Source organism: Streptomyces sp. NPDC048637 (assembly GCF_040650675.1).
Taxonomy (GTDB): Bacteria; Actinomycetota; Actinomycetes; order Streptomycetales; family Streptomycetaceae; genus Streptomyces.
In genome coordinates this window covers 57,123-112,768 of sequence record NZ_JBEZHQ010000027.1, presented here as the reverse complement: position 1 = coordinate 112,768, position 55,646 = coordinate 57,123, and the positions used below count along the sequence as shown (strand labels likewise).

Here is a 55,646-nt window from a genome sequence, read left to right as displayed (position 1 = left end):
GTGCTGGTCGGACTCGCCGTACAGGCCGGTCTGTCCGCGGCGGTGAGCTTCATGGTCGTCAGCTTCCCCACCGAGCTGGCCGGCTCGGCCCTGCAGTGGACCACGGGCTCGGTGTACGGGCGGACCTGGACCGAAGTGTGGTCCGCGGGCGGAGCGGTGGCCGTGGGCCTCGCCCTCGCCTTCGTCCTGCACCGCCGGCTCGCCGTCCTCGACCTGGGTGACGACTCGGCCGGCACGCTCGGTCTGAACACCCACACCGCCCGGCTGCAGGTCCTGGTCATCGCCATCGTGCTGGCCTCGCTGGCCGCCGCGCTGACCGGCCCGGTCGCCTTTGTCGCGCTGGCCGTCCCGCACATGGTGCGGTTCCTCGCCGGGCCGCCGACCGCCGGGACGCTGGCGCTGTCCGCCCTCGCCGGTGCCGTACTGCTGCTCGCCTCCGACCTGGTGGCGCAGTATCTGCTGCCGGTCAGCGGCCTGCCGGTCGGAGTGGTCACCGCCACTCTGGGCGCGCCCTGGCTGCTGGTGCTGATGATCCGACAGAGCAGTTCCGTGAACAGGAGTGCCCGATGACCGCCAACCAGCTCTCCACCCACGGACTCGACCTGCGCTACGGCGACCGGCTGATCGTCGGCGGCCTCGATCTGGTGCTGCCCGGCGGCGCCGTCACCGCCGTCGTCGGCCCCAACGCCTGTGGAAAGTCGACCCTGTTGCGCGGTCTGACCCGGCTGCTGCCGCCGGCCGCCGGCACCGTCGCACTGGACGGCGCCGATATCCACCGGATGCCGGCCCGAGCGCTGGCCCTGCGGATGGGGCTGCTGCCCCAGCAGCCGGTCACCCCCGACGCGATCACCGTCGAGGCGCTGGTACGGCTCGGCCGCTACCCGCACCAGCGGCTGCTGAGCCCCTGGTCGACGGCGGATCAGCAGGCGGTGGAGGAGGCGCTGCGGCGCACCGGCACCGTGGAGCTGCGCGACCAGCCCGTCGACCAGCTCTCCGGCGGCCAGCGGCAGCGCGCCTGGATCGCGCTCGCGCTGGCGCAGGACACCGACCTGCTGCTGCTCGACGAGCCGACCACGTTCCTCGACCTGCGGCACCAGCTCGACGTTCTCGACCTGGTCGCCGCGCTGCACTCCGAGGCGGGCCGCACCGTGGTGATGGTGCTGCACGACCTCGGGCAGGCCGCCCGTTACGCGGATCATCTCGTGGTCCTCAAGGACGGGCAGCTGGCGGCGGCCGGCGCCCCTGCGGACGTACTCGACGCGGAGCTGGTCAAGTCCGTGTTCGACGTGGACTGCCGGGTGATTCCCGACCCCGAGACCGGCACCCCGCTGGTCGTTCCCAAGGGCAGCGCGAAACGGCACACCTCCGTCTCCGCCTGACCCGCCCGCTCTCCCCCACGAGCACTTCCCTTTCCGCTCCCCCTCAAGGAAGTCCCACCCTCATGTTCTCGAGATCTGCTTTCCCCGGCGGCCGCCGGCTGTCCGCCACCCTGCTCGCCGCCGCCCTGGGCGCCGGGACCCTGACCGCGTGCGGCGGCGGCGCGTCCTCGGACGGCGACGACTCGGCGAAGGGCGGCGCCGGATTCCCGCGCACCGTCAAGAGCGTCCTCGGCGGCTCGGTGAAGATCCCGGCCAAGCCCAAGCGCGTGGTCGTCCTGGACACCGGTGAGCTCGACGATGTCGCCACGCTCGGCATCAAGCCCGTCGGTGCGGTCTCCCCGCACATGAAGTCCGAGGGCGGCTTCCCCTCGTACCTCAAGGGCGAGATCGACGGCGTCAAGGACGTCGGTCCGCTGCTCGAGCCGAACCTTGAGAAGATCGCGATGCTGAAGCCCGATCTGATCCTGTCCTCCAAGGTCCGGCACGAGAAGATCTACGACAAGCTCAACGCCATCGCGCCGACCGTCTTCACCGAGACCACCGGCGGCCCCTGGAAGGCCAATCTGAAGGTCCACGCCAAGGCCCTGGGCCTGGAGAAGGAGGCGGACCGGAAGCTGAAGGAGTACGAGGCCCGGGCGAAGGCGCTGGGCGAGGCCATCAAGAAGAAGAACCACGGCAAGATGCCGTCGGCCTCCGTGGTCCGCTTCGTCGCCGGCCCGACCCGCCTCTACCAGAAGTCCTCCTACAGCGGCGTGGTCCTGAACGACATCGGCCTGGCCCGGCCGAAGTCGCAGAGCTCCACCGACCCGGTCAAGACGATGCTCGACGTCAGCCCGGAGCAGATCGACAAGGCCGACGCCGACCTGGTGTTCGTGACCCTCGCGGACGACCCGGACAAGACCCAGCAGAAGGACGTCACGTCCAACCCGGTCTGGAAGGACCTGCGGGCGGTCAAGGACCACAAGGTCTCCAACGTGCCGGACGAGACCTGGATGTCCGGCATCGGTATCCAGGCCGCCGAGCACATGCTCGCCGATGTGGCGAAGGCCGCCGGCGTGCCGCTGCCGAAGAGCTGAACCGCCAGGGGGTGGGCCGCCGTCCCCCGGCCCGCCCCCGCGGCCCGGCCATGCACCGCCGGGCCGGCCCTGAGTCCCCCGCACCACCCTTGATCCCGAAGGGGTCCCGCTCATGCGGATGTACCTGCTCGCCCTCAACCCCACCGACTCGGTCACCGAGGGTTTTCTCCCCGCCGCCGCCCGCCTCGGTCTCGATGTCACGGTCCTGACGGACCAGCCCGAAGCGCACCGGCGCACCTCCCCCGGCACCGAGGTCCTGGAATGCGACGTCCATGACTTCCGCGCCGTCATCACCCGAATAGCCACCCACCACCCGGCCGCCGCGGTCTTCACCAACAGCGACCATCTGCAGACCCAGGCGGCCCTGGCCGCCGACTACTTCGGGCTGCCCGGCAAGGACTGGCGGGCCGCGCTGCGCGCCAAGAACAAGGCCGAGATGCGCCGCCATCTCGCCGCGGCCGGCGCCGACACCGTGCGGTCCGCGGAGCTCGCGCCCGGCCAGGACCCGTCCGCGCTCACCGCCGCCGCACTGCCCTACCCCTGTGTCGTCAAACCCCGCGAGGGCGTGGCCAGCGAGGATGTGATGCTCGCCGCAGGACCGGAGGAACTGGTGGCGCGCGCCGCGGAGATCCAGGCGCGGCGCCCGCAGGCGGCGCTGGTCGCCGAGGAGTTCCTGGCCGGCGAGCTCTACACCCTGGAGACCCTGGGCGACGGCCGGGTGCGCCATGTGCTGGGCGGCTTCCACACCACGGTCTCCGCACCGCCCACCTTCATCGAGGAGCGGCACGACTTCATCGCCGTCCACCCGGAGCCCGTCGTCACCCAGGTACTGGCCCAACTCGACGCGCTGGGCGTCGGATTCGGCGCCTGTCACACCGAGTTCATGGTGCACGAGGGCCGGGCGCGGCTCATCGAGGTGAACTACCGCGTCATCGGCGACCAGTGCGATCTGCTGCTCGCCCAGGTCCTGGGCATCGAGCTGTTCGAGCACGTCCTCCGTACGCATCTGGGCGAGCCGCTGCCCGCCGGTCTCGGCGCCCGACAGGACGGTGTGGGCCGGGTCGAGTACGCCCTCGCCGACCGGGCCGGGACGCTCACCGCCGCGCCCGCCGCCACCGACCGCGAGGTGGACGGCGTACGGCTGAGCTACCGGCCGCTGCGCGCGACCGGCACCGAGCACCCGCTGTACCGCACCAACCGCGACTACCTGGGCGTCCTGCGGGCCACCGGCACCGACCGGAAGGCCCTGGACCGGGTCGCGGACGGCTTCCTCGCCGACGAGCGCTGGGAGATCACCTCGTGACCACCGCCCTCGACACCACCGCCGGCCCCTGCGCGCAGGAGACGGCCGAGGAGTCCGAGCTGCTGCTGCGGGTGCTGAGCGCGCTGCTGCGGGAGGACGTCGTCGGTCTGCGCACCCGCGGCACCCTGCTGGAGCGGCCGGACGGCCCCTGGCTGCGGCTGCCTTCGACCCCGGACGCCGGTGCCCTGCTGCTGCCACTGGGTCCGGACGGCTACCAGAGCACTTACGCGGCCCGGCTGCCGCTGCTCGTCCGCGAGGCCGACGGCGCGCGGCTGACCTCGGCCGACGAGATCCTCGCCGCCCTGCGGGAGCTCGCCGACCCGGCCGACCGCCCCGGCTTCGACGCGTTCGCCGGGGAGTGCCGGCAGACGCTGGAGACGATGCGGCTGCACGCCCGCACCCGGGACGAGATCGAGCAGAAACTGACAGCACGTCATGGCGCCTCGGCCGGCGACTGGCTGGGCCTGGACGGCGGTCTGGCGTACGACGCCCTGGCCGCGCGCCTCGACCACCCCGTGTACCCGACCGCGCGGGGCCGCTCCGACCTGGACGAGGACCGGCTGCGGGCCTACGCTCCGGAGTTCCGCCCGGACTTCGCGCTGCGCTGGCTGGCCGTGCCGCGGGCCGCGCTCACCGTGGCGGGCGGCGAAGAGGCACTGCCCGGCTGCTGGCCGGCCCCGGCCGAGCTGGGTCTGCCGGACCTCGACGGCAGCCATCTCGCGCTCCCCGTACACCCGTTGACGCTGGGCGAGCCGCTGGACGAGGCGCTGCGCGAGACCGGCCTGGAGCGCGATGCGGTGCTGTCCGGGCGGGCGCTGCTCGGCGCGGTGCCGACACTGTCGATGCGGACCGTGGCGGTGGACGCCGATCCCCGGCTGCATCTGAAGCTGCCGCTGGCCACCGCGACGCTGGGGCTGCGCAACCGGCGCACCATCAAGCCCCGTACGCTCATCGACGGCGCCGAGGGCCAGCGGCTGCTGGAGCAGGTGATCGCCCGTGAGCCGCGGTTCGCGGAGTCGATTCTGCAGGCCAACGAGACGGTGTACGCGCACGCCGGCCATGAGCTGCTCGCCGTGCTGTGCCGGCGCTACCCGGCCGGTCTGGAAGGCAGCGCCGTGGTGCCGCTGGCCGCGCTGCTGGGCCGGGCGCCCGGCGGCCGGCTGGTGATCGACCAGCTCGCCGACCGCTTCTACGGCGGCGATCCGCTGGCGCTGCTGGACGCCCTGCTGACGCTGCTCTTCGACTGGCAGACCACGCTGTTCGGCTACGGCATCGGCCTGGAGTCGCACCAGCAGAACATCTCGCTGGTGCTGGACCGGGCCGCGGACGGGACCCGGCTGCGGCTGCTGTTCAAGGACAACGACGCGCCGCGGCTCCACACCCGGCGGCTGCGGGAGACCCTGGGCGCGGACGCCCCGGACCCCGCCGACTTCGCCGACCCGCGGATCTTCGCCGAGGACGACCGGCCGGTGCTGGACCTGTTCACCACCATCACCGTCCATCTGTGCGCGGGCTCCTACGCCTTCGGGCTGGCCCGGCACGGGCGCGCCCCGCTGGGCCGGCTGCTGGGCCTGGTCCGCGACCGGCTCGCCGAGGCCGTCGCACGGCTGGGCACCGCACCGGGCGAGCCGGGCGCCGCGCTGCGCGCGCACGTCCTGGACGCCCCGGAGCTCCCGGTCAAGGCCATGGTCAGCGCCGGCACCCTGCTGTCGAAGGAGCGTTCCGGCGCGGCCGACATCAACAAGCACTACACCACCGGCCCCAACTATCTGCTGCCGCTGGGGACTTCCTGATGCACACCGCCACCTCCCACCGGGTCGAACCCGCCGCCGTCGAGACCAAGGTCCGTCCGGGTCTCGCCCGCCGCCAGGTGCACGCCGTGGCCGGCTGCTACTTCGTCGCGTCGTTCGCCGCGCTGGGCCTGCCGCCGTACCTCACCGAGATCCTGCCCGAACTGGGCGACGGCGCCGCCCGCTGGGCCGGTCTGCTGTACATCGTGCCCACCATCTTCGGCGCCATCGGTGCGCCGCTCTGGGGGCGGCTGGCCGACCGGTTCGGCCGTAAACGGCTGCTGCTGCGGGCGCAGTTGGGGCTCGCCGCGGCGTTCCTGCTGGCGGGCTGGGCGGACTCGCTCGCCACCTTCGCCACGGCGCTGGTGATCCAGGGTGTGCTGGGCGGCACCTTCGCCGCCTCGAACGGCTATCTGGGGGCGGCGCTGGAGGGCCATGCGCTGTCCCGTGCGCTGACGCTGATGCAGGGCAGCGCCCGTGCGGCACTGGTCTGCGCGCCGATCGTCGTCGGCTCGCTGACGCCATGGCTGTCGCCGCACCGCCAGTACGCCCTGCTGGCCGTGCTGCCGCTGACCGCCGCCGTGATGCTGGCGGCGCTCCCGGAGCCGCCGCGGGTCCGGACCGGCGCACCGCAGGCCGCGACCGCGGAGGTCGACGCGGACGGGACGTCGGCGGTCGAGGCGGCCACGGCCGAGCCCTCCGGGCGCGCCCCCGACGCGTCGCTGCGGGCCCTGTACGCCCTGGAGTTCGCCTTCGTCTTCTCCACCGTCATCTCCTTCCCGTACCTGATCTCCCTGGTCAAGGAGCGCATACCGGGCACCGGACCGATGGTCTCCGGTGTGCTGTTCGCCCTGCCGCACATGTGCTACCTGGTCGCGGCGATCGCGGTGCACGCCCTCTTCCACCGCCGTCCCCGGCTCGGCATCGCGATCGGCTTCGGCTGTATCGCGGTCGGCCTGGCCGGGCACGGCGTCGCCGACTCGCTCACCGCGTTCGTCGCGGTACGGCTGGTGCTCGGCGCCGGCCTCACCCTGGGCCTGGTCTGTATGTCGGTGCTGGCCGCCGACTGCGCCAAGGGCCGCGCCCCGGGCGGGCTGTTCGGCTCGATCGAATTCTTCTCCAAGGCCGGTGCCGTCGCCGCCGGTGTGGCCGCCGCGGCCGGAAACGACTGGTTCGGTCCCACCGCGCCAGTCCTGACCGGTACCGCGATAGCGCTGATCACCGTGCTCGCGACCGCCGTCCCCCGTCTTTCCCGTACTCTCCGCACCCGCAGGAGCCCCCGATGCCCTCGCTGACCAATTCGCCCGGCACCGCCCCGGCCTGTGCCTCCCCCGCCGGTCTGCCCACCGCGGACCAGGCCGTGGCGCACACCCTGCTCAACTGCCTGCTGCGCGAGGTGTCCGGACCCGAGCACCAGACCGCCGTGGACCACGGCCGCCTGCTGCTGCGGCTGCCGCGCCGGGGGGTGCTGCTGCGGGTCGCGCTGCGCCGCACCTCGCTGATCGGCGCGCACCGGTTCACCGGCCCGGTGTCCGAACAGACCGCTGACGGCTGGGCCGAGGTCGGCTGGCGCCGGCTGGCCGAGTATGTGCATGCCGAGCTGTCGTTGCGGACCGGTGTGCACAACGAGGAGTTCCTGGCGCAGATCGCCTCCAGCCACCAGGCCGTCTCCGCGGCACTGGCGGCCCGTACGGAGCAGCGCCCGGCCGCCGCCGAGCACGGGGCGGAGGACTGGCAGACCGCCTATGTCACCTCCGAGCAGTCGCTGATCCTCGGCCACCGCTTCCACCCGACCCCCAAGGCCCGCACCGGCGACCCCACCGCCTGGCAGTCGTACGCGCCCGAGACCGGGGCCGCCTTCCCGCTGCTGCTGCTCGCCGTCCGCGAGGAACTGATCGCCGAGGAAGCGGCCGAGGAGGGTGCCGCCGCCCCGCTGGACGCGCTGCACTCCGAGGTCCCGGACGGCTACCGGCTGCTGCCCGTCCACCCCTGGCAGTACGAGCTGCTGCGCGACCACGCCGGTCTGCAGGAGGCGCTGGACCGCGACGACATCCGCGTCCTGGGTACCGGCGGGGCGCCGTTCGCCGCCACCGCTTCGGTGCGCACGCTCTACGACGGCGACGCGTTCCTCAAGTTCAGCCTGAATGTCCGGATCACCAACTGCCTCCGGAAGAACGCCAGTTACGAGCTGTCCGGGGCGGTGGCACTGACCAGGCTGCTGGCGCCGGCGCTCGCCGATCTCGCCACCCGGTTCCCCGGCAGCGCGGTGCTCCGTGAGCCCGCCTACCGCAGCCTGGCGCTGCCCGGCCCCGACGGCCGCCCGGACACCGAGCTGCTCGAAGGGTTCGGCGTCATCGTCCGCGAGGGCCTCTCCCAGCGGCTGCTGCCCGGCACCACCCCGCTGCTGGCGGCCGCCGTCGCCGACGAGTACCCCACCAGCCCGGCCCATGTCTCCCGCCTCCTGGACGGCGCCGGCCCGCAGGCCGCGCTGGACTGGTGGGCCGCCTACCTCAATCTGCTCCTCCCGCCGGTGCTCGCCGCCTACTTCGACCACGGCCTGGTGCTGGAACCGCATCTGCAGAACGTGCTGGTCTGTGTCGACGGCGACGGGATGCCCGCGCAGGTCCTCTTCCGTGACCTGGAGGGCACCAAGCTGGTCCCCGAGCACCACGCCGAGCTGCTGGCGTCGCTGCCCGGGCAGGTCGCGGCGCCGATGACCTATGACGCCCAGCGCGGCTGGGACCGGGTCGTGTACTGCCTGCTGGTCAACCATGTCGCCGAGATGCTCGCCGCGCTCGCCGATCTGCACCCGGACACCGAGGCGGAGCTGTGGGCGCAGGTCCGCCGCACCCTGCAGACCCATGCGGACCGGTACGGCTGCCCGCCCCGGCTGGCCGCCCTGCTGGCCGGCGTCCCGCTGCCCGCCAAGGCCAATCTGCTCACCCGCTGGGAGCGCAAGGCCGACCGTGAGGCCGGCTATGTCCTGCTGCCCTCGCCGCTGGCCGAAGCCGTCCTCTCCGGCGCCGGGCGCGCCGACGACACCACCCCCTGGAGCGCACGATGACCACCCCCGGCCTCGCCCCCACCCCCGCGGTCCGCGACCGCATCCGGAGCCTGCCGCCCGAGGAACTGCCCGCCTACCTCTACGACCTGACGGCACTGCGCGCGCATCTGGCCGAGGTCCGGGCCGCACTGCCCGAGCGCATCGAGCTGTACTACGCGGCCAAGGCCAACCCGGAGCCGGAGATCCTGGGCGCGCTGCGCCCGTACGTCGACGGCTACGAGGTCTCCTCGGGCGGCGAGCTGACGCATGTCGGCAAGGCCGTGCCCGGTGCCCCGCTCGCTTTCGGCGGGCCGGGCAAGACCCCCGCGGAGATCGCCCAGGCGCTGGAGAGCGGTGTGGAGCGCTTCCATGTGGAGAGCGTGTACGAGCTCCACATGCTCGCGAGCCTGGCCGCCCGGCTCGCCCCGGAACGCCGGATCGCGGTGCTGGCACGCTTCAATCTGCCGGTCGACGACGGTTCCCTGGACGGCAGTTCCCTCGCCATGGGCGGCCGCCCGACCCCCTTCGGGCTGGACCCCGACCAGGCCGGTGAGGTCGTCGCGCTGCTCACCGACGGCACCTACCCGCACCTCGAACTCCGCGGTGTCCACGCCCACTTGGCCAGCGGCCTGGAGGCACCGGAGCAGCTGGCCGTGGCGGAGTCCATCGTGGCCTGGGCCACCGCGCTGGCCGCGGAGCACCCATTCCCCCTCTCCGAGGTGGTCGTCGGCGGCGGGATGGGCGTCGACTACGCCGACCCGGAGCGCCGTTTCGACTGGACCGCGTACGGGGCGGGGCTGGCCCGGCTCGCCGCGGCGCACCCCGAACTCACTCTGCGCATCGAGCCGGGCCGGGCGCTCACCGCGTACTGCGGCTGGTACGCCACCGAGGTACTGGATGTGAAGCACAGCCACGGCGAGGAGTTCGCCGTGGTGCGCGGCGGCACCCACCATCTGCGGACCCCCGCGACCAAGGGCCACGACCAGCCCTGCACGGTGCTGCCGTCCGACGCGCCCTGGCCGCACCCCTGGCCGCGGTCGGCGGCACAGAGCGGTCTGGTCACCGTGACCGGGCAGCTGTGCACCCCGAAGGACGTCCTCGCCCGCGCGGTCCCGGCGCCGGGGCTGCGGGCCGGCGACCGGGTGGTGTTCGGTGTCGCCGGGGCGTACGCCTGGAACATCTCGCACCATGACTTCCTGATGCACCCGCGCCCCGGCTTCCACTACCTCGGCGCCGCGGAGCCCGGCGCGGCAGAGGAGGCCTGAGATGCTGCGGCCCAACGAGGTCCGGCACAAGCTGGGTGCGGGCGAGGAGGTGTACGGGCTGTTCAGCACGCTTCCCGAGCCGACGATGGTGGAGATGATCGGCTGTGCCGGGTATGACTTCGTCATCCTGGACACCGAGCACACCCTCGTCGACCCGCAGCGGCTGGAGAACCTGATCAGGGCCGCCGAGACGACCGGGCTCACCCCCTTCGTCCGGGTTCCCGAGGCCGACCCCGGCGCCGTGCTGCGCGCCCTGGACGCCGGGGCGATGGGCATCGTCGTCCCGCACGTCCGCGGGCGCGCGGACATCGACGCCACGATCCGGGCCGCCCGCTACGCCCCCGAGGGGATGCGCTCCCTCAACGGCGGCCGCGGCCCCGGCTTCGGCCGGATCGACCCGGCCGAGTACCTCCGCCGGGCCAACGCGGAGATCATGGTCATCGCGCTCGTCGAGGACGCCGAGGGGGTCGAGGCGATCGACGAGATCCTCGCCCCCGGCGGCGTCGACCTCGTCCTGCCCGGACCCGGCGATCTCTCGCAGTCCTACGGGGTGCCCTGGCAGGTCCGCCACCCCCGCGTCCAGGAAGCGGTCCGCACCCTCCGCGCGGCCTGCGCCCGCCACACCGTCCCCTTCTGCGCCATGTCCACCACGCCGGAGCGCCGCGCGGAGTGGCGCGCCGACGGTGTCACGGCGTTCGTCGTGGGCGAGGACCGGGATCTGACGGCGCGGGCGCTGCGCGGGCATCTGGTGCGGACCGCGGGGCGGGAGTGACGGCAACACCATCGGCGGTACCTGCCGGGGCCTCGGGCGGGAACGGATGACGGGGTAACCGATCATCCGAAGGAGCTGAGCGGGACATGGACCGGAACACGGCATTCTTGATCGCGGGAGCGGGGCTGGCCGGCGCCAAGGCCGCGGAGACACTGCGCAAGGAAGGCTTCGACGGCCCGCTCGTGCTGCTCGGCGACGAGCGCGAACGTCCGTATGAGCGGCCGCCGCTGTCCAAGGGCTATCTGCTGGGCACCGCCGAGAAGGAGTCGGTCTACGTCCATCCGCCCCAGTGGTACGCCGAGCACGACGTCGAGCTGCGTCTGGGCCAGCCCGTCACCGCCCTCGATCCGGCCGCACACGAGGTGACCCTCGCGGACGGCAGCCGGCTCGGCTACGCCAAGCTGCTGCTGGCCACCGGCTCCACCCCGCGTCCGCTGCCGGTGCCCGGCGCGGATCTGGGCGGGGTCCACTATCTGCGGCGGCTGGCGGACAGCGACCGTCTGAAGGAGGTCTTCCGGTCGGCGTCCCGGGTCGTGGTGATCGGCGCGGGCTGGATCGGCCTGGAGACCGCGGCCGCCGCGCGTGCGGCCGGTGTCGAGGTGACCGTGCTGGAGACCGCGGCGCTGCCCCTGCTGCGGGTCCTGGGCCCCGAGGTCGCCCGGATCTTCGCCACGCTGCACACCGATCACGGGGTCGAGCTGCGCTGCGGCACCCAGGTCGCGGAGATCACCGGCACGGGCGGTGCGGTGGACGGCGTCCGGCTGGCCGACGGCAGCCTGATCGGGGCCGATGCAGTCATCGTCGGTGTCGGGATCACCCCCAACAGTGAGCCGGCCGCGGCGGCGGGGCTCAAGGTCGACAACGGCGTCGTCGTGGACGAGCGGCTGTGCTCCTCCCACCCGGATGTCTTCGCCGCCGGCGATGTCGCCAACGCCTACCACCCCGTCCTGGGCCGGCACCTGCGCGTCGAGCACTGGGCCAACGCCCTCCACCAGCCGCAGACCGCCGCCAAAGCCATGCTGGGCCAGGACGTCCGCTACGACCGGCTGCCGTACTTCTTCACCGACCAGTACGACCTGGGCATGGAGTACACCGGCTACGTCGAACCGGAGGGCTATGACCGGGTCGTCTTCCGCGGGGACCCCGGCGCCCGTGAGTTCCTCGCCTTCTGGCTCTCCGAAGGGCGGGTGCTGGCCGGGATGAATGTGAACGTCTGGGACGTCACCGAGGAGATCCGGGCGCTGGTGGCGAGCGGGCGGGCCGTCGACCCCGGGCGGCTGGCCGATCCGGACGTACCGCTGACCGGACTGCTGACCTGAGCGGCGGGCCGCCGCCCGGTTCTCACGGAGCGCCGCGGGCGACTGTGTGGGCGCCGTAACGACTGGTGATCGCTTGACGTGACACCTGGTTAACGGGCCGTTCGTAGGGTCGGAGCGAGCATCCGACCACGAAGGGGACCGTCCGTGACCGCACCGGAACCGCTGGCAGAAGGCATCACGCAGGTGCGGACGGCGTGCTCGTACTGCGGGGTCGGCTGCGGGATCGTGCTGGATGTCGCGACGGAACCGGAGGGGCGGCGGACGGTCCGCAAGGCGGCCGGTGACAAGGCCCACCCGGCGAACGGCGGGCGGCTGTGCACCAAGGGCGCGACCAGCGCCGAGCTGCTCGCCGCGCCGGGGCGGCTGTCGGCCGCCCTGGTGCGCGCGGACCGCGGCGACGAGCCGGTGGCCGAGGCGATGGAGGCGGCGATCCAGCAGACCGCCGGGCGGCTGCGCGCGATCGTCGACGAGCACGGCCCGGATGCCCTCGCCCTGTATGTGTCCGGGCAGATGACGCTGGAGGCCCAGTACCTGGCGAACAAGCTCGCCAAGGGATTCGTGCGCACCCGGCACATCGAGTCCAACTCACGGCTGTGCATGGCGAGCGCGGGCAGCGGCTACAAACTGTCGCTGGGCGCGGACGGCCCGCCCGGCTCGTACCAGGACTTCGAGCATGCCGACGTCTTCTTCGTCATCGGCTCCAACATGGCCGACTGCCACCCGATCCTCTTCCTGCGGATGAGGGAACGGGTGAAGGCGGGCGCCAAGCTGATCGTGGTCGATCCCCGCCGTACCGCCACCGCGGCCAAGGCCGATCTGTTCCTGCAGATCGAGCCGGGGACGGATCTGGCGCTGCTGAACGGTCTGCTGCATCTGCTGGTCGAGAACGGCCGGGTCGACACGGAGTTCATCGCCGAGCACACCGAGGGCTGGGCGGCCATGCCGGCCTTCCTCCAGGACTATCCGCCCGCGCGGGTCGCGGAGCTCACCGGGATTCCGGAGGCGGACCTCCGCCGGGCCGCCGAGTGGATCGGTGCGGCGGATGACTGGATGAGCTGCTGGACCATGGGTCTGAACCAGAGCACCCATGGCACCTGGAGCACCAATGCCCTGGTCAACCTGCATCTGGCGACCGGTGCGATCTGCCGCCCCGGCAGCGGCCCGTTCTCGCTCACCGGCCAGCCCAATGCGATGGGCGGCCGCGAGATGGGCTACATGGGGCCGGGGCTGCCCGGACAGCGGTCGACGCTGGTCGCCGAGGACCGTGCCTTCGTCGAGGAGCTGTGGGGTCTGGAACCGGGGACGCTGCGGACGGACGGGCCCGGCCAGGGAACGGTCGAGATGTTCCAGCGGATGGCGGACGGCGACATCAAGGCGTGCTGGATCATCTGCACCAACCCCGTCGCCTCGGTCGCCAACCGCCGGACGGTCATCGAGGGGCTGGAGGCCGCGCAGTTCGTGGTCGCGCAGGACGTCTTCGCGGAGACCGAGACCAATGCGTACGCCGATGTCGTGCTGCCCGCGGCCATGTGGGCCGAGTCCGAGGGCGTGATGGTCAATTCGGAGCGCAATCTGACGCTGGTGCGCCAGGCCGCGGATGCGCCGGGCGAGGCCTGGCCGGACTGGCGGATCATTGCGCGGATCGCCTGCGCAATGGGCTACGAGGACGCCTTCACCTACCACAGCGCGGAGGAGATATTCGAGGAGATCAAGCGCGCCTGGAACCCGCAGACCGGCTATGACCTGCGCGGGGTGACCTACGAGCGGCTGCGGCACACGCCCGTGCAGTGGCCCAGCGCGGCCGTCGACGGGCCCGACCGCAATCCGGTGCGCTACCTCAACGACGGCGTCAGCCAGACCCTGGACGAGCGGCCGGACGGCACCCGCCCCCGGCTGTCCTTCCCCACCGCGACCGGCCGGGCCGCCTTCTTCGCCCGTCCGCATCTCCCGGCGGCCGAGATGCCCGACGACGACTACCCGTACGTGCTGAACACCGGTCGGCTGCCCCACCAGTGGCACACCCTGACCAAGACCGGCAAGGTCGCCAAGCTGAACAAGCTCAACCCCGGTCCCTTCGTGGAGCTCCATCCACAGGACGCGGAGTCGCTGGGCCTCGCCGACGGCGACCTGGTGGAGGTCGCCTCGCGGCGCGGCCGGGCGGTGCTGCCCGCCGTGGTGACCGACCGGGTACGGCCCGGCGACTGCTTTGCGCCCTTCCACTGGAACGACCTGTTCGGCGAGTACCTCAGCGTCAACGCGGTGACCCATGACGCGGTCGACCCGATCTCCTTCCAGCCCGAGTTCAAGGTCTGCGCGGTATCACTGGCCCGGGTCGCGGCCGCGCCGGGGCAGCCGCAGGGCGGGGCGGGCTCGGGGCGGACGGACGGCGCGGCCGGGGCCGGTGCGGACCAGAGCGGCAACCCGGGCGGGGCGACAGCGGTGCTGGCCGGGGTGTTCCAGCTCGGCGAACCCGCCCCGCCCGTGCTGGCCGCGCACGAACGGCGCTATCTCTCCGGCTTTCTCGCCGGGCTGGACTCCGGGCCCGCCGTCGGCACTCCCGTACTGCCTTCGCACGCGCCGTTCAGCCCGGAGAGCGCGCTATGGGTCAACGGCGTACTGGCCGGGATGTTTTCGCGCGCTCCAGCCCCCCGGCCGGCGACGGCGGCGGACCCGGCGGAGGTTCCCACCGAAGCGGCCGACGCCCCGCCCGCCCGTACGGTCATCGTCCTGTGGGCCTCCCAGACCGGCAACGCGGAGGAGGTCGCGGCCGACACGGCCCGGCGGCTGACCGGCAGCGGACAGGCGGCGACGCTGCTGAGCATGGCCGACAGCGCACCGACGGCCCTGCCACGCGGCGCCGATCTGCTCATCGTCACCAGCACCTTCGGCGACGGCGACGCCCCCGACAACGGGACGGGCTTCTGGGAGACCCTCAACGCGCCGGACACCCCGCGGCTGGACGGGATGCGCTACTCCGTCCTCGCGCTGGGCGATTCCTCGTACGACGACTTCTGCGGCCACGGCCGCCGGCTCGACGCACGGCTCGCCGAGCTGGGCGCGGAGCGGCTGGTGCCCCGTACGGACTGCGAACCGGACTACGAGACGCCGGCGGAGCAGTGGCTCGACCAGGTCCTCACCGCCCTGGGGGCCGGCACCGAGCCGGACAGCCATACGGAACCGGACGCCCGCGGGGAGGCGGGCCCCTCGGCCGTCACACCGGGGGCGGTCCCGGCTCCCGCGGCACCGGACCGGCAGCCGGGCGGCGCCGCCCGGCCCTCCAAGGCCGCGCCCGCCACCGCCCGCCTCGTCGGCAATGAGCTGCTGAGCCGTGCCGGGGCCACCAAGGAGGTGCGGCAGTTCACCTTCGACACCCGGGACGGCGCGGGCGCCCCCCTGGACTACGAGGTGGGGGACGCGCTCGGCGTGCTGCCGCGCAACTGCCCGGACCTCGTCGCGGAGTGGCTGGCCGTCACCGGTCTCGATCCCGCCGCCACCGTCGACCTCACGGGCCCGGGCACAGTGCCGCTGGGCGAGGCCCTGCACCGCCATCTGGACATCGCCAGGATCACCCCCGCGCTGCTCCGGCTGGTCGCCGAACGCACCGGTGACCGGGTCCTCAAGAAGCTGCTGCGGCCCGACAACAAGGGTGAGCTGGCCCAGTGGACCTGGAGCCGGCAGGCCGTCGACGTCCTCGCCGAATACCCGGTCCGGGCCGGTGCGGCGGAGTGGGCCGGGCTGCTCCCCCGCCTGCAGCCCCGGCTGTACTCCATATCGTCGAGCCCGCTGACCGATCCCGGTCTCCTCCGGCTGACGGTCTCCGTGGTCCGCTACGAAAACCGCCAGGGCCGCCCGCGCAAGGGCGTGGCCTCCACCTTTCTGGCCGATGCCGAGCCCGGCAGCCCGGTACCGGTCTTCGTCCAGCGCACCGCCCACTTCCGTCCGCCGGCCGATCCGGCCACCCCGATGGTGATGGTGGGGCCCGGCACCGGGGTCGCCCCCTTCCTCGGCTTCCTCGACGAGCGGCGCGCCCGCGGCCACCGCGCCCCCAACTGGCTCTTCTTCGGCGAACAGCGACGCGCCACGGACTTCTACTACGAGGATGCACTCGACCGGCTGCGCCGCGACGGGCTGCTCACCCGGCTGGACGCCGCGTTCTCCCGCGATCAGCGGGCCAAGGTCTACGTCCAGGACCGGATGCGCGAACACGGCGCCCAGCTGTGGTCCTGGCTCCAGGACGGCGCCCACTTCTATGTGTGCGGTGACGCGTCCCGGATGGCCAAGGATGTCGACCGTGCGCTGCGGGACATCGCCGTCGCGCACGGCGGCCACTCGGAGGAGACGGCCGCCGGCTACGTCAAACAGCTCGCCGCCGAGAAGCGCTACGTCCGCGACGTGTACTGAGACGTACCGAGAGGCGTTCTGAGGGGCCCGCCCACGAGAGGCGTTCTGAGGGGCCCGCCCACCCGCAACGCTCCGTTCCGACCCTGCCGTTCGCGCGCCCATGGGTTGATTTCTTGAACGGGCCGACCTCGGGCATCGGACGGACGATGGAGAGGAAGGAGAGCGCTATGACCCTGATGACCACTGACGCCACGACCACTGACGCCACGACCGCTGACGTCAAGACCGCTGACGCCATGACCACCGAACCGGAGCCCAAGGGGCCGGGGCCGGTGCCGAGCGAGCCCGAACCGGTGCCGCACGACCCGGGCCCCGGCGAGCCGGTCCCCGCCGCGCCGGAACCGGACGAGCCGGGCCCGGCCCCGGAGGAGCCACCCGGCGCGGAGCCGGGCGACCACCCGGCGCCCGAGCCGCCGGACTGACCCCGGCGCGGCCACCCCGGGCCCACCGCTTGACCGCCCCGGACCGGGCCGCTGCCGCACTGCGCCCGCCGGAGACACGCCCGATGCACGCCACCTTGATGAGGAGCTGAGCATGCACGACGGGGAAACCCCGGCAGGGACGACGGCGGCGCCGGGGCCCCTCGACACCGCCGAGCTGCAACGGCTCGACGCCCACTGGCGGGCCGCCAACTATCTGTCCGTCGGGCAGATCTATCTGATGGCCAATCCGCTGCTGGAGACGCCGCTGCCGCTCCAGCAGGGTGCGCGCCAGGGCCCGCTGCCCGCCGCGGGGGCGCGCCCTCGTACCGGCGGATCACGTCGTTGAGGGAAGTGCCGGCCACGCTCTGTCCTCCGTCGTTCCGGTGGGGGGGCCGCAGTCACCGTCCCCGGTCCGCGCGGCGGGAAACAGCCACTGCTCCGTGGGGCGCAACGGCGCCGCGCCGTATGCGTGGCCGGACCCGGGCGGCTGCGCTCGCGACGGCGGTCCGACTGACGACGGGGAGGCCACGCTTGTCCCGGCACACTGATGCTGCACCGCACTCCACCGGCCGGCCGGACCGGCACCACGGGAAGGACACGGAGGACGCCAGGACCGCGGTCACCGTTTTCGTGGCCCTCGGCGCCAATCTGGTGATCGCCCTGGCCAAGCTGGCCGCGGCAGCTCGACGAGACGGTGGTTGCCGGGCGCGAAGGGCACGAGGCCAAGCAGCAGGAGGACATGGAGTGACGTGCGGGGCGCCGCAGGTGCTCCCCGCTCCCGCGTCCGGGTGGTGCGCGGTGCGGCGGGTCCGTTCGCCTCCCGTGTCGCCGGGCGTTCCGGGGCGTCGCACAGTGAGGAGGTGTCCTGCGGAGTCCGTGCGTCTCAGGTCGCATGGCGGGCGCAGGACCGGCAAGAAGACCAGCATGCCGCGCGGAACGGGCGCCGGGCGCCCGGCCGCGGAAGAGCGACGCGTGAGGAGCTCATGACGGTGCGACAGCCACCAGGACCGCCAGGCCCCACCCATCCGGACCCGGTCCCGCCCACTCCGGGTCCGGGCCCCGGGCCACCAGGACCCACGCCGGGCCCGGGGCCCGGCCCGGTCCCCGCACCCGGCCCCGATCCGGTGCCCCCTGCGCCACCGCGCCCCGAGCCGGACCCGGTCCCGCCCCATCCGGCACCGCCGACACCGGGACCGGAGCCCGGCCCCGCGCCCGATCCGCTCCCCGCACCGGGCACCGCAGGGCGGGCCTAGGGAGACACCCTTAGGGCTTGCCCGATGGGTCAGGAACGCCGCGGACCCGGCCATGACCCATCGGGCAGGCCCTAGTCACCGGGCAGGGCCTTGAGGCAGCCGTCGGCACTCGCCCGCCGGACAGCCCTGGTCCGCCCGGCACTGATCCCGCCTCCGAGGAGCCGTCACCCGGTCCGGGGCCATACCGGGTGCGAGGCCGGGGGCCACCCCCGTACACGCCGGAGTTCCGCGGGGACTCCCGCACCGCGCTGATGAGGCATTACCGGCAATCCCGCGGTCCGTGGTTAGGCTCGGCGGGTGCGGAATGCGGAGGAGTGCGCCGAGGGTGCGGGACCGTTCATCACCCGGCTGACCTGGCGCCTCGAAGAGGGCGGCACCGCCGTCTGGGAGTCGCGGGCGGCCCGCAAGCGCGGAACGCTCGCCGTACGGCCCGCGGGGGCCGCCGAGAGCAGGGCGCGGCGGGCCGGCGCCGCGTCTCTCGACCGGCTGCGCAGGCTCAACGGCGTGGCCGCGGTCTCCTTCACGATCGGCGGGACCCTCTTCGCCCTCGGCGCGGCGCTCGCCCAGCTCAGCACGGAGCGCCCCACCACGAGCGCCACGATCTACTTCATCGGCGGGGCGTTCTTCACCCTGGGCGGCTATGCCTCACTCGTTCAGGCCATCAACGCGCCGCGCCGGGAGAGCACGGCCGGGACGCTGACCACGCACCGCTTCCGGTGGTGGAGCTATGAGCCGGGCCGGATCGACTGGCTGAGTACGTTCGTGCTGTTCGCGGGGACGCTGGTGTTCGGCGTCAACCTGCTGGATTCCTTTCTGCAGGGGCTCACGACCCAGCAGCTGAACCGGCTGGTCTGGGCGCCCGACATGATCGGCTGTCTGTTGTTCCTGATCTCGGGTCATCTGGCGATCGCCGAGATCTGCCACGGCCGGCCGTGCATCCACCGGCGCAGCCTCGGCTGGTGGATCGTCGCGGTCAATCAACTGGGTTCGGTGCTCTTCATGGTGTCCGCGGTGGCCGCGTTCACCCGTCCGGAGACCGGCAGTGAGGTGAACGTCGGCATCGCCAACTGGGGCACTCTCACGGGAGCCCTGTGCTTCTCGGTGGCCGGTGTGCTCCAGGCATTCGAACGTCCCTGACATGCGGCTGACCGGTCCCTGTGCAAACGTGGAATTCACTGCAAGGTCGCCGGTGGGTCCGGTACGGACGGCCAGGTTTCTCAAGTGAGGAGTGACCCATGGCCACTCAGAAACAAAACGTGAGCGGATGGACGGCATTCGCCGCAGTCCTGATGATTTTCGGTGGCGCGATGGCCTTCCTGGAAGGCATCTCCGCCATCGCCAAGGACGATGTTTTCGTCACCACGCGGAACTACGTCTTCTCCTTCAACCTCACGGGCTGGGGCTGGATCCATCTCATCCTGGGCATCATCATCCTTCTCGCGGGCGTGGCACTGCTCTCGACCGGGGCGATGTGGGCACGGATCATCGGTGTGATCCTGGCCGGCCTGGGTGCGCTCGCGAACTTCCTCTGGATTCCGCACTACCCGTTCTGGGCCATCGTGCTGGTCGCCATCGACATCTTCATCATCTGGGCGCTGTGTACGGACAACCACCGACACACCGCGACCCGGTGAGCTGAACCCCTCCGGCACCGGCCATGGCCACCGGACCCACCGCAGAGGAACGCGCGGAACAGGGCAGGGCACTTCGCTCCGAAGTGCCCCGCTCCTCTCATGCGGATTTCCAGCCCACGGCCGCCCGCACCGACCCGGTGGACACCATCGAGCGGCAATCCGCCCTCCGCGTACCGGAGTTGGTGCCCATCCGCTACGGGCGGATGCTGGAGTCGCCGTTCCGCTTCTACCGCGGTGCCGCCGCCATCATGGCGGCGGACCTGGCGACGACCCCGTCGACCGGGCTGCGGACCCAGCTGTGCGGGGACGCCCATCTGCTGAACTTCCGGCTGCTGGCCTCCCCCGAGCGCCATCTGATGTTCGACATCAACGACTTCGACGAGACCCTGCCCGGCCCCTGGGAATGGGACGTCAAACGGCTGGCGGCCAGTTTCGCCATCGCTGGCCGCGGCAACGGCTTCAGTGAATCGGTCCGGGCCGGCATCATCCGGGCCGCCTGCGCGTCCTACCGCGACCGGATGCGCCAGTACGCGGACACGCGGACCCTGGAGGTCTGGTACGCCCACGCCGACATGGCCGACGTCCAGGCCGAGGAAGCGCAGGAGCTGGACAGCAGGGGCCGTGCGGGGCTGTCCCGGATCGTCGCGGAAGCCCGCACGCACGACACCGTGCAGGCGTTCCGCAAGCTGACCCGGAAGCGCGGCGGCCAGGTCCGGATCGCCGCCGATCCCCCGTTGATCGTGCCGCTGGACGATCTGCTGCCGGACGTCGAGCGCGACCAGCTGGAGGACCAGATCCGCGGGCTGATCGAGGGCTACGCCGGCAGTCTGCGGTCGGACCACCGCCGGCTGCTGGAGCAGTACCGGGTGGTCGACGTGGCCCGCAAGGTCGTGGGCGTCGGCAGCGTGGGCACCCGCTGCTGGATCGTGCTGCTGCTCGGCAAGGACGCGGAGGACCCGCTCCTGCTGCAGGCCAAGGAGGCCGACGAATCGGTACTCGCCGCGTATGCCGGACCGGGCGTCCACACCAACCAGGGCGAACGCGTCGTGACCGGCCAGCGGCTGATGCAGGCCGCCAGTGACATCTTCCTCGGCTGGGAGCGGGTCACCGGGATCGACGGCCGCCAACGCGACTTCTATGTACGCCAGCTGCGCGACTGGAAGGGCATCATGCCGGCGGACATGATGGTGCCGGTGGGCATGCGGCGGTTCGCCGTACGCTGCGGGGCCACGCTGGCCCGCGCGCACGCCAGGTCCGGCGACCGGATCGCGATCGCCGCCTACCTCGGGACGGGCACGGTCTTCGACGAGGCACTGGCGCGGTTCGCGGAGCGTTACGCGGACCAGAACGAGCGTGATCACCAGGCGCTCGTGGCGGCGGTCCGGGAGGGCCGGGTCACGGCCCAGCCGAGCTGAACCGGCCGGCGGCGCCGCGGCGGCCGTGCCGAGGGGCTTCCGCGGCCGCCGCCACCCGATCGGCGCACCCGGTGGCGCCCGGGATGTACGGTCCGTCCACCCCGCCTAGCATGGTGCCGAATGGCTCCGATGAAGGCGGCCCCCATGCGCCCCACGGCGAAGTTCTCCATCAGCTTCGGCCTGGTCACGATCCCGGTCGCCGCGTACAACGCCACGGACACCTCCGCGTCGGTCAGCTTCGTGCGGATCCATACGGCGGACGGCGGACGGGTGCGCAATCAGCCCGTGTGCTCGCTGGAGGGCGTCGAGATCCCCCCGGACGAGATCGGCCGGGGCTACAAGCCCGGGGACCGCGACACGGTCGTACCGCTGAGCGACGAGGATCTGGACGCGCTGCCACTGCCCACCGCGAAGACCCTGACGATCCTGGCCTTCGTCGCCGGCGGCGATATCGACCCGCTGCAGATGGGCAAGGGCTACTACCTGGGCATCGACAGCCCCGCCGCGGCCAAGCCCTATGTGCTGCTGCGTGAGGCGATGGAGCGGCACCAGCGCGTCGGGCTCGGCAAGATCGCGCTGCACGGGCGGGAGACGCTCGCCATGATCCGTCCGATGGAGGGCGCGCTGGTCATGCAGGTGCTGCTGTGGCCGCACCAGATCCGTCCGATGGACGGGGTGCTGCCCGAGCGGCAGGCGGAGGTCGCCCCCAATGAGGTGTCGGCCGCCGAGGCCCTGATGGATTCCTTCGGCAGGCTGTCGGAGGACGATCTGCACGACCATTACCGCGAGGCGCTCGAAGAGATCGTGGCGGCGAAGCTGGCGCACCGCGAGCCGGAGTTCCCGGCCGGCGAGGAGCAGCCCGCCGGGCAGGTGATGGACCTGATGGCGGCCCTGCAGGACAGTGTCCGGGCGGCCAAGAGGTCCCGCGGCGAGGACGAGGAGGCCGAGCCCCGGTCCGGCCGTACCGCGAAGAAGAGCGCGGCGAAGAAGACTGCGGCGAAGAAGGCCACCGCCACGAAGACCGCCGCCACGAAGGCCGCCGCGAAGAAGTCCACCGCAAAGAAGCCGGCCGCGGCGAAGAAGAGCGCGAGCAGAGGCGGGCGGCGGGCCGGCTGAGCCTCCCGCGGGCGCCCCGGCCGCCGGTTGGCCCACCCCGCGTGGGCACATAAGGCGCCCCCCTCGGGGTACGCGAACCGTCATCAGGCCTTACTGCCAATACAGTTGTGGAGGTTGACGCCATGGGTATCGGCGGATGCATCGGACTGCTTGCGGTGGGGGCGATCCTCACCTTCGCGGTGGACTGGCACATGGCCGGAATCAACGTCGACCTGGTCGGCATCATCATGATGATCGTCGGCATCATCGGCCTCGCCACCTATGTGAGCATTCTGAAGCGGCGGCGCACCCAGCCACCGTCCCCGGGCGCCCCGGTCGTCGACGTCGAGGACACCCGTTACTACAAGTAGTCCCCGGCCGTGCGGTCTTCGTTCCGCCGTGGGTCCGGCATTTCAACCGCAGGAGGTCTGGGCCTTCGGCAAGACGCCGTTCAGCAGGAAGTCGTCGACATGGCGCTGCACGCAGGGGTCTCCGGTGGTGTAGGCGGCATGTCCCTCACCGTGGAAGGTCAGCACGACGCTGGAGTTGCCCAGCGCGCGGGCCATGTTGAACGCACCCTCGTAGGGGGTCGCCGGATCGTTGGTGGTCGCGACGAGCAGCAGGGGCGGCGCGTCCGGCGCCGCGACATCGCGGGAGGAGTCGTCGCCCGCAACGGGCCAGTCGTAGCAGTCCAGCATGAGCGGGGCGATGTCCGGGCCGAAGAGCGGGGAAGCCTCGGTGAGTTCGCGCTCGGCCCGTGGGTAGTCGTCGGCGTCATAGCGTTCCGAGGTGTCCCGGCACGCGATCGCCCGGAGGGCCAGCTGGTCCTGCGGCGGTAGCTCGTCCCGACCGATCTGCGGTGCCGGGACCATGCGGGTGGCGCTGCCGCCGCCGCTCTCACTCAGCCGGAGAATCCCGGCGCCGTCGCCGCGTCGCAGCTGGGCCAGGGCCTGGCGCAGCGCCGGCCAGTCGCTTCTGCGGTACAGCGCCTCACGCAAGGCGTACACATAGGTGGTCTCATCCACCGTCTCCCCCTTCACCTTCTTCGGCCGCTCACTCAACTGCTGGTACCAGCTGCTGAGTTGGTTCTGCGCCCCGCTCTTGTCGGTACCCAGCGGGCAGTCCGCCCCCTGGAGGCAGTCGGCGGCGAAGTCGTCCAGCGCCCGCTGGAAGCCCCGGGCCTGGGCCAGTGCCGTCTGCCAGGTGTTCTTGGTCGGGTCCTCGACGCTGTCCAGGACCATCCGGCCGACCTTGTCGGGGAACTCATGGGCATAGACCGCGCCCAGCTTGGTGCCGTAGGAGAATCCCAGGTAGTTGAGCTTGTCGTCGCCGACCGCGGCGCGCAGTACGTCCATGTCCCGGGCGACATCGGGGGTGCCGACCCAGCGCAGCAGCCCGCCGGAGTACCGGCCGCAGGCCTCGTTGATGCGCTTTTCCCTGTCGGCGAGGCTGTCGCCGCCGCCGGTGGTGAGTTTGCTGCCGCAGGAGATGGGTTCGGTGTGGCCGGTGCCGCGCGGATCGAAGCTGACGATGTCGTAGCGCTGCCCCAGCCGGGAGAAGGCGCTCCCGCTGTCGATCAGATAGTTGACGCCGGAAGCACCCGGCCCTCCGGGGTTGAGCACCAGCGAGCCCAGGCGCTTGCCGGGACCGGTCGCCTTCAGCCGGATCAGCTGGACCTGCATCGTGCTCCGTTTGGGGTTGGCGTAGTCCCGCGGCACCTCCAGCCGGGCGCACTCCAGACGTTCCCGGAAGCCGGGCGGCTGGGAAGCACCGTCGCTCTGCGCGCCGCTCTGCAGGTCCTGGCCGCATGGCTCCCAGGACAGGGTCTGCTGGTAGAACGACGTCAGAGCCGGGTCATCGACGGCCGTCGCGGCCGGAGTTCCCACGAAGACGCAGAGCAGCGCCACCACCGCCGCCATGGCCGACAGCCGCAGGGCCGCCATGCGCCGGCGGACACACCGCGCTCCCCCTACTCCCACACGAGACGGTGCGCGGCGTGTTCCCGGCATATTCCGAGCCTAGGGCCGTTGCACAGCTCCCGCACACGGCCGTTGCACACCTCCCGCACACCTGCCGCACAACGCCACCGGAACGGCTGCCGGGCGGGCGGCAACCGACGGTCACGACGCCATGACCCGGCCACACAGCGGGACCGGCTCCTTTCACAGCGTGGCCTCGGAGGGCTTTTCGGCCCGCTCAAGATGCGGCGTCCACGACTCCGATCACTCTGGAGATAGGGCAGAACGATGCCGCCGATCGGCGGCCCCCTGCACAGACGCCCATCGGCTGCACGTCCGGGAAAAGGTGACGCACCCATGAATGACGGAACCAAGGTCCTGCTGGCCGCCGCCCTGGCCGGCGGCTATGTGCTGGGCCGCACGAAGAAGGGCCGGTTCGCCCTCACCGCGGCGTCCTATATCGCCGGGCGTCAATTCGGGCTTGAACCGCGCCAGCTCGTGGCCCAGGGGATCCGCAAACTCAGCGAGATCCCCCAGGTCGCAGAGCTGGGTGAACAACTGCGCGGGGAGGTGCTGGACGTCGGCCGGAAGGCCTTGACGACCGCCGCCAACCGCCGTCTGGAGACGCTTGCCGACACACTCCACGACCGCACTCGCGCGCTCGAATTCGGCGAGGAAGAGCCGGAAGAGGAAGAAGAAGGGGAGGAAGCGGAGGGGGAAGACGCGTACGACGAGGAGGAAGAGCCGGAGGAGGAAGAGGAAGAAGAGGAGGAGCCCGAGGAGGAAGAGGAGCCTGAAGAGGAGTACGACGAGGGCGAGGAGGAAGAGGAGCCCGAGGAAGAGGAGCCCGAGGAGCGGCCCCGCCGGCGTACGCCACGAGCCGCTGCGCAGAAGAAGGGCAGGGAGAAGCCGCCCGCCAAGAAGGCACCCGGAAAGAAGACCGCTGGAAAGAAGGCCGCCGGAAAGAAGGCAGCCGCCGGCCGCCCGGCCGAGAAGAAGGCCGCGGCGAAGAAGACCGCACCCGCCAAGAAAACCGCAGCCAAGAAGACGGCGGCGAAGAAGACCGCAGCACAGAAGACGGCCAAGAAGACCCCTGCCAAGAAGGCGGCCCCGGCCAAGAAGACCGCGGCAAAGAAAACCGCCGCGAAGAAGACGGCAGCGAAGAAGACCGCAGGAAAGAAGACCGCGGCCAAAAAGACGGCCGGCAAGGCCGCTGCCAAGAAGGCTCCTGCGAAGAAGACTGCCGCACGGAAGAAGGCAGCCCCTGCGAAGAAGGCCGCAAAGAAGACATCATCGCGCGTCGAGCGCCGGAGGTAACCGGTCATGGCCAAGACGGGACAGGACAACGCGGACTCGGGCCTCGATCGGCTGCGAGGAGAACTGGGGAGCTACGCGACGAAATGGGTGGGGAACCTGGCCGAACGGGCCGGCGACAAACTGATGGATGTGACCGGACAGCTCACCGATGTGGCCGAGAACGGCGGATCGCTGTCCAAGATCGCGTCCAATCTGCTGGGCGGCGACTCGCCCGTCAAGGCCGCCGTCAAGGGGACGGCGGAGAACGTCAAGGACACCGTCACAGGGAAGGCCAAGGAACTCTTCGGCGGCGGAAAGCGCAAGTCGGGGGACAAGAAGGTCACCAACATCATCGAGGTCCTCGATGTCGGGGTGCCGCTGCGCACCGCCTACGACCACTGGACGCAGTACGAGAAGTTCAGCGGCTTCACCAAGGGCGTCCGCAATGTGTCGCTGCACGATGAGACGACCAGTGACTGGAAAGCCAAGGTCGGTCCGTCGACGCGAGGCTGGAAGGCGACCGTCCAGGAGCAGGTGCCGGACGAACGCATCATCTGGACGTCCGAGGGCGCCAAGGGATCGACCCGCGGTGCCGTCAGCTTCCATGAACTGGCACCCAATCTGACCCGCATCGTGCTGGTCGTCGAGTATTACGCCTCGGGATTCTTCGAGAAGACCGGAAACGTCTGGCGCGTCCAAGGACGGCGACTACGGCTGGACTTCAAGCATTTCCAGCGCTACGTCACCCTCACCGACGAGGAGCCGGAGGGCTGGCGCGGCGAAATCCGCGAGGGCGAGGTCGTACGGACCCACGAAGAGGCCATCGAGGACGAAGAGGCCGAAGAGGCCGAAGAGGCCGAAGAGGCCGAAGAGGCCGAGGGCGAGGAAGGCGAGGAAGGCGAGGAAGGCGAGGACGAGGAATACGAAGAGGACGGCGAGTACGAGGGTGAGGAGGAGGACGAAGAAGCGGACGAAGACGAGGAGTACGACGAGGACGCGGACGAAGACGGCGAATGGGATGAGGAAGAGGAAGAGGCAGGCGAGGAGGAAGCGGAGGAATGAGTGCCGCGCTCGTGAAGTGGCTTGACGCGCCGGGCCGTTGGGAGCAGCTGGATGCCGTGATCGGCCCGGTGCAGCGGGTGGTGCGCGGCCTGCCCCTGGGACGTTTCCGCGATGTGCTGCACGGGCTGCCGATCGGTCATCCGCTGCACCCGGCGCTGGTGCAGCTTCCGATGGGCGCCTGGCTGTCCGCCGCGGTGCTGGACGTCGTCCCGGGTACCCGGCGCAGTGCCCGCCTCCTGGTGGGGGTGGGCGTCCTGTCGGCGGTACCGGCCGCGTGGGCCGGCTGGGTGGACTGGGCCGAGCAGCACGAGGACCAGATGCGCACCGGCCTGGTGCACGCGGCGTCGATCGCCCTGGCCATCGGCCTGTACTCCCGGTCCTGGGTGCATCGCGGCCGCGGCAGCACCACGCGCGGCAAGCTGCTCGGGTTCGCCGGGCTGACCGCGGCCGGCGCCGGCGCCATGCTCGGCGGGCACCTCGCCTTCCGGCAGGGCGCGGGCCCCAACAAGGCGGAGCCGGTGCCCCATCTGCTGGAAGAGGGCTGGCACCCGGTGGGCAGGGTGGAGGACTTTCCGGTCGGCGAGGCCGTGCGCCGGGAGCTCGGTGAAGTGCCGTTGCTGGTGGTCCGTCAGGCCGGCGGTGAGATCCTTGTCCTGGCCGGGCGGTGCAGCCATCAGTCCGGGCCCCTGACGGACGGCACGATCGCCGACGGCTGTGTGACGTGCCCCTGGCACGGCAGCGTCTTCCGGCTGGCGGACGGCGCGAACGTCGCCGGTCCGGCGACCGCTCCCCAGCCCTCCTTCCGGGTGAGGGTGGAGGGTGACGGCTCCGTCTATGTGCGGTTGCCCGGCGCGGGCTGAACCGTTCGAGGGTGTGCGCGGCGGCCGAGGCCCGGCGCGGCTGCGCCGTCCGCGCCACCGAGCGCTCCGGGCGCACAGGGCAGCCACCGCGCAGGGCAGCCACCGCCCGACTGGCCGAACGCCCCCTCGCGGGTGCCGCGCACCACCGCGGGCCTCCCCCGCCCTTGGCCGCCCGGTAATCCCTCCCGTGAGGGTGCGCGAACGCCCTGCTCAGCGGCGCGTGCGCCGGGCCGCCGGATTCCGCCGCCCGCTACCGTCGAAGACAGCAGGCGTTCGGCGTCCGGCCCCGCCCGCGGGGCCGCGCCCCCGTCCGTGCCGATCCGCGCCCAGTGGAAGGGCTCATCATGCGTGTGCTTCCGGCCGCTCCCTCGATCAAGGGGCTCACCGCTGTCGTCACCGGCGGCTCACGGGGGCTCGGGCTGCTCATGGCCCACCAGCTGCTGCGGCGCGGCTGCGATGTCGTGCTGCTGGCCAGGGACGAGGCCGAACTCGGCAGGGCCGTCGGCAAGCTGAGCCAGTGGGGTGGCGGGTCGGTGCGCGCCGTGGTGTGCGATGTGCGGGACCGCGCCGCGGTGCAGGACCGCCTCGCGGAGATCGTCAGGGACCACGGCGGGCTGGACATCGTCATCGCCAACGCCGGCATCATCCAGGTCGGCCCCGCGGACGCGCTGGGCTCCGACGGTTTCGAGGAAGCGATGGACTCCGTCTTCAACGGGGCCCTGAACACCGCGCTCGCCGCCCTCCCCCACCTTCGGCGCAGCCCGGCCGGCGGCCGGCTGGCCCTCGTCGGGTCCGTCGGCGGCCTGGTGGCGGTGCCGCATCTGCTGCCGTACTCCTGCGCCAAGTCCGCGGTGGCCGCGCTGGCCGAGGGGCTGCATGCCGAGGAGGCCCCGCACGGCGTCACCGTGACCGCGGTCCACCCGGGCCTGATGCGCACCGGGTCGCATGTCCACGCCCTCTTCGGCGGGGACCGGCGCCGGGAGTACGCCTGGTTCTCGGCGCTGGCCGGGGCCCCGTTGCTGTCCATGAACGCCGAGCGGGCCGCGGAGCGCATCGTGACCGCGCTGCAGCGGCGGCGGCCCCGTATCGTGCTGACGCCGGCGGCCCGGCTCGGTGCCACGGCGCACGGGCTGGCTCCGGTGACCACCACCCGGCTGGTGTCGGCGGTCGCCCGGGTGCTGCCCCGCAACGGCGCGCGCGGCACCGTCGACGGTTCGACGGTCGCCGCCGGGGAACGGCCACCGGCCCGGCGGCTTCGCGGTGTCCTCGGCGCCCTGAACGAACGGGCGGCCGACCGCTTCAATCAGCGATGAGGCCTCAATCAGCGGTGAGGCCTTCTTGCGCGGCGGGAGAGAGGGGCGCGCCGCCGTCGGGGTAGCGGCGCCAGAAGGTCTGCAACGATCAGATCGAAGGTGCCGTCCGGCCACTCGTCGGGGACGGTGCGGCTGCGGACCTCCACCTGCGGCAGTTCGCGGGTGCGCTCGGCGGCGGAGACCACGGCCGCGGGCATCCGGTCGGTCGCGAGCAGCCGGTCACAGCGCTCGGCGAGCCGGGCGGTCAGCACGCCGACGGAACAGCCGGGTTCGAATGCGGAACGGTATCGGCGCCGCGGCAGCGAGGCGAGGGTGAGGGCGTATTTGCGCTGCTCGTACCAGCGTCCGGCGAGGTCCCAGGGGTCGACCGTGCCGGCGTACATCGCCTCGAAGTAGGCGGGTGGCGTACTCATCGGAACACCACCTCGAACGGCCGGGTGTGGTGGGCGAGTTCCGCCGGCGGCAGGATCGCGGTGTCGCCGGCACCGTCGCCGAGCGGGTGCATCCGGCCGGCGAACCGGCCGATGGCCGCGGCCTTGCGCCGGACCGCGCCGGCCGGCAGCGCGAGGCGGGCGGCGCTGTCCCAGGGGACGCGGGGGTCGGCGGGGCGCGCCCAGTGCCACATCCGGACGGGATACCTCCACAACGGTACGCCCGAGGCACGGCAGGCGGCAGCGGCCGCCCGGCCGGCGGCTTCGCGGTCGCCGTGCAGATCCCCGGTCCAGGGCGCGACGCAGAGGGCCGCGTTCACCGCGTACAGCCGTGCCGTGATCTGGTGGCGCACCGCGGTCTCGTGACGGTGCACCTGGGTGTCGGGGATGCGCAGGCGCTGCGGGCGCAGCGACGGCAGTCCGAGCTCGCCCAGGGCGTCGCGGAGTTCGGCCGAGCGGAGCGTGGCGAGCCGGGCGGCGGTGAGCCGGCTGCTGTGCGGGTGGGAGCCCTCGCCGTCGGTGACGGACACGACCTGGACGTCGGTGCCGTGTGCCGCCAGCGCGGCCATGGTGCCGCCGAAGCCCAGCACTTCGTCGTCGGGGTGTGCGGCGACGACCACGACCGGCCCGGCGGGCAGCGGGAGGGCGGGCAGCCGGTCGAGGACGGGCCAGGACGCCCAGTCCGCTTCGGGGGTGCCCGGGGCGCCGATGGCGTCGGCGGCGGCCTGCCGGGGACTGTTCACCGCTCCTCCGCAGGGCCGGTGAGCCGCAGTCCGAGTGCGGCGGACAACCGCCGCTCCTGGTCGCTGCCGGCCGTCACGGAGAAGGTCGCATCGGTCGTCACATCAGCTCCTCACCGGAGTATCCGGTCGCCTCAACAGTCTGCGGTGATCTGCGCACACCTCGCACTTCGGAGCAGCCCGGACCGCGGTCGCGGAGAACGGAAAGCGGGGCGGCGGCCGAGTGTTTCCGGGCCGAAATATCGCGACGCCCGGCGGCTCCCCGACCGGAACACCGGACGCCCTGGCCGCCGAGCGGACCTGGGAGGACTACTCCGCGTCCGAGGCCGGCCACGCGGCCGCCGAGCAGGCCCGCCGGCAGCCCTGAGCGGGGCCCCGCACGCTGAGTACCCCACAGCGCGCCGGCCCCGCCGTCGCACGGAATGCGACGGCGGGGCCGCAGCGGTCAGTGTTTGAAGGTCTCCCGGCCCTTTTCCACCGCCTGCTTCATTTTCCCCATGGCCTGTTCCGCCTTGCCTCGCCTTTGGAGGCCTTTGTTGCCGAGGGCCCTTCCGGTCGTTTCCTTGGCCTTTCCCTCGACGATATGGCCGATGTTCCTGGTCTTCTTCGCGATGCCCATGTCGCGCTCCCTTCAGGGTTCTTCGGCGGGTGGCAGCAGGGTCCCGAGCGGTCCGAGATCCAAATTGAGGTCCTGCATCGACAGCTCATACCGGGCGCAGAGTTCGACCATGCGGTCGTGCAGAATCATCAGCGTCGCGCCCAGGCGTTCCTCCTGTTCCTCGGTGAGGTCTCCGGCGTCGACCCGTTGCAGGGCCTGACGTTCCATGAGCTGGCGCAGCAGCTCGACCAGGGTGAGGACGAGCTTGACCAGGTCCCGCTCCACCGTGTCGGGGTCGGCGCTGATCCGGTGTGCCGGACGCCGGGCCGCCGCGCTGCTCGGGGGCGGGATGTCCTGCGGTGCCGCGGGCAGCAGGCGGAAGGCCCGATGGGCCGCGTCGGCGACATCGTCGAAACGGTTGCCGGGCCGGCGGTCCTCAGCCGTCATGGTCGTCCCGTACCGAGGGTGCGAGGGCGGACCACGGGGAGGGGTTCTGTTCGCTGATGGAGACGATCAGCGCGCGCAACGAGATTCGGACGAGGTCGATATCGGCGATGGAGAGCACGACATCACCGGTGAGCACCACACCTCCGCTGAGCAACCGGTCCAGCAGATCGATCAGCGCGATCTGCCGGTCCGGCAGCGGTTCGTCCGTCGTTGCCGGCGGGCCGCCCGCCGGTCTCATGGCGCGGCTCCCGTCAGCGGTTCGGCCTCGGGCGGCGTGGCGAAGGAGTACGGGGCCCATGGCCCGGTGACCTCGACGCGTACGCCGGACAGTCCCTCGGCCGCCCGGGTGACGTCGGCGCGGAAGCTCTCGGCGTCCCGCAGCGGCACGAGGTAGGCGTCGTTGACGACGTTCTCGCCCGGCCCGCGGGCGAGTTCACCCTGCTGTACCCGGTGCTGGACCCGGTCGACCGCATGGCCGCGGGCGGCGGCCTCGACCCGCCGGGCGACCTCTTCGGCGTCGCGGTAGGCGTCCTCACGGGCGTGCCGCTGTGCCTTGCGGTGGCTGAGGTAGGCCCGTCCGGGGCTCAGGCCCGCGTCCGCGGGCGGCGCGGCCGGTCTGTCGGTGGGCGCGGGCGCCTCGACGTAGATCTTGACGCCCCACTCCGTGTGCGCGGCCAGCTCGGCCAGCCGGCCGGCGAACGCCTTCTGGCGGGCCGCGAGCATGCGCCGCACCCGCTCGTCGTCGAGATACACCGTCGCGAGCCGGAGCGGCAGGACGGTGGTCCGGGCGGCCAGCGCCTCGATCACCCGGTGATGGGCGCGGGCCACCGATTCCAGCCAGTCCAGATCCTCCAAGTTCGCGCGCAGCGCGGATTCCTGGAAGTCCGGCTCGGGCACCGGGCTCACGGCGACCACCACGTCACCGCGGTCGGCCGCACGCACCAGATGCACCGGTGCCTCCGCGACTCCCGGCAGTCCGGTCAGGGCCGTTGCCAGCGAGCCGTCGGCATCGCGCGCGACGGCGTACGCATAGCTGATGACCTCGGTCATGGTGCGTCCCGCTTCTTGGTACGGGAGCCGGGCCCGTCCCGTTTGGTGCGTGCGCCACGGGCGGGACGGCGGGCGCCGGGGCGGCGCTCCTCCGCTTCGCCCTCGTCGTCCTCTGTACCCTCTTCGTCCTCGGCCGGGGGCAGTTCGTCGCCTTCGCGCAGGGCCTGGATCTCGGCGCGCAGCCGTTTGTTCTCGTCGGCGAGCGAGCGGTAGCCGTCGGAGGCGCGGGACGAGAGCGAGGGGTCGTGCTCCCACCAGTCGATGCCCATCTCCTTGGCCTTGTCCACCGAGGCGACCAGCAGGCGCAGTTTGATGGTGAGCAGTTCGATGTCGAGCAGGTTGATCTGGATGTCGCCCGCGATGACGATGCCCTTGTCCAGCACCCGCTCCAGGATGTCGGCAAGGTTGGCCGAGGAGCCCTGGCCGCCGTACGGGCCGGCCCGGGACGGATAGTCGCCCATCCTCCTGGCGACGGGTTCGTTCACGGCCGCTGCACCTCGATTCCCGGCGTTGCGACGGGAGCGCGGGGCGGCGCTCCCGTTCCGCGGCGGCCACCGCGGTCAGCTGTCGGTGCCCTGGGCATGGGCCCTGATCTCGTCCAGCCGGTCGAGCAGCTCGTCCTCACGCCGGTCGAAGGTCTCCTCGGAGATGTCTCCCGCCAGCAGCATGCGTTCGAGCTCGGCGAGTTCGCGCTCGACGGGTTCGGGGTCGTAGTACTCGTTCTCCGCGGCCTCCAGGGCGCGTTCCATGACCCAGGCCACGCCGCGCACCGGTGCCAGCGGAAGGGTGGCAAGTTGACTCAACAGGCCCATGGGGACTCCTAGACGAAACTGTAGGCGGGCAGCGGACCAAGCAGCCGGAGGTCGAAGTCCTCCCCCAGCTCCTTGGCAAGATCCCGCTCCGCGCCGAGGAAACTCTTCTCGTTGTCCTGTTCCACCAGGAAGGACACGCTCACGAAGTCGTTCCCCGCCGGGGGTGAGGTGCGCTCCTCCTGCGCGAAGCCGCGCAGCGCATCGAGGACTCCGGCGGCGAGCTGCTCCTGCCGTGCCTGTACTTCCTGGGCGACCAGTTCACCGAGGGCGAGCGGGAGTTCCGGAGCCGCATTGCCGCTTCTGATCTGCTCGTTGAGCTCGCGTGCCTGATCCGACTCCGTGAGGATCTGCCGCAGCAGCGCATCCTCGTCCTGGGCGGCCTTGAGGTGGTATTCGGCGCAGCCCTCCAACGCCTCCAGCCGCTCGGTGAATTCGTCCGCCCGCTCCTTCAGGACGGCCCGTACGGCCTCGTCGTCCGTGGTCGTGAAGCCGAACTGCAAGGGCAGGACGGTGCCGTCGGCCATCAGCCGTTCCTGGACGGCCTGATGCGCGCCGAGGTCCCGGCGCTTGGGACGCAACTCCTCCGGGGCGTCGCTGACGACGGCGGACAGCTTTTTGCTCTGTACCGTGCGGAGGTCCGAGGGTGGGTTTCCCACCCCGTGGAGGCCGTCCAGGCGCTGCGGATGGCTGGTCGCGACGATGGAGTAGACGTAGACCGACATCTCTCACTCCTTCCGGCGCCGGGCCGGCCGACGAGCGGACCGCTCGCGCCGCTCGGCGGGCTCCTTGTGCCTCGTCTCGTGCTCCTCGTCGTCCTCACCGCCGCCCTTGAGGGCGTCGGTCACCGCTTCCGCGGCCCCGGACAGGGCGCCCTTGGCCTTGCCGTGCGAGCCGCCCTCGGTCACCTCGCCGACGAGATCGGTCAGCTGGGAGGGTGCCTTGCGTCCCGACTCCAGGTCGAGCCGGTTGCAGGCCTCGGCGAAGCGCAGGTAGGTGTCGACGCTTGCGACGACGATGCGGGCGTCGATCTTGAGGATTTCGATGCCCACCAACGACACACGCACAAAGACGTCGATGACCAGACCGCGGTCCAGGATCAGATCGAGGATGTCGTAGAGGTTTCCGGAGCCCCCGCCGCCGCCTGCGGCAACGGCTCCTCCGCTTTGCGGCACCACAGTCACGGTGCCTCCTTTCACCGGCTCACTCCTGCCGTACGGAGTGGCCGTATCGTTCGCCCGGCGAACGGTCCTGCGTGGCCTCCCGGGGCCCTAACGACGGTCGATCTGGCCCCGGGTGTAGCGGCGGGTGCGCTCGTACGCCACCAGCTCGCCTTCCTTGTCCAGCATCACCCGGTAGGTCGCCATCACGCTGGTGGTCCCGGGGACACGTTCCAGCTCCAGGACTTCCACGTCCGCCTGCCAGCCGTCCTCCGTCGGCTTCACCGCGGAGACGGACTCGGGAGCCCGTCCGAGCAGGTCCTTGAGCTGCTCCGCCGCGTACCGCATGGCACGTGGCGCCGAAACACGACGGCCCGCGCGCGGCGGTTCGCTCTCGCTCTCGCGGCTGCCGGCCCGGACGCTGCCGGATCGTTGGGCGGTCTTCTTGACGGTCTTCTTGGCGGTCTTCTTACTGGACGGTCGCCGGACTCGTTCGGCCTCGTCCTCTTCGCCTGCGGCCATGTTCTCTCTCCGGAATCGGAGGCGACATGCTGCCCGCGCCACTACAAAGAGGCGCCACTACATGATATACGGCCTGAGCTGAGCGCATCTTGGGACGAAGTGCCTGGTCCCGCGGGCACCGGCGCCACCGGGCCGCGAGTGCCACGGCCCGGTGGGCGGCGTAACGTCAGCACTGTCCCGGGAGAGACGTCGTGACGGTCTCGGCACGGGGAGACACCGGCGGGCCGGAGTGGGTCTCGATGGCACGACGACAGCTGTGCGCAGGTGCGCGATGACCGGCGGGACCGGGTCCGGCCCGGTGGACGACCTGGCGGGCCGGGCGCTGCTGCGCGCGATGCGGGAGACCGGGGCGTCCGCCGGCGGGGTCTATGTGCTGGCGGCCGACACGCCGGTCCTGCAGCTGACCGTCATGAGCGGGATGCCGGCGCCGTTCCTGGCACCGTGGGACCGGGTCGCGCTGGCAGCCCCCATCCCGGTCGCCGTCGCCGCCCGCGAACAGCGCCTGGTGTGGGTGGGCGGCCCGCAGCAGATGGCCCGTGACTTCCCCCGTACGGCGGTGGCGGTGCCGTACGACTTCTCGCAGGTGGCGGCTCCGGTCAGCGGCCCGGCCGGCAGCCGGGGCGCCCTGCTGCTGCTGTGGCCCGCCGGCCATGCGCCGCAGCTGTCGGCGGAGGAACGCGAGGCGGTGGAGGCCGCGTGCGGGCGGCTGGCGGCGCTGCTGGAACAGCACCCCCGGCCCGACGGTTCCGGTCCGGTCGAGGCACCGCGGGTCCTCACCCCGCCGCCGGTGCGGACCGTGAGCCCGGACGAGGCGCTGGCGGCGGCCGACTACCTGGAACGGCTGCCCGGCGGCTGCTGCGCCCTCGATCTGGAGGGACGCATCACCCTGGTCACGAAGGGCGCGACGGAGCTGCTCGGCGAGACGGACACCCGGCTGATCGGCTCACGCCCCTGGGAGGTCCTGCCGTGGCTGCGCGACCCGGTCTTCGAGGACCACTACCGCGCCGCGGTGATCAGCCGCCGGCCGGCGTCGTTCACCACCAGCCGGCCACCGAACCACTGGCTCACCTTCCGGCTGTTCCCGGACGGCAGGGGCCTGAGCGTGTGGATCAGCCCGTCGGGCAAGGACTACGGTCCGGTGGCGCCCTCGTCCGCACAGGGGGAGGTCGTGCCCGTGCGGGCCGGCCAGATCTACCACGTGCTGCATCTCGCGGCAGCCCTCACCGAGGCCGTGGGCACCCAGGATGTCGTCGCTCTCGTCGCCGACCAGATCGTGCCGGCATTCGGCGCCCAGGGCATGCTCATGTACGTGGCCGAGGCGGGCCGGCTGCGGACCATCGGGCACCGCGGGTACCCCGCGGAGGCGGTCGCCGCCTTCGAAGGGGTCGCCCTCAGCGCCGCCAACAGCCCCGCCGTCCGCGCCCTCGCCACCGGGGAGCCCAGCTTCTTCACCTCCCCCGAGGAGATGGAACGCGACTACCCGGGGCTGCCGCATCTGACGGGCAAGGCGGCGCGGGCCGTGCTGCCGCTGATCGTGTCCGGCCGCCCGGTCGGCTGCTGCATCCTCGCGTACACCCGGCCCCGCACCTTCAGCCTGGAGGAGCGCCAGGTCCTGACCTCACTGGCGGGGCTGATCGCCCAGGCGCTGGACCGGGCCCGGCTGTACGACACCAAGCAGCAGCTGGCGCACGATCTGCAGGCCGGCCTATTGCCGCACCGGCTGCCCAGGGTGCCGGGGTTCGCCGTCGCCGCCCGTTACCTGCCGTCGACCCGCGGTATGGAGATCGGCGGCGACTTCTACGATCTGATCCGCCTCAACGAGGACAGCGTCGCCGCCGTCATCGGTGATGTGCAGGGCCACAACGCGGCGGCCGCCGCCCTCATGGGGCAGGTCCGCACCGCCGTCCGCGCCTACGCCACCGCCGGCGCCGCGCCGGACGAGGTCCTGGCCCGGACGAACCGGCTGCTGACCGATCTGGACCCGGGGCTGTTCACCAGCTGCCTGTACGTCCATATCGACCTGCGCACCCGCCGGGCCTGCCTGGCCAGTGCCGGTCATCCGCCGCCGCTGCTCCGCCACCCCGACCGGCACACCACGGTGCTGCATGTGCCCCCGGGACTGCTGCTGGGCATCGAGCCCGGCGCCCGGTACTCCACCACGGAGATCACCCTGCCGCCGAAGTCCGTCCTGGCGCTCTACACCGACGGCCTGGTCGAAACGCCGGGCGTCGATCCGGATCGCTCCGTCGCCGACCTCGCCGGACGCCTCAACGACGCGCCCACGCTGGGTCCGGACCGCCTCGCCGACGCCCTCCTGGCGAACCGGCACGGCGATGCGGACCGGCAGGACGACGTGGCACTCATGCTGCTGGCCGCACTGCCGGCCGGGCCGGTCACACCTGCTTGAGCGGAGGACCTGACAACACGTCACCTCTACTTACCCTGAAGGAAGTTGACGGAGGAGCAGGCGGCAGAGCCTGCTCGCGCCCACCGGCACCCGGACCGGCACCGCCGTGGTCACCGTCCTCCCGCTCCCCGGGCACCCGCCCCGCTCACCGCGCGCCCTCCGTCGGGGCCCGCCGCGGTGCGCCGCTGCGCTGGAGCGCACGCTGGGCCCGGCTGAGGACGCCGCTCGGCGCGCGGGTGCGCAGCGCCGCGCGGGCCGCGTTGGCGCCGGGGGCGCCGTGCACCCCGCCGCCCGGATGGGCCCCGGCGGAGGCCAGATAGAGGCCCGCCACCGGGGTTTCCGGGCGGGCGAGGCCCGGCAGCGGACGGAACACCAGCTGCTGGTGGAGGGCGGCCGTACCGCCGTTGAGGGCACCCCCGTGCAAATTGGCGTCCATCGCCTCGAATGTGGGCGGGGCGAGAATACGGCGCGCCTTGATCCGGGACCGGAAGCCGGGCGCGAAGCGCTCGACCTGCTCCTCCAGCCGGTCCGCCATCGCTTCCTGGTCCCCCTGGTCCCAGGCTCCGCCGATCCCGTCCTCCCCCGCGTCCCCCTGGATCCGGTGGGGTACGTGGGTGTAGGCCCAGGCCGCCTCGGTGCCCGGCGGTGAGCGGGTGGCATCCGCGGTGGTCATCTGGCCGAAGAGGGCGAAGGGCCGGTCGGGCACCTGCCCCGCGGCGATCTGGGCGGCGAAGCGGGTGAGTTCGTCCATTCCGTCGGCCAGATGCACGGTGCCCGCGGTGGCGGCGGACTCGGCGGTCCACGGCACCGGGCCGCCGAGCGCCCAGTCCACCTTGAAGGTGGCGAAGTCCCATTGGAAGCACCGCAGGTCCGCCGGCAGCCGGCCGGGGAGATGCCGGGAGTCGACCAGCCGGCCGTACAGGGCGGGCACGGACACATCCGCCAGCACGGCGCGGCGGCCCGGCACGGTCTCACCGATCGCGGTATGCACCGCCACCGCGCGCCCGGAGCGGACGACGACCGCATCGACCCGCTCCCCGCAGCGCAGCACCCCGCCCCGGCGCTGCAGACGCCGCACCAGGGCCGAGGTGAGCGACTGGGCGCCACCGGCCGGTACCGGAAAGCCGTAACGCTGGCCGAGCATCGACATCAGCCATCCGAAGCCGCCGCTGCCCGCGGTCTCGGGGGCGAGGTCGGCGTGCAGGGCATTGCCCGCCAGCAGCAACCGGCCCGCCTCACCGAGGAACTCCTCCTCGCCCAGGCGCCGTACGGGCAGCAGCATCGTCCGTGCCAGCCGCAGCCCGCCGGCACCGCGGGCCCGGGCGGTGAGCCGGGCCAGGGCACGCAGCGGCGGGAAGGGGGTGAACAGCGCGTCGAGGAGGTCGCTGCCGACCCGGTCCCAGAGGCCGCACAGCCCGCGCCAGGCCGCGCCGTCGCCCGTGCCGAAGGCCTCCAGCCCGGCCGCCGTGTCGGCGGTGGCGCGCCGCAGCAGCGCGCAGCGGCCGTCGGTCAGCGGATGGGCCAGCACCTGTGGTGCATGGCTCCAGACCAGACCCTCTTCGTACAGGTCCAGGGCGGCGAGGACCGGGGAGGCGACGGCCAGGGGATAGAAGGAACTGCACAGGTCGTTGACGAAGTCGGGGTGCACCGCACGGTCGCTGCGGACCGCGCCACCCGGCTCGTCCTGCTCCTCCAGCACCTCCACCGTCCACCCGGCGTCGGCCAGCAGGTTCGCCGCGACGAGGCCGTTGGGTCCGGCACCGATCACCACTGCGTCCGGCATCGCTGCCTCCTGTTCACCCGGCCGCGGTGCACCCGGCCGGCCACCGGGCGGGGCTGCGGTCAGGCACCGCCGGGCGTGCGGACATTGGCCTCTTCGGCCACTTCGGCCAGCCTGCTGAGCATGCTGCGGTGGCGCAGCTGCAACAGGAGGTCGAGAGCCGCGTTGTGCAGCCGTCCGCCGGGCCCGGCCAGCGGGTGTTCATCGACGATGACCAGGGAATCGTCGCCCCAGGGGCGCACCTCGACGGCGACCCGGGCGGTGCCCAGCCGGCCGCTGTCCACCTCAAGTTCGAGCGTGCGCGGCGGGACGCTGCGGCGGACGGTGGTGTGACCGGTGATGTCCCAGGGTCCCAGGCGCACGGTGTACTCCAGCGTGGCGCCGACCTCCGGCCAGTTGCCGTCCTTCGGCCGCGAACGAGCGGTGCCGACCACCCAGTCCTCGTAGCGGGAGCGGTCGGCAAGTACCGCCCACAGCGCCTCGGGAGACCGCTTGATCAGCTGGTGTCGTACCGCCACAAGCCTTCCACCGCCTCACCGGACCTCGGTCGCCGGCTTCCTCACCAGCGTAGAGCGCGCCTCCGGTCCCGGCCTCCCGAGCGGTACGAGGCGCCCGCACCAGGGCGGCAAGCGACCAGGACGCCCGGCCTGGCGGCCGTTACGGCCGGCCTCGGCCGGTGAGCAGTTGCCGTTGGGGCAATCCGGAATCAAAGTGATGAATACGCACGTATGCCAGATCGGAGCGGATCGTGATCGTTCTCGGAATCATCTTGCTTCTCATCGGGTTCCTGACCGGCATCGGCATTCTGTGGACCATCGGAATCATTCTCGCCGTCATCGGCGCGATCCTGTGGATCCTCGGTGCAATGGGGCATGCGGTCGCCGGCCGCAAGCACTACTGGTAGCCAGGCCGGTCGGCCGGTGGGCCTGCGCGGGCTCCGCGCAGGCCCACCGGCGCGTGCGGAGACGGAATTTCAGGGATTCTGCGGGTCGACCCCGGTGTGCGCCTCCGCGTCCCTGCCGCCGCTGGGCCGGCGCGAGGGGCCCTTGGCCCCCATATCCCGCATGCCCTTCTCATCGGTTTCGGCAGCTCGCCGCTCGCCCGACCGCGTCTCGCTCTTGACCTCGCTCGCCGGAGGCACCTTTTCCTGTCCGCCGGACTCCTTGCTGCGGTCCTTCTTGCTGCGGCCCTTCTCCGGCGCGTACTCCTCCGGGTGGAACGACCGGTGCGCACTCTCGTTCTTCTGCTGCTCGGCCTGGTCGACGTCGGGCGACCAGCCGTGCTGCTCGGTTCCCTTGTGCATGCTGTGGCCCTCGCCCATCTTCGGGTGCGAGGACTTTCGGTGTTTGGTCACTGCTGCTCCCTACGCTGCGCGTCGCCGACGGTCGCCGCTGGACCACGCCCTGCATGCGGCGCGGCGCAAACCGTCCTCGCCCTGCGCAAAGCCTCTCGATGGACACGATGCCCATGCCGGGCCGCCTCCTACGTCGTCTGCGTCGGAAGCTCCCGTACCTCCAGGCTGAGGGCCATCGGGATCCTCCGCATCTCCGCCCTGCCGCGGCGGTGATCCATGGGCCGGCACCGGGCCTGGGCGCGACGGCGAGGCACGATCCGGGGAGCAGCCGGCCGGCAGCGTCGTACCGGGCAGTTACGCCGGCCGCCCCGCGCCCGCCACGCCGGGCGACGCCTCGGCGCGCGAGCTGCGGCCGGGGCCGGGCCGTGGTGCGGGCTCCTTGTCCGCGTCTGCTCACACCTGGGCGGGGCGCCGGCCCGGAGGCCGGGCCGGCACACCACTCCGTCAGCAGGTGAGCTCGGCTTCCGGCCGGCCCGGGGAGGCGCCTGCCCCGGGGGCGAGGACGACGCCCTCCGCGGTGCGCGCGGCCTCGTGCGGGGACGGCGCGACGGTGCGCTCGGACAGCGGAAGAGGGGCCGGGACCAGGTCCTGGTTGCCGAGGAAGGCCCGGTTGACCACCCGCTCGGCGGCGTGGCCGTCGTCCCACATGCAGAAACGGGCGCGGAACGCGGCACGCAGCCCGGCGGCTTCGGCGCCCTTCCAGCGGCCGCTCCGGAACGCCTCGATCAGCTCGTCCTCGGTGGTGGCGACGATCCCGGGGGTCTCGCCCGGCTTGCCCGACAGCAGGTCGAAGGTGACACCGCGGGAGCGGACGTACGTCGCCCAGTCATCGGCGTAGTTGATGATCGGACGGTCGAGGTTGGCGTAGTCGAACATGATCGACGAGTAGTCCGTGATCAGCGCGTCCGCGGCGAGGCACAGCTCCTCGACCGAGGGGTGCCGGGAGACATCGATCAGCGCACCCTGCTCCTGGAGTTTCTGCAGCTGCGGGTTCTGGCCGTAGAAGTAGTGCGTACGGACCAGCAGGACGATGTCCGGGCCGAGTTCGCGGGTGATTTTCTCCAGGTCCAGCTGCGGCACATAGCCGACCTGGTAGTCGCGCACCGTCGGGGCGTAGAGAACTGCCGTGCTGCCGGGTGCGATCCCCAGCCGGTCACGGATGTCCCGTATTTCCCGGGCCCCGGTCCGGAAGAAAACGTCGTTGCGCGGATATCCAGCGTCGATCGAAGTGAAGTTGCAGGGGTAGACCCGCTCCCACTGCTCGCTGGTGTGCTGGTTGGCGGAGACCGAGAGGTCCCAGCGGTCGGCGCGTTCGAGCAGCTTGCGCATACTCATTCCCTTGGCGGCGGCCGGATATTTCTGCTGGTCGATCCCCATCCGCTTGAGCGGGGTGCCGTGGTGGGTCTGGATGTGGACCTGCCCCTTGCGCTTGACCACGTCGTCGGCGAAGTTGACGTTGTTGACGAAGTACTTCGCCCGCGCCATCAATTCCCAGTACCGCTGGGTGTTGACGACGACATGGTCCATGCCGTCCGGCACCGTGTCCACGACGTCCTCGCGCACGACCCACACCCCGTGCAGGTGCGGGGCCAGCTCCTTGGCCTTTTCGTAGACCGCGAGCGGATTGCAGGACGGGGTGCGGTTCCAGTAGGCGCTGAAGACGGCGAGGTTCTGGTCGATGGGGCGCCTCAGCTGCATCCGGTAGAAGCCGGTCGAGGCCCGCTTGCTCATGGCGCGCTGGGCCTTGCGCACCCGCTGCTGCCCGCGCTGCCGGGTACGGCTCATCAGGTTCAGGGCCTGGAAAGCGCGGTACGAACCGCGCTCCAGCGCCTGGAACTGCAGGGCGTCGACCTCCGCGGGCGGGGTGAATCCGGCGGGCTTGTGCCGCCGGTACATCGCCGCGGAACGACGGAAGAACTCCGGACGGTCCTGGACGACCACCCGGCTCTCGCGCGCGCCGGTGAACAGGAAGTGGCTGACCATACGCTCGAAGAACAGCGGCCGCAGATGCTCCAGGTCCGGCCGCCCGTCGAGAAAGTCGAAGAGCCGCTGGTACTGGTCGAATATCGTGAAGTGCTTCCGGCCCGGCGTCTTCATGGAATTGCCGTGACGGCGCTGGCGGTATTCCACACAGGCGTGGTCCAGGCACACGGCACTCTCGGCGGTGAGCATGGTCGTGTAGACCATGAGGGCGTCCTCGTAGAGCCCGTCGGTGTACCGGAAGCCGTTGTCCACGAAGAATTCGCGCCGGAACGCCCGGTTCCACACCACCGCGAACATCTGCAGGAACTCGGTGCGCTCGGCGGGCCGGAACACTTCGGCGCCGGCCCCGGCGAGAAGTTCGCGGGCGGCACTCGGCTTGACCGCGTGCCACCAGTAGGACCGCACATGGTCGAAGAGCAGCAGGTCCGGGTCCTGCGATGCGCCCAGACGGTCGGCCATGGCCCGCAGCGCGCCCGTGGTGAGGGTGTCGTCACTGTCGAGGAACAGCAGGTAGTCCCCGCGCGCACGCTCCACCCCGGTGTTCCGGGCCGCGCCGATGCCACCGTTCTCCTCGTGGCGTACGTGGATCACCCGCGGGTCACGGGCGGCGAACTCCGCCAGGATCTCGCCACTGCGGTCCGGCGAGCAGTCGTCGACCGCAATGACCTCGAAGTCGGTGAAGTCCTGCGCCAGCAGCGAGTTCAGGCACGCGCGAAGATAGCCCTGCACATTGAAGACCGGAACGACGATGCTGAAGCGTGGGGCGGATCTGAGGCCCGTCTCGGGCATGGCGGTGTTGCTCCTCGAAGATGTCGGCCTCAAGACGAAGGCCTGAAGTTCTCGTGACGGGGAGTGGGACAGCCGGTGCCCCGGAATGGTTGTACCCGAGCTGCACCACATCCCTGTTGTGCCCCTCACACGACATCCGGGGCCTCTCGTACGGATCGGTCCGGCCCCCGCCACCGGGCCGGGACCGCTCGGCCCGGGGGCTCGGACACTCGCTCTCTCCGCGTCACGTGACCGGGCCGGTTCGGCTGCAGTTTTGGTTGCAGTTTTGATTGCAGTTTTGGTTGCACGAGGGACGGGTCGATGTTCCTCTCGGCATGCCCGGCACCCTCCCAGGTGCCCCCTCGGTGCAACCTCACGGACGGGGACGCGGGTGCCGATTGGGACCGGATGTCGCATCACCACAAGACCCACCCCGGCCACGCGACCACCAACCCGGCGAACCTTCCCGGTCAAAGCACCAGGCAGTGTCTGCGTGACTGACATGGCAGGATCAGACCTTTGATCCTTTGTAAGGGGACACGAGAGTGAGCTATAACCAGGCACCGCCACCTTCCGGTTACCCCACCCCCGGCGGTCCGCCCCCCGGCGGCTCGCAGCCGCCCTTCCCGCAGTCTGGGCAACAGCCCGGGTGGGGCGCTGCGCCGCCACCGCCGCCAGGCGGTGGACCGGGCGGACCGAACAACTGGGGTGGCCCACCGGTCGCCCCGCCCCCGCAGCGCAAGGGCAAGGGCGCGCTGATCGCCGTTATCTCCGTGTCAGCCGTGCTGGTGCTCGCGCTCGTGGCCGGTGGCGTTGTGTGGTTTCAGAGCCGGGACAGCGAGATGGTGCCGTACACCATCAGCCTTCCCCACAAGCTCCTCAACGGCGACTACTACAAGAAGAAGGACATCCCCAACGTCTGCCCCCACTCCGACTGCCTCACGTCCGTCGACGAGGTCAAGAAGCTGGGCATCAAGAAGGGCTTCCCACGGGCGGCCTACTACGTGCCGCCGGTCAGCAAGGGGCCGACGCTCACCGTCATCGGCATCCAGGGAGGGGTCACCAAACCGGACGCCTCGGTGGACAGCGTCCTGACGCGCATGCACAAGGACGACGCGAAGAAGGCGAAGGCGATGGGGGCCAAGATCGAGGTCATCGAAGAGACCATTAAAACCGCGTGGAAGGGCGACTCGTTCGACGGAACTCTCATGATGTGCGAGTCAATCATGATGGTGCCGAAGCACGGTCCCCCCGGCAGCGACGTGACGGTAACCCGCTGCGTGTGGGGCGACACCAGCGCTGTGGGGGTCGTGCAGCAGCAGGGGGCAGGCATCGAGTCCGATGTGATGAACAAGAACGAGCTGACCGACGCGACGACCAGGATTCGCAACGAGGTGCGGCAACCCCACCCCGCATGACATGTGCACGAGGGTCGGCGGAAGCGGTGAGGCGATCAGCGCGGCCTTGCGGGCCTTCCGTACCTCCTGGGAACGGTGTGCCAGGTGCGCGGACCGTCCGCGCTCATGAAAGCCGGCCCTCAACTCGTCTCTCCGAGGCGTCTGTTGCTGGTGCGGATTCCCCCATGCACTCATCGACCTGACCCGGATCGTCACCCTCGCCCAAGCCGGCGTCCCGCCGGCCCGCTTCCGGGACGTGCTGGACGCCGATGCCGACCGGGCCACGGAACAGATCGAGCGGGTCGACGCCGAACTGCGCACCCACATTCGCCAGTTCCAGCAACGCCGAACCCGACTGCCCACCTCGATCAGCCCGACCTCCTCTGCCTACCGCCCGAGTCCGACAGGTCGCGTAACGGACTGCGGCGGCCCCGATTCCGGTGGGACCGCCGCGCCTGCTCAGGAGCTGGTCGCCGTCGGTGGCTCTGCCCGGGCGGACGGGGCTGCGCCAAGGGCCTCGGAGAGCAGGGCGACAGTCTCGGCCTGCGTTGTCGCGTGCACCGTGGTGATGCCCAATGCCCTGGCCGGCGGCAGGTTGATCGGGTTGTCATCGACAAACAGGCATTCCTGGGCAGGTAGTTCGAGGCGCTCCAGGGTGCGACGGTAGATCTCTGGGTCGGGCTTGGCGAGGCGTTCGGTTTCACTGATGACGTGCACATCGAACAGGTCCCACACGCCGCAGTGCGCGTAGGGGTCGAACGGGTCGAGGCCGAAGCTGTTGGACAAAAGCGCGAGTCGCAGCCCGGCCCCGCGGGCGGCACGGGCAAGGTTGCGCATGTCGATGGCCGGACGGACGGCTCTCCATGCACGGCCCATCAGGTCGTGGTGGTCGGCCAAGCCCAGGAGACGCGCGGTGCGCCGGTTCCACTCGTCCTGTGTCATCTCTCCGATCTCCAGAGCACGGTAGAAGCGCCGGCCCTCAGGGTGCTGCTCCAGTGCTCGCTCCCAGGCACGGGGCGGGAGGCCCTCGGCGGCGCACCAGGCATCGTGCGCCTCACGGATGCCGTCCGTCAGGACGCCTGCGAAGTCGAGGATCAGCCCTCGGTAGCGGCCGTGGGTCATGGGTTGCTTCCGATCGTCACGAACGGGCAGCGGAAGGTATGAGTGTGCCTGCCCAGGGCCGATTGCACGAGAGCGCCTGCCGGGTAACTCGGGCCGGAACAGGAGTGTCGTAGCGGTCATCGACGAATGGCTCCGACCAGTACGGAAATGAATTCGCCTCACGGGCCTGCAGAAGCGAACCTCACCTCATGACCACAGACTTCATCGTGCGCCCTGCCCGACCCTCCGATGCACGGTCCTTGGCCGAACTGCGCTGGACGTTCAAGCAAGAGGACCACGAAGGACGGCCGGCAGCACCGGCACGGCCCGTGGAAGAGGCCGAACGCTGGATCCGCGACCGGCTCAGCGAGGGCCACTGGCTGGCCTGGGTCGTGGAGACCGGAGGCATCATCCGCGGCCACGTCTTCCTCTGTCAGGTGGAGAGGATGCCGGATCCGTACAGCGACAACACCCCGGTCGGCTACGTCACGAACTTCTACGTCACCCCGTCGCAACGCAACAAGGGAGCAGGCTCAGTGCTCCTGGGGGCGCTGAAACAGCATGCACGCAGCGCCGGCTTCGACACTCTGATCGTCTGGCCGTCAGAGCGCAGCAGCCCCCTCTGGCAGCGGTCCGGTTTCCAGCTCCCGGAAGAACTGTTGGAACTGCCGCTCGACACCTGACGAGAGCCACTTCAGCCGGTTGCGCCATCCGCAAAGGTGCGGCCGCCCAGGTCATCGAGTGGGTGACAGGGCACGGAGGTGAAGTGCCCGTCGAGGCCCGGATGTTCACCGCGGGGTACCCGGCTCAGGTGCCGCCTGCCGCCCGCCATAAAGGTTCCGACAAGAACACCCCTGGCCGACTCCCCCGAAGATCACCCCACTTCTAGACTTCCGTGCCACGGCCCTTTCCGGCGCCGCATCTTTTCCATGTCTTGGAGCAGTAGGGGGACACTCATGTCAAAAAACGAGTCGTTAGTGGATGCGGTGGCACTTTCGAAGCTGGCGAAGAGCTTCGAAACATACGGTTCGGATCTGGAGAGCTACCTCAAGGAATTCCAGGCGAAGACCGACTCCGAGGTGATTCATGACGGGTTCGGCGTACTCACCGAATCCGAGGAAGTCACGTCCGCCTACATCGAGATGTCTCACGAAATGGTCGAGTCGCTGAATGCCCTGCGGAAGCACCTCGACCACATCGGTGAGGGGCTGCGTACCGTCCAGGGCAACGCCACAGGGACGGACGAGTCCCTGGCTGCCGGCTTCGGCCAGGGACGTCACGCATGAGCGGTGATGAGTCCGTAGCAGAGCAGGTCTACGAAGCCGGCCTGGAAATCATCAATCCAGGCGGCGAACCCGACGTTCTGCGCTCGGCCGCCAAAGGCTGGCGGGACCTTCACGAAAACCTCCGGACCATGTTCAAGGACCTGGACCGCGAAGTGCAGCGCACCTTGGACGCCCACTGGCAGGGCCCCGCGGCGGACGCCTTTGCGGAGCACTGGAAGAATCTCGACACCGCGATGGGCAAGACGTTGCCCCAATTGCCCGCGGTGGCAAAGAGCCTCGACGAGGCCGCGGACGCGATCGAGGAGATCAACAGCGAGATCCACGAGATCTACCTGGAGATCGGAATCTCCATCGGTGTCTCTGTCGGCCTGTCTTTCCTGACCATGGGTTTCTCGGCGGCCGCGGGGGCCGCCCGAGCCGCCCAACTGGCGGCGAAGGCCGCCAAGTTGGCAAAGACGCTCGGCACGGTCCTGCGCAAGGTCGGCCAGGCCTTCACCACCGTCTCCCGGCTGGCGAAGGAGCACCGCTTCCTGAAGAACGTCCTGGTCACCTGGACGAGCAATACCGGCTCCACCGTCATGGCGAACAGCCTGACGGGCAATGAGACCGATCTCGGCGACGCGGTCTGGCAGGGCGGTCTCTCCGCGGTCGCCGGTACCGGACCCGCGCTCGGTATCGGCAAGGTGGTGGGCGGAATGCGGGGCGCCGTCCTCGGCGGAGGCGTCGGCAATGTCGCCGGCGGACTGGCCGTCGACGGCGCGCGGACCGCACTGGGGGAGAACGTCAGCGGCGGCGAGTTCCTCGGCAACGCCCTCGTCAACAGCGCCACCGGAGCCGCCGGCGGCGCCGCAGTTCATGCCGCCAACACCCATCTCCCGGCCGGCCGCGAAGGGCCGCATTTCTCGGTCGACGGCATCATCAACGGCACCGCTTACGGCGCCGGCGGGGTGGCCGGGCAGCCGCTGAAGGACGCGCTCACCCACGCCAAGGAAGAATCCGAGGACACGGTCGCCCCGGGTGACCCGGCCAAGAAAAGCGTGAGGGACGTCTTCGGGTGAGGGAACGAGATCGCGCAGTGGTGTCCGCCTCGGCAGTGGCCTGGGCGGGCGCCGCCGCGTTCCTGGTCTGTCTGTTGGTGCGCAAGGTGGCCCCGTATCCGCGCTGGGATCTGCTGGCCTGTCTGGCGGTCTCCGGTGGCGCCGTCGCGATGTGGTGGTGGCGGGCGCGGAAGCCCACCGGGAGCACGGGGCCGCGCGGCGCACGCAGCCGGGGGCGAGCCGGGCGCGCACGGTGGTGGCCGGCGCGGCGCAGTGGCCTGGTCGGCCTCGCGCTCTGGGCCCTGTTCCTGCCACTGGCCATGCTGGCGTTCTCCGCAGTGGACACCACTCCCAGGCTGGCAGAGATCACCCACAGCGGGCCGGTGCTGTCCCGACTCACCATAAAGGCCGTCCACTCCACGAGCCGGTCCCAGGAGAATCACGGCGGCGTCCACTACAACTCCTCGGTCTCCGTGGCCGTTCCCGGCACCCACGGCACGCGGCTGACCACTGAGGAGGTCACCACGTCCAAGCCGCTCAGAAAGGGCGACGGGGTCTGGGCGCTGCACTCCTCCCGAAATGCCGCGGCGGGCGCCCTCCTGAGTCCGAGCCAGGACGAGCTGCGTGCCCTCCTGGACGGCACGGCATCCGGTCACGAGATGCTGCTCCTGGCGCTCTCCGGTTGCGCCTGCGCGGGCTACGCCGCGCTCGCCCTGCGGGAGGGCACCTCCCCGCGCCGCTTCAACGCCGACCTCATCGCGAACCGGTCCCGCATGCTGCGGGTACGCATCACCGGCGCCGGCGCGGGCCTGCACTTCCCCCGTCCCGCACGCACCGACGGGGCGAAACGCCACTGCCGGCTCCATCCCGCCCTCCGGCTGACGGCGTCGAGCGGCGACCGCGCCCTGTACCTCGACCGCTGTCTCGACCCCGTCCCTCTCGCGAAAGTGCTGGCGAGCCGCTCGGGATGGCTGTATTGGAGGCCGGGGCCCGACGGGCAGCCGGGGTGGTCGGAGCCTGCCCTGCTCGTCCTCGATGACGGCCGGTTCGTCATGGGCGCAACACCCGACGGACCGATTCCGGACCGGCACGCGGGTGCACCGGCCGGCGAGCCGGTCACCCAGCCGCTCCCCAGCCCGGAACCGACCCGCGCGGTCGGGCCCTACGTCCTGTGGCAGCCACAGGTCCACAAGCCGGGCCTGATCGCCTTCGGCGTCGGCTTCCTGTCCGTATGCCTCATCGCGGCCGGCATCGGTTACGGGAACGGGACGGCCCTGGCCATCTGCTTGGCGACCACCGTGCTCGGGCCAACGGCCGGTCTGCTGCTGATCGCCCGCCGGCGCAGCGCCTATCTGCGCGGTCTGCGGGGCACGTGACTGGAGGTCACCAGGCTGAACGACCTTGGTGAGGGCTGTCCCGCAAGGATCGCGGCTCCGAGCACAGAGCTGGCCGAAGGGCTGGCGACATGCTCAGCCGGTGGCTCGTGGAGTGTGCAGGGACCGGGCGAAGTCGGCGAGTGTGTGGAAGTCGTCCTCGCGTAGACCGATCCGCGGGTTGACGTGGTGCAGAAGCCCGGCCCCGCGGTGGTGAGTGGTCACGTACGCCTGGTCCAGATTGCTCTGTTCGTCGTCCACCCAAGCGAAAGGATGGCCGTTGGCGTAGTCCACCAGGAGACCAGTCTTCCAGTGGACCCCGTCGGGGCGTTCTTGGAACAAGGCGTCGCCGAAGTCAACAAAAGGGAGTTCGGGAAGGCCGAGCACCGGGGCGATCCACCGGTTGGCGTCTGCCATCCATGTGGTGGCCCAGCACAGCTCGTAGCCGAGCCGGAGCAGGGACTGCCCGTGCTCCGGGTTGAGCCAGACCCGCAAGGGTCGCCGCCGGGTCGAGGGGCCTCTGTGCTCCTCCCGGGTTTCGCCGTCCTGGGGGACTCTGAGTGTGGTGTAGCCGGCGGGACGCTTCTCCGGCTTGGCCGCATAAGGGTTGAGTGGCCCGTCCACGTCGAGGAACAGCAGTGGTCGGTTCACGTTTCCCCCGGTCTCGCCATGATCGGTTGCCCCTGTGAAAGCGTAGCTTCAGCGATCGCCCCGGCGTAGGGCTGGTCTGATGTGGTGATCTCTATGTGGTGTGTGTGATCACGGCATCGGAATCATCCTGGATAGCCCCGACCCATCGAAGCATCCAAAGGTGACACTCGTGAGTATCCATACGACGCATCGCGCTCTGCTGAGCCGTCTGCTGCCTGACGACAAACTGGGCGACCTTGCAGTACGTCAGGGGCAATTCCACACAGTGGTCATTGGCTCAGACCGCGTCGTGTGCCTGCCTCGCACCCGGGCAGCGGCCGCCCGGTTGCCTGAGCGTGTGGCCGCACTACACGCACTCGCCGGCCTCGACCTCGGAATCCGCACACCTGAGCCCCTGCGCCAGGGCGGCGCCCCCGGCACCGATGAGGCGCCGTTCCTGGTACTCAGCCGCATTCCCGGGGAACCGCTGGAGACCGACGCACTCAACGATTCCCAAGTGGTCGCCACCGCGGCGGCGCAGTACGCCACGCTGCTGTCCGGTCTGGCCCGTGCCGGCACCGACGAGACGGTACGAGCAGTACTCCCTCAGGCAGCCGAAGGCCGGTGGCGGCGGTTCGCGGAGAACGTGCGCGGGGAGCTGTTCCCGCTCATGTCCGACAACGGGCGCCTCCGGGCCGAGCGGGAACTCGCAGCCCTCGACGCCCTTCCCCACGTCACCCGAGCAGTGGTGCATGGCGACCTCGGTGCCGAAAATGTCCTGTGGGAGTGGAGACACGGCCTGCCGCATCTCTCCGGAGTACTCGATTGGGACGATGTCACACTCAGCGACCCTGCCGAGGACCTCGCAGCCATCGGTGCCGGCAACGGCCGTGAGCTCCTGGAGCGGGTGCTCGCCCTGGGCAGCTGGTCAAACCACGGACTCCTTACCCGCATCGCCGCGATCCGCGGCACATTCGCCCTGCAGCAAGCCCTCTGCGCAATCCGCGACGGCGACGAAGAAGAACTCGCAGACGGCCTGGCCGACTACCGCTGAGGCACACCAGCACGTCCGCTTCATCGAGCACTTCCTATCAAGAGCAACCGGCGAACCCATTCGGTCACAGCACCAGGAGTTGTGTTCGCGCCCGCGTCGAGCACAGCTTGGGTGCGGCCTCTTTCCTACGGTTCAGCGCTTCGTCCGCCTGGCGTTTCCGTTCCGTCCGGCGCGCATCACGGGAAGGAACGTGCCCTCGTGGACTCTGGCTACAGAGCGGAATGGCCGGAGAGCAACGGGTGCGCGTCCAGGGGCACGGCAGCCGGCGCGGTCCGCCCGTCGGCAGCGGGGAGGAACGCCACGGAGCGAAGCGACACCCGTACGTAACGATGCCGCCGGCACACTCGCGGTCCGATACTGGAAGCACCGGGTCCGGGCACGTCCGAGGCCTCCCGGAACGCAGCTGACAACCCATCCGAAGAGTCGGCAGGACACCGGCATCCGCCCTGTCGGACGCCTTCCCCGGCCGCCCGGCGACCGACAAGATCAATAGCCATGCATCACCGGAGCCTGGCCTGGGAAAACGCCGGTCAGCGATCCGATTGCCCAGCTCCCCAGGAGGTACCCATGAAGATGCTGATCAACGTCGCCGAAACCGTGGTCACGGACGCGCTGCGCGGGATGGCCGCGGCGCACCCCGAGCTGGTGGTGGATGCCGAGAACCGGGTGATCGTGCGGCGGGACGCGCCGGTGGCGGAGAAGGTGGCGCTGGTGTCCGGGGGTGGCAGCGGGCATGAGCCGCTGCACGGGGGGTTCGTCGGGCCCGGCATGCTGGACGCCGCCTGTCCGGGCGAGGTCTTCACCTCGCCGGTGCCGGATCAGATGGTGCGGGCCGCGGCGGCCGTGGACAGTGGCCATGGCGTGCTGTTCCTCGTGAAGAACTACACCGGGGACGTACTCAACTTCCAGATGGCGGAGGAGCTGGCGGAGGACGAGGGGGTGCAGGTGGCCAGCGTGCTCATCGATGACGATGTCGCGGTGACCGACTCGACGTTCACGGCGGGGCGGCGCGGCACCGGGGCGACGCTCTTCGTGGAGAAGATCGCCGGTGCCGCGGCCGAGGAGGGCATGCCGCTGGAGCGGGTGGAGGCGCTGGCCCGGCAGGTCGTGGCATCGTCGCGCAGCTTCGGGGTGGCGCTGAGCGCCTGTACGACCCCGGCGAAGGGCAGCCCGACGTTCGATCTCCCGGCCGGGGAGCTGGAGTTGGGGGTCGGGATCCACGGCGAGCCGGGGCGGGAACGCCGCGCGATGATGACCTCGCACGAGATCGCGGACTTCGCGGTGGAGGCGATCCTGGAGGACCTGGATCCGAGGCTGCCGGTGCTGGTGCTGGTCAACGGCATGGGGGCGACACCTCTGCTGGAGCTGTACGGATTCAACGCGGAGGTCCGCCGGGTGCTCGACGAGCGGGGCGTGGCGGTGGCCCGTACGCTCGTCGGGAACTATGTGACGTCGCTGGACATGGCGGGGTGCTCGGTGACGCTGTGCCAGGTCGACGGGGAGCTGTTGCGGCTGTGGGACGCGCCGGTGCAGACGGCGGGGCTCCGCTGGGGCCGGTGAGCGGGCCTCCGTACCCGTATCCGCAGTGCTTTCTTGCTCAGTGCCTGAACAACCAAGGAGAGTGGTCCGTGTCCGAAACGGTGCTGGATGCCGCGTTCTTTGTACGCTGGATGACGGCGGCGGCCGCCGTCATCGACCGGGAGGCAGACCGGCTCACCGAGCTGGACTCCCCCATCGGTGACGCCGACCACGGAAGGAACATGCAGCGCGGCTTTGCGGCCGTGGTCAAGGTGCTGGAGGCGGAGCCGCCGGCGGCGCCCGGTGCCGTGCTGATCGCCGCCGGACGGCAGTTGATCTCCAGTGTGGGCGGGGCGTCCGGTCCGCTCTACGGGACGCTGCTGCGGCGGGCCGGCAAGGCGCTGGGCGAGGCGCCGCAGGTCTCGGCGAAGGAGCTGCGCTCGGCGCTGGCCGCCGGGGTGGCCGCGGTGGGGCAGCTCGGCGGCGCGGCGCCGGGTGACAAGACGATGCTCGACGCGCTGACGCCGGGCGTCGAGGCGCTGACGGCCTCCTTCGACGCGGCGGCCACGGCCGCCGGGGAGGGCGCGCTGGCGACCGTACCGCTGCAGGCCAGAAAGGGCCGGGCGAGCTACCTGGGGGAACGCAGCATCGGGCACCAGGATCCGGGGGCGACGTCCTCGGCGCTGCTGTTCGCGGCGCTCGCGGAGGTGGCGAAGTGAGCGCGCAGACGGCGGGCGGTACGGCCGGCGGCGAGAGCGCGCCGGTCGGGGTGGTACTGGTCTCGCACAGCGGGCCGGTCGCGGAGTCGGTGGCGACACTGGCGGTGGGGCTGGCCGGGGGCGGTGACACGGTGCCGGTGGCCGCCGCGGGCGGTACCCCGGACGGCGGTCTCGGTACGAGTGCTGAGCTGATCACCGAGGCGGCGCGGACGGTGGACCGTGGTGCGGGTGTGGCGATCCTGGTCGACCTGGGCAGTGCCGTACTGACCGTCAAGGCGCTGATCGCCGAGGGGGACGAACTCCCCGAGGGGGCACGGCTGGTGGACGCGCCGTTCGTGGAGGGTGCGGTGGCCGCCGTGGTCACCGCGGCGGCCGGGGCGGATCTGGACGCGGTCGCCGCGGCGGCCGGGGAGGCGTACGGCTACCGCAAGGAGTGAGGGACGCCGCGCGAGAGGCCGCCGGCCCCGCTCAGGGTTTGCGGGCGACGCCCGCGTAACAGGCGGCCTCCGCGTCGGTGACATGGGTGGCGTCCTCGGGACGGTCGGGGCGCCACTGGTGGGAGAGTGTGACGCCCGGTTCCAGCAGCTCCCAGCCGTCGAAGAAGCGCAGGATCTCGGCGCGGGAGCGGAACTGGAGCCGGGTGCCCGCATCGCCGTAGATCTTGATGATCTTCTGCATCGCCCCGGGGCTGAAGTCCGGTGTCGCATGGCTCAACGCCAGGGCGCTGCCGCTGGGCAGCGCGGCCTTGAGGGTCTCGACGATGGTGTGGGCGCGGTCCTGGCCGTCGTCGGGAACGAAGTGCATCAGGGCGTTCAGGCTGAGCGCGACCGGGCGGGTCAGATCGAGGGTGTCGAGGAACTGTGGCGCGGTGAGGATGCCCTCCGGGTCATTGACGTCGGCCTGGACGTATGCCGTGCGGCCCTCGGCGGTGCCGATCAGCAGGGCCGCGGCGTGCGCGAGGACGATCGGGTCGTTGTCGGTGTAGACCACCCGGGCGTCGGGCGCGACGCCCTGGGCGATGTCGTGGAGGTTCGGCGGGGTGGGGATACCGGTGCCGATGTCGAGGAACTGCCGCAGACCGGAGGCGGCGAGGACGCGGGTGGCGCGGTGCATGAATTCGCGGTTGATGCGGGCGGCGACCAGCGCGGCGGGGAAGACGCCCAGCACACTCCCGGCGGCCATCCGGTCGGCCAGGAAGTTGGTCTTGCCGCCCAGGAAATAGTCATAGATCCGGGACGAGTGGGCCCGGTCCAGCCGTAGGTCCACCACGGAATCGTGCTCGCTCATCGTGCGCTGCCTCCCCAATCCGGCATCCCGCCCGGCGCCTCCCCCGCGCACCATGATGCCCGTTCCATGAACCGCGCGCGCCCGGACAGCACATCAAACGCCGTCGCACGCCCGGCCGTTGGAGTGCGGCGCCCCGTATGTCCCGGGTCGTGCCGGAGCGCACCCGACGAGGTCCATGGCGGGCCGCGCCGTGCCACCGTCATGGGCGGCCACATGCCACTGTCATGCGTAGTCATATGAATACGCAGCGGCAGATTTTTACCCTACCCATGCCACAAATGGGCTCGCTATCCGGTTCATTGGAAGGTGAGGGCAACCGCCCTCCCGCTGCCGGTGGCCCCTCGGCGCCCGGCTCGGTGCACGGCAAACGGAACGAGGACGGCTCGTGAGTGCAGACCGGGACCGACCGCTGCCGGCGTGCGCTCCGGCGCATGTCCGTACCGCGGAGTTAGCCCCACTTCCCCGCTGTTCGCTCCCGGGCTCCGCGCCGGCCCCGTTCGACCACCGACTGTCGATCACCTTCGAAGCGTTCCTGGCCACACATGCGCGGAAGTGGCTGACCTACGCCTATCTGCACACGGGCAGCGAGGCCGCGGCCCGTGAGGTCACCCGGGCGGCGTACGGGCAGCTCGGCCGGCTGTGGCCGCATGCGCTACGGCAGGCGTCGGTGGAGGCGTACGCCTGGTCGGTCCTCAAGGAACGTGTCGTGGAGTGGCTGTACGACCACCACCAGCCCACCGCGCTCACCGAAACCGCCGCCTTCGCCGTCGTCACCCAGGCCCTGCTGCGTGAGTGTCAGCAGCAATTCGCCATGCTGGAGAGCCAGTTGGGGCTGTATGCGGCCATCGCCCGGCTGCCGGAGCGGCAGTGCGATGTGATCGTGCTGCGTCATGTCATCGGGTACAGCGACGCACAGATCGGCTCGCTGCTCGGCGTCGACGAAGTCACCGTCCGCTCCTACGCGAGCCGCGGCAAACGGAAGCTCGCCGCCGCGCTCGGCATCGACCAGGGAAACGCAAGGGGGAACTGACCATGTGGCACACCCGTCCCGCCGACCGCCGGGAGACCGTCGAGACGCTGCTCAGCGCGGCCGCGGCGGTGTCCGGAATCGATGACCTGGCCGGATTCTGCGACCTCGATGACGCGGGGGCGCTCAGCGGCCTCGGCGCGGCGCTGCGCGCGGGGTCCGGGGCCGCGGGCGGTCCGCCGACGACGGCGCGGCCGCTCCGGGCCGACCAGGGCGCGCCCAGCACCTATCCCAGCGCCCGGGACGAGGCCACCCATGAGCTCCAGCTGGCGTGCGCGCTGGTCGTCAATGCCGCGGCGGCCGCGGCGAGCCTGGAACGGCTGGTCGACGACCATCACATCGACCCCGAGGGCGCGCTGGTCTTCGCCTGTCTGCTGCACATCACCGGGCGCACCGACGCGGCGCACTTCTGGTGGCACTTCGGCGCCGGCGCCGGCAGCCGGACGGCCGCCTACTGCCTGTATCTGTCCCACCGCCGTGACGGCGAGTACCGCGACGCCGCCTACTGGCGC

At 71.3% G+C, this 55,646-nt stretch carries 54 protein-coding genes and 2 pseudogenes (2 of these 56 cut by a window edge); 36 read left to right on the top strand and 20 right to left on the bottom strand.

Annotation, left to right across the window (positions count from 1 at the left end):
- From AB0C46_RS28595 to AB0C46_RS28510, 18 genes and pseudogenes are all read left to right on the top strand, one after another.
- On the top strand, positions 1-570 hold the 3' portion of the coding sequence (locus AB0C46_RS28595; RefSeq protein WP_362831293.1) for an iron ABC transporter permease. Its footprint begins 507 nt before the window's first position; 570 of the gene's 1,077 nt are visible here — the last part of the coding sequence; the start codon falls outside the window, past its left edge; the stop codon is at positions 568-570.
- Positions 567-1,379 carry an ABC transporter ATP-binding protein gene (locus tag AB0C46_RS28590; RefSeq protein ID WP_362831291.1) on the top strand — a complete coding sequence of 271 codons (813 nt, stop codon included), beginning with the start codon at positions 567-569 and terminating at the stop codon, positions 1,377-1,379. The genes AB0C46_RS28595 and AB0C46_RS28590 overlap by 4 nt, the downstream gene beginning before the upstream one ends.
- Positions 1,380-1,441: 62 nt before the next feature.
- Positions 1,442-2,455, top strand: coding sequence for an iron-siderophore ABC transporter substrate-binding protein (locus tag AB0C46_RS28585; RefSeq protein ID WP_362831289.1), 1,014 nt, complete (start codon positions 1,442-1,444; stop codon positions 2,453-2,455).
- A gap of 112 nt (positions 2,456-2,567) precedes the next feature.
- Positions 2,568-3,758, top strand: coding sequence for an ATP-grasp domain-containing protein (locus AB0C46_RS28580; RefSeq protein WP_362831287.1), 1,191 nt, complete (start codon positions 2,568-2,570; stop codon positions 3,756-3,758).
- The gene (locus AB0C46_RS28575) at positions 3,755-5,551 is read left to right on the top strand and encodes an IucA/IucC family protein (protein WP_362831285.1); all 1,797 of its coding nucleotides are present in this window, start codon (positions 3,755-3,757) and stop codon (positions 5,549-5,551) included. Before AB0C46_RS28580 ends, AB0C46_RS28575 begins: the two co-directional genes overlap by 4 nt.
- On the top strand, positions 5,551-6,843 hold the full coding sequence (locus AB0C46_RS28570; protein ID WP_362831283.1) for an MFS transporter: 1,293 nt from the start codon (positions 5,551-5,553) through the stop codon (positions 6,841-6,843). Before AB0C46_RS28575 ends, AB0C46_RS28570 begins: the two co-directional genes overlap by 1 nt.
- Positions 6,831-8,612 (top strand): IucA/IucC family protein, encoded by a 1,782-nt coding sequence (locus AB0C46_RS28565; protein WP_362831281.1) that lies wholly within the window; start codon positions 6,831-6,833, stop codon positions 8,610-8,612. Before AB0C46_RS28570 ends, AB0C46_RS28565 begins: the two co-directional genes overlap by 13 nt.
- Positions 8,609-9,856 carry a type III PLP-dependent enzyme gene (locus AB0C46_RS28560; protein ID WP_362831279.1) on the top strand — a complete coding sequence of 416 codons (1,248 nt, stop codon included), beginning with the start codon at positions 8,609-8,611 and terminating at the stop codon, positions 9,854-9,856. The genes AB0C46_RS28565 and AB0C46_RS28560 overlap by 4 nt, the downstream gene beginning before the upstream one ends.
- Before the next feature lies 1 nt (position 9,857).
- Positions 9,858-10,628, top strand: a complete 771-nt coding sequence (locus tag AB0C46_RS28555) for an aldolase/citrate lyase family protein (protein WP_362831277.1) — start codon at positions 9,858-9,860, stop codon at positions 10,626-10,628.
- Between the two features lie 86 nt (positions 10,629-10,714).
- Entirely contained in the window at positions 10,715-11,947 is a 1,233-nt protein-coding gene (locus AB0C46_RS28550) for an FAD-dependent oxidoreductase (RefSeq protein WP_362831275.1), read from the top strand.
- Between the two features lie 144 nt (positions 11,948-12,091).
- Entirely contained in the window at positions 12,092-16,348 is a 4,257-nt protein-coding gene (locus tag AB0C46_RS28545; protein WP_362831273.1) for a bifunctional nitrate reductase/sulfite reductase flavoprotein subunit alpha, read from the top strand.
- Positions 16,349-16,515: 167 nt separating this feature from the next.
- Positions 16,516-16,770 (top strand): hypothetical protein, encoded by a 255-nt coding sequence (locus AB0C46_RS28540; protein WP_362831271.1) that lies wholly within the window; start codon positions 16,516-16,518, stop codon positions 16,768-16,770.
- Between the two features lie 112 nt (positions 16,771-16,882).
- A pseudogene (locus AB0C46_RS28535) lies at positions 16,883-17,038 on the top strand (hypothetical protein); the annotation flags it as partial.
- Positions 17,039-18,320: 1,282 nt separating this feature from the next.
- Positions 18,321-19,160 (top strand): hypothetical protein, encoded by an 840-nt coding sequence (locus AB0C46_RS28530; RefSeq protein WP_362831269.1) that lies wholly within the window; start codon positions 18,321-18,323, stop codon positions 19,158-19,160.
- 98 nt (positions 19,161-19,258) lie between these two features.
- Positions 19,259-19,657, top strand: a complete 399-nt coding sequence (locus tag AB0C46_RS28525; protein WP_362831267.1) for a hypothetical protein — start codon at positions 19,259-19,261, stop codon at positions 19,655-19,657.
- A 23-nt stretch (positions 19,658-19,680) separates the two neighbouring features.
- Positions 19,681-21,072 (top strand): DUF2252 domain-containing protein, encoded by a 1,392-nt coding sequence (locus AB0C46_RS28520; RefSeq protein ID WP_362831265.1) that lies wholly within the window; start codon positions 19,681-19,683, stop codon positions 21,070-21,072.
- A 120-nt stretch (positions 21,073-21,192) separates the two neighbouring features.
- Positions 21,193-22,188, top strand: a complete 996-nt coding sequence (locus AB0C46_RS28515) for a Ku protein (protein ID WP_362831263.1) — start codon at positions 21,193-21,195, stop codon at positions 22,186-22,188.
- Between the two features lie 122 nt (positions 22,189-22,310).
- On the top strand, positions 22,311-22,538 hold the full coding sequence (locus AB0C46_RS28510) for a DUF6458 family protein (RefSeq protein ID WP_042160310.1): 228 nt from the start codon (positions 22,311-22,313) through the stop codon (positions 22,536-22,538).
- A gap of 42 nt (positions 22,539-22,580) precedes the next feature.
- Here the strand turns inward: AB0C46_RS28510 and AB0C46_RS28505 are convergent, their stop codons facing one another.
- Positions 22,581-24,110: an alpha/beta hydrolase gene (locus AB0C46_RS28505; RefSeq protein ID WP_362831261.1), complete on the bottom strand. Its 1,530-nt coding sequence runs from the start codon at positions 24,108-24,110 to the stop codon at positions 22,581-22,583.
- 372 nt (positions 24,111-24,482) lie between these two features.
- Between AB0C46_RS28505 and AB0C46_RS28500 the strand changes: the two genes are divergently transcribed.
- From AB0C46_RS28500 to AB0C46_RS28485, 4 genes are all read left to right on the top strand, one after another.
- Positions 24,483-25,442: a histone H1-like repetitive region-containing protein gene (locus tag AB0C46_RS28500; protein ID WP_362831259.1), complete on the top strand. Its 960-nt coding sequence runs from the start codon at positions 24,483-24,485 to the stop codon at positions 25,440-25,442.
- Between the two features lie 6 nt (positions 25,443-25,448).
- Entirely contained in the window at positions 25,449-26,483 is a 1,035-nt protein-coding gene (locus tag AB0C46_RS28495) for an SRPBCC family protein (RefSeq protein WP_362831257.1), read from the top strand.
- Complete coding sequence (locus AB0C46_RS28490; protein ID WP_362831255.1) at positions 26,480-27,343, top strand: Rieske (2Fe-2S) protein; 864 nt, start codon at positions 26,480-26,482, stop codon at positions 27,341-27,343. The genes AB0C46_RS28495 and AB0C46_RS28490 overlap by 4 nt, the downstream gene beginning before the upstream one ends.
- Before the next feature lie 344 nt (positions 27,344-27,687).
- Complete coding sequence (locus AB0C46_RS28485; protein WP_362831253.1) at positions 27,688-28,656, top strand: SDR family NAD(P)-dependent oxidoreductase; 969 nt, start codon at positions 27,688-27,690, stop codon at positions 28,654-28,656.
- A gap of 71 nt (positions 28,657-28,727) precedes the next feature.
- Here the strand turns inward: AB0C46_RS28485 and AB0C46_RS28480 are convergent.
- Together AB0C46_RS28480 and AB0C46_RS28475 are read right to left on the bottom strand one after the other, a co-directional pair.
- Positions 28,728-29,069 (bottom strand): annotated as a pseudogene (locus AB0C46_RS28480) (SAM-dependent methyltransferase); the annotation flags it as partial.
- Positions 29,066-29,830, bottom strand: coding sequence for a PIG-L family deacetylase (locus AB0C46_RS28475; RefSeq protein WP_362831251.1), 765 nt, complete (start codon positions 29,828-29,830; stop codon positions 29,066-29,068). The gene AB0C46_RS28475 and the pseudogene AB0C46_RS28480, both read right to left, overlap by 4 nt.
- 220 nt (positions 29,831-30,050) lie before the next feature.
- On the opposite strand from AB0C46_RS28475, the gene AB0C46_RS28470 reads away from it, so the two are divergent.
- The gene (locus AB0C46_RS28470; RefSeq protein ID WP_362831249.1) at positions 30,051-30,194 is read left to right on the top strand and encodes a hypothetical protein; all 144 of its coding nucleotides are present in this window, start codon (positions 30,051-30,053) and stop codon (positions 30,192-30,194) included.
- Between the two features lie 78 nt (positions 30,195-30,272).
- Here the strand turns inward: AB0C46_RS28470 and AB0C46_RS28465 are convergent, their stop codons facing one another.
- The 9 genes from AB0C46_RS28465 to AB0C46_RS28425 form a co-directional block, all read right to left on the bottom strand.
- Positions 30,273-30,446, bottom strand: coding sequence for a CsbD family protein (locus AB0C46_RS28465; RefSeq protein ID WP_018090737.1), 174 nt, complete (start codon positions 30,444-30,446; stop codon positions 30,273-30,275).
- A 12-nt stretch (positions 30,447-30,458) separates the two neighbouring features.
- A complete protein-coding gene (locus AB0C46_RS28460) occupies positions 30,459-30,872 on the bottom strand; it encodes a gas vesicle protein K (RefSeq protein ID WP_362831247.1) in 414 nt (137 codons plus the stop codon).
- Positions 30,862-31,110 (bottom strand): gas vesicle protein, encoded by a 249-nt coding sequence (locus tag AB0C46_RS28455; protein ID WP_362831245.1) that lies wholly within the window; start codon positions 31,108-31,110, stop codon positions 30,862-30,864. Before AB0C46_RS28455 ends, AB0C46_RS28460 begins: the two co-directional genes overlap by 11 nt.
- On the bottom strand, positions 31,107-31,922 hold the full coding sequence (locus AB0C46_RS28450; RefSeq protein WP_362831244.1) for a GvpL/GvpF family gas vesicle protein: 816 nt from the start codon (positions 31,920-31,922) through the stop codon (positions 31,107-31,109). Before AB0C46_RS28450 ends, AB0C46_RS28455 begins: the two co-directional genes overlap by 4 nt.
- Complete coding sequence (locus AB0C46_RS28445) at positions 31,919-32,383, bottom strand: gas vesicle protein (RefSeq protein ID WP_362831311.1); 465 nt, start codon at positions 32,381-32,383, stop codon at positions 31,919-31,921. Before AB0C46_RS28445 ends, AB0C46_RS28450 begins: the two co-directional genes overlap by 4 nt.
- A 99-nt stretch (positions 32,384-32,482) precedes the next feature.
- Positions 32,483-32,734 carry a gas vesicle protein GvpG gene (locus AB0C46_RS28440; RefSeq protein ID WP_362831242.1) on the bottom strand — a complete coding sequence of 84 codons (252 nt, stop codon included), beginning with the start codon at positions 32,732-32,734 and terminating at the stop codon, positions 32,483-32,485.
- Positions 32,735-32,742: 8 nt separating this feature from the next.
- Positions 32,743-33,456 carry a GvpL/GvpF family gas vesicle protein gene (locus tag AB0C46_RS28435; RefSeq protein WP_362831240.1) on the bottom strand — a complete coding sequence of 238 codons (714 nt, stop codon included), beginning with the start codon at positions 33,454-33,456 and terminating at the stop codon, positions 32,743-32,745.
- 3 nt (positions 33,457-33,459) lie between these two features.
- Entirely contained in the window at positions 33,460-33,915 is a 456-nt protein-coding gene (locus AB0C46_RS28430) for a gas vesicle structural protein GvpA (RefSeq protein WP_362831239.1), read from the bottom strand.
- A gap of 87 nt (positions 33,916-34,002) precedes the next feature.
- Positions 34,003-34,413, bottom strand: coding sequence for a gas vesicle protein (locus tag AB0C46_RS28425; protein ID WP_362831238.1), 411 nt, complete (start codon positions 34,411-34,413; stop codon positions 34,003-34,005).
- A 271-nt stretch (positions 34,414-34,684) separates the two neighbouring features.
- Here AB0C46_RS28425 and AB0C46_RS28420 point away from each other — a divergent pair, with 271 nt between their 5' ends.
- Positions 34,685-36,820 carry a SpoIIE family protein phosphatase gene (locus tag AB0C46_RS28420; protein ID WP_362831237.1) on the top strand — a complete coding sequence of 712 codons (2,136 nt, stop codon included), beginning with the start codon at positions 34,685-34,687 and terminating at the stop codon, positions 36,818-36,820.
- Between the two features lie 145 nt (positions 36,821-36,965).
- Here the strand turns inward: AB0C46_RS28420 and AB0C46_RS28415 are convergent, their stop codons facing one another.
- The gene (locus AB0C46_RS28415) at positions 36,966-38,603 is read right to left on the bottom strand and encodes an NAD(P)/FAD-dependent oxidoreductase (protein WP_362831236.1); all 1,638 of its coding nucleotides are present in this window, start codon (positions 38,601-38,603) and stop codon (positions 36,966-36,968) included.
- Between the two features lie 59 nt (positions 38,604-38,662).
- A complete protein-coding gene (locus AB0C46_RS28410) occupies positions 38,663-39,118 on the bottom strand; it encodes an SRPBCC family protein (RefSeq protein ID WP_362831234.1) in 456 nt (151 codons plus the stop codon).
- 230 nt (positions 39,119-39,348) lie between these two features.
- On the opposite strand from AB0C46_RS28410, the gene AB0C46_RS28405 reads away from it, so the two are divergent.
- A complete protein-coding gene (locus tag AB0C46_RS28405; protein WP_362831233.1) occupies positions 39,349-39,504 on the top strand; it encodes a DUF6131 family protein in 156 nt (51 codons plus the stop codon).
- A 69-nt stretch (positions 39,505-39,573) separates the two neighbouring features.
- Here the strand turns inward: AB0C46_RS28405 and AB0C46_RS28400 are convergent, their stop codons facing one another.
- Together AB0C46_RS28400 and AB0C46_RS28395 are read right to left on the bottom strand one after the other, a co-directional pair.
- The gene (locus tag AB0C46_RS28400) at positions 39,574-39,954 is read right to left on the bottom strand and encodes a hypothetical protein (RefSeq protein ID WP_362831232.1); all 381 of its coding nucleotides are present in this window, start codon (positions 39,952-39,954) and stop codon (positions 39,574-39,576) included.
- A gap of 444 nt (positions 39,955-40,398) precedes the next feature.
- Entirely contained in the window at positions 40,399-42,726 is a 2,328-nt protein-coding gene (locus AB0C46_RS28395; RefSeq protein WP_362831231.1) for a CDP-glycerol:glycerophosphate glycerophosphotransferase, read from the bottom strand.
- A gap of 752 nt (positions 42,727-43,478) precedes the next feature.
- Here AB0C46_RS28395 and AB0C46_RS28390 point away from each other — a divergent pair.
- Positions 43,479-44,123, top strand: a complete 645-nt coding sequence (locus tag AB0C46_RS28390) for a hypothetical protein (RefSeq protein ID WP_362831229.1) — start codon at positions 43,479-43,481, stop codon at positions 44,121-44,123.
- A gap of 103 nt (positions 44,124-44,226) precedes the next feature.
- On the opposite strand, the gene AB0C46_RS28385 is transcribed toward AB0C46_RS28390, so the two are convergent.
- A complete protein-coding gene (locus AB0C46_RS28385; RefSeq protein WP_362831228.1) occupies positions 44,227-44,445 on the bottom strand; it encodes a hypothetical protein in 219 nt (72 codons plus the stop codon).
- Positions 44,446-44,561: 116 nt separating this feature from the next.
- Entirely contained in the window at positions 44,562-45,224 is a 663-nt protein-coding gene (locus tag AB0C46_RS28380) for an HAD family phosphatase (RefSeq protein ID WP_362831227.1), read from the bottom strand.
- Between the two features lie 239 nt (positions 45,225-45,463).
- On the opposite strand from AB0C46_RS28380, the gene AB0C46_RS28375 reads away from it, so the two are divergent.
- The 4 genes from AB0C46_RS28375 to AB0C46_RS28360 all read left to right on the top strand — a co-directional run bounded on the left by AB0C46_RS28375 (position 45,464) and on the right by AB0C46_RS28360 (position 48,902).
- Positions 45,464-45,886: a GNAT family N-acetyltransferase gene (locus tag AB0C46_RS28375; protein ID WP_362831225.1), complete on the top strand. Its 423-nt coding sequence runs from the start codon at positions 45,464-45,466 to the stop codon at positions 45,884-45,886.
- Between the two features lie 303 nt (positions 45,887-46,189).
- On the top strand, positions 46,190-46,489 hold the full coding sequence (locus AB0C46_RS28370) for a hypothetical protein (protein WP_362831224.1): 300 nt from the start codon (positions 46,190-46,192) through the stop codon (positions 46,487-46,489).
- On the top strand, positions 46,486-47,547 hold the full coding sequence (locus AB0C46_RS28365; protein WP_362831222.1) for a WXG100 family type VII secretion target: 1,062 nt from the start codon (positions 46,486-46,488) through the stop codon (positions 47,545-47,547). Before AB0C46_RS28370 ends, AB0C46_RS28365 begins: the two co-directional genes overlap by 4 nt.
- Positions 47,548-47,567: 20 nt before the next feature.
- Positions 47,568-48,902, top strand: a complete 1,335-nt coding sequence (locus tag AB0C46_RS28360; RefSeq protein ID WP_362831221.1) for a hypothetical protein — start codon at positions 47,568-47,570, stop codon at positions 48,900-48,902.
- Between the two features lie 93 nt (positions 48,903-48,995).
- On the opposite strand, the gene AB0C46_RS28355 is transcribed toward AB0C46_RS28360, so the two are convergent.
- A complete protein-coding gene (locus AB0C46_RS28355) occupies positions 48,996-49,550 on the bottom strand; it encodes a hypothetical protein (RefSeq protein ID WP_362831219.1) in 555 nt (184 codons plus the stop codon).
- A gap of 169 nt (positions 49,551-49,719) precedes the next feature.
- Between AB0C46_RS28355 and vph the strand changes: the two genes are divergently transcribed.
- From vph to AB0C46_RS28335, 4 genes are all read left to right on the top strand, one after another.
- Positions 49,720-50,583: a viomycin phosphotransferase gene (gene vph / locus AB0C46_RS28350; RefSeq protein ID WP_362831218.1), complete on the top strand. Its 864-nt coding sequence runs from the start codon at positions 49,720-49,722 to the stop codon at positions 50,581-50,583.
- 567 nt (positions 50,584-51,150) lie between these two features.
- Positions 51,151-52,143, top strand: a complete 993-nt coding sequence (gene dhaK, locus AB0C46_RS28345) for a dihydroxyacetone kinase subunit DhaK (RefSeq protein WP_362831217.1) — start codon at positions 51,151-51,153, stop codon at positions 52,141-52,143.
- A gap of 80 nt (positions 52,144-52,223) precedes the next feature.
- The gene (gene dhaL / locus AB0C46_RS28340; protein ID WP_362831309.1) at positions 52,224-52,820 is read left to right on the top strand and encodes a dihydroxyacetone kinase subunit DhaL; all 597 of its coding nucleotides are present in this window, start codon (positions 52,224-52,226) and stop codon (positions 52,818-52,820) included.
- Positions 52,817-53,257: a PTS fructose transporter subunit IIA gene (locus tag AB0C46_RS28335; RefSeq protein ID WP_362831215.1), complete on the top strand. Its 441-nt coding sequence runs from the start codon at positions 52,817-52,819 to the stop codon at positions 53,255-53,257. Before dhaL ends, AB0C46_RS28335 begins: the two co-directional genes overlap by 4 nt.
- A 31-nt stretch (positions 53,258-53,288) precedes the next feature.
- Here the strand turns inward: AB0C46_RS28335 and AB0C46_RS28330 are convergent, their stop codons facing one another.
- Positions 53,289-54,107, bottom strand: a complete 819-nt coding sequence (locus AB0C46_RS28330) for an SAM-dependent methyltransferase (protein ID WP_362831214.1) — start codon at positions 54,105-54,107, stop codon at positions 53,289-53,291.
- A gap of 385 nt (positions 54,108-54,492) precedes the next feature.
- On the opposite strand from AB0C46_RS28330, the gene AB0C46_RS28325 reads away from it, so the two are divergent.
- Both AB0C46_RS28325 and AB0C46_RS28320 read left to right on the top strand, forming a co-directional pair.
- Complete coding sequence (locus AB0C46_RS28325; RefSeq protein ID WP_362831213.1) at positions 54,493-55,137, top strand: sigma factor-like helix-turn-helix DNA-binding protein; 645 nt, start codon at positions 54,493-54,495, stop codon at positions 55,135-55,137.
- Positions 55,138-55,139: 2 nt separating this feature from the next.
- A protein-coding gene (locus AB0C46_RS28320) for a hypothetical protein (protein WP_362831211.1) crosses the window boundary here: on the top strand, positions 55,140-55,646 show its 5' portion. The gene runs 246 nt beyond the window's last position; only the first 507 of its 753 coding nucleotides appear in the window; its start codon is at positions 55,140-55,142; its stop codon lies beyond the right edge, outside the window.

What these genes read in the sequence shown, in the direction of transcription:
- AB0C46_RS28590 (WP_362831291.1), top strand. Translation starts at nt 567, where the DNA reads ATGACCGCCAACCAGCTCTCCACCCACGGACTCGACCTGCGCTACGGC.
- AB0C46_RS28585 (WP_362831289.1), top strand. Translation starts at nt 1,442, where the DNA reads ATGTTCTCGAGATCTGCTTTCCCCGGCGGCCGCCGGCTGTCCGCCACC.
- AB0C46_RS28580 (WP_362831287.1), top strand. Translation starts at nt 2,568, where the DNA reads ATGCGGATGTACCTGCTCGCCCTCAACCCCACCGACTCGGTCACCGAG.
- AB0C46_RS28570 (WP_362831283.1), top strand. Translation starts at nt 5,551, where the DNA reads ATGCACACCGCCACCTCCCACCGGGTCGAACCCGCCGCCGTCGAGACC.
- AB0C46_RS28565 (WP_362831281.1), top strand. Translation starts at nt 6,831, where the DNA reads ATGCCCTCGCTGACCAATTCGCCCGGCACCGCCCCGGCCTGTGCCTCC.
- AB0C46_RS28560 (WP_362831279.1), top strand. Translation starts at nt 8,609, where the DNA reads ATGACCACCCCCGGCCTCGCCCCCACCCCCGCGGTCCGCGACCGCATC.
- AB0C46_RS28555 (WP_362831277.1), top strand. Translation starts at nt 9,858, where the DNA reads ATGCTGCGGCCCAACGAGGTCCGGCACAAGCTGGGTGCGGGCGAGGAG.
- AB0C46_RS28550 (WP_362831275.1), top strand. Translation starts at nt 10,715, where the DNA reads ATGGACCGGAACACGGCATTCTTGATCGCGGGAGCGGGGCTGGCCGGC.
- AB0C46_RS28540 (WP_362831271.1), top strand. Translation starts at nt 16,516, where the DNA reads ATGACCCTGATGACCACTGACGCCACGACCACTGACGCCACGACCGCT.
- AB0C46_RS28525 (WP_362831267.1), top strand. Translation starts at nt 19,259, where the DNA reads ATGGCCACTCAGAAACAAAACGTGAGCGGATGGACGGCATTCGCCGCA.
- AB0C46_RS28520 (WP_362831265.1), top strand. Translation starts at nt 19,681, where the DNA reads ATGGCCACCGGACCCACCGCAGAGGAACGCGCGGAACAGGGCAGGGCA.
- AB0C46_RS28515 (WP_362831263.1), top strand. Translation starts at nt 21,193, where the DNA reads ATGGCTCCGATGAAGGCGGCCCCCATGCGCCCCACGGCGAAGTTCTCC.
- AB0C46_RS28510 (WP_042160310.1), top strand. Translation starts at nt 22,311, where the DNA reads ATGGGTATCGGCGGATGCATCGGACTGCTTGCGGTGGGGGCGATCCTC.
- AB0C46_RS28505 (WP_362831261.1), bottom strand. Translation starts at nt 24,110, where the DNA reads ATGGCGGCCCTGCGGCTGTCGGCCATGGCGGCGGTGGTGGCGCTGCTC.
- AB0C46_RS28500 (WP_362831259.1), top strand. Translation starts at nt 24,483, where the DNA reads ATGAATGACGGAACCAAGGTCCTGCTGGCCGCCGCCCTGGCCGGCGGC.
- AB0C46_RS28495 (WP_362831257.1), top strand. Translation starts at nt 25,449, where the DNA reads ATGGCCAAGACGGGACAGGACAACGCGGACTCGGGCCTCGATCGGCTG.
- AB0C46_RS28490 (WP_362831255.1), top strand. Translation starts at nt 26,480, where the DNA reads ATGAGTGCCGCGCTCGTGAAGTGGCTTGACGCGCCGGGCCGTTGGGAG.
- AB0C46_RS28485 (WP_362831253.1), top strand. Translation starts at nt 27,688, where the DNA reads ATGCGTGTGCTTCCGGCCGCTCCCTCGATCAAGGGGCTCACCGCTGTC.
- AB0C46_RS28465 (WP_018090737.1), bottom strand. Translation starts at nt 30,446, where the DNA reads ATGGGCATCGCGAAGAAGACCAGGAACATCGGCCATATCGTCGAGGGA.
- AB0C46_RS28460 (WP_362831247.1), bottom strand. Translation starts at nt 30,872, where the DNA reads ATGACGGCTGAGGACCGCCGGCCCGGCAACCGTTTCGACGATGTCGCC.
- AB0C46_RS28455 (WP_362831245.1), bottom strand. Translation starts at nt 31,110, where the DNA reads ATGAGACCGGCGGGCGGCCCGCCGGCAACGACGGACGAACCGCTGCCG.
- AB0C46_RS28450 (WP_362831244.1), bottom strand. Translation starts at nt 31,922, where the DNA reads ATGACCGAGGTCATCAGCTATGCGTACGCCGTCGCGCGCGATGCCGAC.
- AB0C46_RS28445 (WP_362831311.1), bottom strand. Translation starts at nt 32,383, where the DNA reads ATGGGCGACTATCCGTCCCGGGCCGGCCCGTACGGCGGCCAGGGCTCC.
- AB0C46_RS28440 (WP_362831242.1), bottom strand. Translation starts at nt 32,734, where the DNA reads ATGGGCCTGTTGAGTCAACTTGCCACCCTTCCGCTGGCACCGGTGCGC.
- AB0C46_RS28435 (WP_362831240.1), bottom strand. Translation starts at nt 33,456, where the DNA reads ATGTCGGTCTACGTCTACTCCATCGTCGCGACCAGCCATCCGCAGCGC.
- AB0C46_RS28425 (WP_362831238.1), bottom strand. Translation starts at nt 34,413, where the DNA reads ATGGCCGCAGGCGAAGAGGACGAGGCCGAACGAGTCCGGCGACCGTCC.
- AB0C46_RS28420 (WP_362831237.1), top strand. Translation starts at nt 34,685, where the DNA reads ATGACCGGCGGGACCGGGTCCGGCCCGGTGGACGACCTGGCGGGCCGG.
- AB0C46_RS28415 (WP_362831236.1), bottom strand. Translation starts at nt 38,603, where the DNA reads ATGCCGGACGCAGTGGTGATCGGTGCCGGACCCAACGGCCTCGTCGCG.
- AB0C46_RS28395 (WP_362831231.1), bottom strand. Translation starts at nt 42,726, where the DNA reads ATGCCCGAGACGGGCCTCAGATCCGCCCCACGCTTCAGCATCGTCGTT.
- AB0C46_RS28380 (WP_362831227.1), bottom strand. Translation starts at nt 45,224, where the DNA reads ATGACCCACGGCCGCTACCGAGGGCTGATCCTCGACTTCGCAGGCGTC.
- AB0C46_RS28365 (WP_362831222.1), top strand. Translation starts at nt 46,486, where the DNA reads ATGAGCGGTGATGAGTCCGTAGCAGAGCAGGTCTACGAAGCCGGCCTG.
- dhaK (WP_362831217.1), top strand. Translation starts at nt 51,151, where the DNA reads ATGAAGATGCTGATCAACGTCGCCGAAACCGTGGTCACGGACGCGCTG.
- AB0C46_RS28330 (WP_362831214.1), bottom strand. Translation starts at nt 54,107, where the DNA reads ATGAGCGAGCACGATTCCGTGGTGGACCTACGGCTGGACCGGGCCCAC.